A 56,022-nucleotide genomic window follows, 5' to 3' on the forward strand; every position below is an offset into this window, starting at 1 on the left:
GTCGGCCGGATCCGGCGTCGAGGCCGTGCGCTCCCTGCCCGAGGACAGCGGGGTCAGCGCCGTCATCGCGGGCAACGACGTGGTCGCGGCCGGCGTGGTCCGCGGGGCGATGGAGCGCGGGTGGAGCGTGCCGGGCGACCTGAGCGTGACGGGGTGGGACAACAACCCGGTGGGCGCCTACCTCTCGCCCTCGCTCACGACGGTCGACGTGGACCTCGAACGGCTGGGCGGCAGCGCCATGCGCCGCCTGGTCGCGGCCGTGCGGGGCACCGTGGCGGAGGACGAAAGCGAGCCGCTCAACACGATCCTGTGGCGCGAGTCCACCGGCCCGGGTCCCTGGCGCTGACGTCGGACCCCGGCCGGGCGCCCGCCCGCCGGACGAGGGCCGTCCGGTGACCGGCCGCTCGTCCGCCGCGGCCGCGCCCCGTCACGCCCGGGTCCGGGGATGACGCGCGGGCGCCGGGTCCGGGCGCCCGCCCTCCGCCCCGCGTGCGACTGTGCGATGTGACACCGCGCAGGTAACGGCGTATGACGTGCGTGTTTCGGAAGTGTCGCGCACCGGGCTGTCGTTGTGCACATGCCTATCGCCGCGTGCCCAATCCGCTGCGAATCGCCATTGTTCGCCAGCTCACAGTTGCTGCAACCTGGAGTGAAATCCCAGGTGGGAACGGCGTGGACCGTGCGGCACCATCGGGGGTGGGACCGCGTGCGCCCTCCACGGCGCGGGCGGGTCCGCGCCCGCCGCCGAACGCCCGCGCGGTACGTCCGGAGAGTCCGCACGGCACGTCGGGTTCGCGCGGCGGGTCCGGTACGCCCGGCCCGTCCGGCGGATCCGGCACGCCGCTCCGCCCGGCCCGCCCGTCCGGCAGGTCCGCAGGGTCCGGCCGCGCGCTCCGCCTGGCCCCGACCGCCGCAGCCGTCCCAACCGTTCCACCCCACGGAGAACGCCTCCAGCATGCTCGACCTCAAACTGACCAACGCCCGTATCCGCACGGTCGACGACGACCGGCCCCTCGCCACGGTGCTCGGCATCGCCGCCGGGCGCGTCCTCGGCCTGGACGAGGAGGTCGCCGACCTGCCCGCGCGCAGAACGGTCGACTGCGGCGGAGCCGTGGTCGTCCCCGGCTTCGGGGACGCGCACAACCACATGGCGTGGTTCGGCCAGTCGCTCGCCGAGCTGGAGCTGGAGACGGTGTCCACCCTGGACGCCCTCTACGACGCGGTCGCCCGCGCGGCCGCGACGCTGCCCGAGGACACGTGGATCGTCGGCTCCGGCTACGACGACGCCCTGCTCGGCGCCCACCCCGACCGCCACGGCCTCGACCGGGCCGGGGGCGGCCGCCCCGTGTGGCTCAAGCACCGCTCCGGCCACATGTGCACCGTCAGCAGCGCGGTCCTGGGCCAGGCCGGGATCGACACCGCCGTGTCCGACACCGCCGCGGCCGACCCGGACGGGGGAGTGATCGTCCGCGACGGCGCGGGAGCCCCCACCGGCCTGCTCCAGGAGCGCGCGCAGGAACTGGTGACCGCGCTGGTCATGCCCTACCCGGTGGCCGAGCTCGCCGACGCGCTCGCGCGCGCCTCCCGGGTCTACGCCTCCGAGGGCCTCACCCACGTCGTCGAGGCGGGCATCGGGCGCGGGCTGATCGGCCGCACCCCCGTGGAGGCCGCCGCCTACCAGCTCGCCCGCGACCGCGGCGAGCTGCTTCCCCGGGTCGAGCTCATGGTCGCCGCCGACAACATGCACCCGCTGGGCGGGCACGCCGACGACGGCATCGACACCGGCATCGACCTGGGGCTGCGCACCGGCTTCGGCGACGACCGGCTGCGCCTGGGGCCGATGAAGATCTGGCTCGACGGATCCCTCATCGGCCGCACCGCCGCGGTCACCGAACCGCTGTGCGGGCACGGCCACGGCGTGTACCAGAACTCCCCGGAGGAGATGCGCGCGCTGGTCGTCGCCGCCCACCGGGCGGGGTGGCGCGTGGCCGCGCACGCCATCGGCGACGACGCCGTCGACGTCGCCCTGGAGGCGTTCGCCGAGGCGCAGCGCGCGCTGCCGCGCCCCGACGTGCGCCACCGCATCGAGCACGCGGGCGTGGTGCGCCCGGACCAGCTGCCCCGCATCGCCGAGGCGGGCCTGGTCCCCGTGCCCCAGCCCCGGTTCCTGTACGCCCTGGGCGACGGCATGGCCGCCGCCGTGGGCCCCGAGCGCGTGCCCTGGCTCTACCGGCACCGGTCCTTCCTCGACCACGGGCTGCGCGTTCCGGGCAGCTCGGACCGGCCGGTCGCCCCGGGTGCGCCGCTCCTGGGCATGGAGTCGATGGTGGAGCGCGCGACCGCCTCGGGAACCGTCCTGGCCGCCGACGAGCGTGTCAGCGCCGAGCAGGCCCTGCGGGCCTACACCATGGACGCGGCCTGGGCCAGCCACGACGAGCACCGCAGGGGCAGCCTGACCCCCGGAAAGCTCGCCGACCTGGTGGTCCTGGACCGGGACCCCGTGGACACCGCCGAGGAGGGCATCGGCACGATCCGCGTCCTGGCGACCCTCGTCGGCGGTGAGTGCGTGCACGGCGCGGAGAACCTCGACGGTCTGGCCTGACCAGGTCCGGCGGGCCCGACACGGCCCGGACCGACCTGGTCCGTCCTGACCCGGCCCGGCCCGGACCGTCCCGACTCGTGTCCGACGGGCGGAGCCGGACGAACGTCCGCCCGGCTCCGCCCCATCCCCTGAACACCGCGCCGCCGCCGGCGCGGACAGCGAATAGGAGAAACCAAGGATGAGTGACCTCGACCCAGAGGCGACCGAGGAGCGCCCGGCCCGGGGCGGGCCGGAGGTGAGCGGTCGCGACGCGGGCCGGATCGCCTTCGCGGCCTTCGTCGGCACCGCCCTGGAGTGGTACGACTACTTCCTCTTCGGCACGGCCGCCGCGCTCGTGTTCAACCGGCTGTACTTCACGACGCTAGACGCCACGGCCGCCACCCTGGCCGCGTTCGCCACCTTCGGCGTCGGCTTCGTCGCGCGTCCGCTGGGCGCGGTGCTGTTCGGCTGGATGGGCGACCGGATCGGACGGCGACCCGCGCTGCTGATCACCGTGGTCTCCATCGGTGTGGCCACCGGCCTCATCGGCCTGCTGCCCGACTTCGCCTCGATCGGCATCGCCGCTCCGCTGCTGCTGGCCCTGCTCCGGCTCGTGCAGGGCGTCGCGGTCGGCGGCGAGTGGGGCGGCGCGGTGACCATCGCCGTCGAGCACGCCCCGCCGGAGAAGCGCGGGCGCTACGCCGCGCTGCCGCAGATCGGGTCGCCCGTGGGCACCCTGCTCTCCTCGGGCGCCTTCTCGCTGGTCCTGCTCCTGCCCGCCGAGCAGTTCGACTCCTGGGGCTGGCGCCTGCCGTTCCTGGCGGCGTTCCCGCTGCTGCTGATCGCGGTCTACATCCGCCAGAAGGTGGAGGAGTCGCCGGTCTTCGAGGAGATGGAGAAGCAGGAGGCGCGCTCCAAGGTCCCCGCGATCGACGTGTTCCGCCACGCGTGGGGCAGGCTCCTCATCGCGATCGCCTCCGCCATGCTGGGCGTCGGCGGCTTCTACGTCATGACGACGTTCGCCATCAGCTACGGCACCGACACCCTCGGACTGTCGCGCGGCCTCATGGTCAACGCCACCCTGGTCGCCGCGGTGGTGCAGATCGCCGTGATCGTCTACTTCGGGCGCCTGGCCGAGAAGCTCGGCCCCGGTCGCGTCACCATGTGGGGCGGTATCGCCACGGCGGTGATGGCCTTCCCGGTGTTCTGGCTGATCGACACGACCTCGCCGGTGCTGGTGGTGCTGGCGGTGGCCGCGGGCGTGGGCTTCCTGTCCATCGCCTACGCCGTCTCCGGCGCGCTGCTCACCGAGCTGTTCCCGGCGAACCTGCGCTACAGCGGCGTCGCGCTGGCCTACAACCTGGCCGGCGCCCTGAGCGGCTTCCTGCCGTTCATCGCGACGGCCCTGCTGGAGAGCGCGGACGGCCGGTCCTGGGTGGCCTCGGCGCTGTTCCTGGGCATCGCCCTGGTCACGGCGGTCGGCGGCTTCTACGGCGAGCGCCTGCGCGTGCGCGACGACGTGGTGGTGCGCTGACCTCGGGGAGGAGAACGCGACGGGCGGTGACCGGGGATTTCCCGGTCACCGCCCGTCCGCTGTCGCGCCCTTGGACGCACCGAGGGGACCGTCCCGGCGCGTCCGCCCGCAGGTGCCGAGTCCGGACTGTCCGAAACCGTGACTGGTGCGACGCGAGGGTTCTGACCTGCGATGATCTTGTGCTCATAGCCGATGTCGACGCTCGAAGCTCGCCATGAGTACAAGAAGCGTCACGGCGCGCGGGGCCCGGTCACCGTACGAGGGCGTGACCGGATCGCACCCCGCTGGCGGACACCACGGGGCGGAGCGGTGCGCTCACGCGCGCCCGGGGGTGTAGGACCCGTCGGCGGCCAGCTCGCCCGCGCCGAGCCGCCGGACCACGTCGGTGAGCACCGCCAGGCCCGCGACCAGGTCGGAGTCCTCGGTGTACTCGCCCTCGTTGTGGGACACGCCCCCGACCGAGGGCACGAAGAGCATGACCGTGGGCACGCGCTCCTTCATGTTGATCGAGTCGTGCCCGGCCACGGTCATGACCTCGCCGCTGCTCAGGCCCAGGCTCCGGGCGCTGGCGCGGGCCAGGGCCACGCCCTCGGGCTGGTAGGGGTTGACGCCCCAGGAGTGGGAGAGGGTCTGCTCGACGGTGACGGAGGCCGCCGCCTCGATGCGGGCGACCTGCTCCTGGAGCAGCCGGTCGGCCTCGGCGAGCACCTCCTCGTCGTGCGAGCGCAGGTCGAGCAGCAGCTCGGCGCGCGAGGGCACCACCACCGGCGAGTTCGGGTAGACGTCGAGCTGGCCCACGGCCGTGTGCAGGACGCCGGGGAACCGGTCGGCCAGCTCGCGCGCGGCGACGACCAGCATGGAGGCTCCCACGAGCGCGTCCCTGCGGTCGGCCATCACGGTCGCACCCGAGTGCGCCTGCTCCCCGTGGACGGTGACCGCGTACTTGCGCGCGGCCCAGCTGGCGCTGACCAGGCCGATCGTGGTGGAGGACTCCTCCAGGACGCGTCCCTGCTCGACGTGGATCTCGGCGCAGAAGGCGGCCTCGGGGCCGTCGCCCTCCCCGAGGAAGCCCGTCGGGGCCAGGGCCTCGGCCACCGTCACCCCGTCCGCGTCGCGCGCGGCCAGCGCCGTCTCCAGCGGGAGCGAACCGGTGTAGACGGCGCTGCCCATCATGGAGGGCGTGAAGCGCGAGCCCTCCTCGTTGAACCAGTTCACGACCGCGAGGTTGTACACGGGCGCGGGGGCTCCGGCGGCGGCGTCCTGTTCGGCGATCCGGAAGACGGCGTGGGCGGCGGCCAGCACGCCGTAGGCCCCGTCGTAGCGCCCCGCCGTGGGCTGGGAGTCCATGTGCGAGCCGACGACCACGTAGGGGGCGCCCGGCACCCGCTCCAGCAGGCCGAACTGGTTGCCGACGCGGTCGTAGACCACCCGCAGCCCCCGCTCGGCCAGGAGCCCCTCCAACCACCGCCGCTGGGCGATGTCGGGCCCGGTGGCGGCCTGCCGGTCGACGCCCCCCGACGGCGTGGCGCCGAAGGCGCTCATGGCCCGGAAGTCCTCCAGGAAGCGGGTGTCGGCGGACGACGCGTCCTGCGACGGGCCCTGTTCGTGTGCGGTCATGGCGGTGTTCCTCTCGGAGAACGTCGGGTAGCGGGGGCCGGGCGTGGGCCACGTCCATCCTCGCCACGCGCCCCGCGCCGCTCAATCGTCATCCACACAAGATTCCCCCGGGGTGCTGTGCATGTGCACATAGACTCGGTGCCGCACGTCGCGCGCCGGACACCGGACACCGGACGCCGCCGAGAGGCACGAAGGGAGGCGGCCGTGACGGACCCCGCGGAGCAGGCCCCGCCCGCCGACGAGCCCCGTTCCTGGGCGGGCATGGTCGAACTGCTCGCCGAGGACCGGGAGAACCTCGTCGAGGACTTCCTCCAGCGCCTGGCGGCCCTGGGCAACTACACCGACGGCATGGTCCCCGACTCCGACCTGCGCCAGAGCGCGACGGAGACCTTCGACATGCTCACCCGGCGGATCGCCGGGCTGCCCCTGCCGGACCACCTGCGCGGCCTCTCCACCCGCCTGGGCGTGCGCCGGGCCCGCCAGGGCGTGGCGCGCGAGCACCTGCTGGAGGCGGTCCGGCTCGACTTCCGCGTGCTCTGGGCGGGCCTGGTGCGCGCGGGCGGGCCCGGTTCCTCGCAGATCCTCGTGCTGCACGCCGAGGAGATCCTGACCACGGTCGAGCAGTACATCAGCGACGTGCAGGCCGCCTTCCTGGAGGAGCGGGCCGCCCTGGAACGCGACTCCCGGGCCGCGGCGGCCCAGGCGTTCTCCCGGCTGCTCAACTCCGGGAGCCGGGCCGCCGCCGTGGCGTCCGAGGTGGCGGGCACCCTGGGGCTCCCCGAGCACGGCACCTTCGACGTGGCCTTCGTCGTGTCGCCCCCGGAGCGGGAGCGGCGGCCCGCGGCCCGCGTCCGCGAACGCGGCGGGGGCCTGGCGTGGGAGTTCGACGACGGCGTCGCCCTGGTGCGCGAGACCGGGCGCACGCCGTGGCCGGACCTGCCCCCGGGGGCCTCGGGAGGCCTGGTCGCGCGGGTGCGGGGGCTGGCCGCGGTCCCCGCCTCCGTCGAGGCGGCCCGCGTCCTGTCCGGCTACGCCGACACCGGCGGCGGGTTCGTCCGGGAGGAGGACGTCTGGTCCGCCATCGCCCACGACCAGCTGCGCGGCCTGATCCCCGGTTTCGGACGCGACCGGGTGGAGCGCTTCGAGCGGCTCGACGGGGACAGCCGGGCACGGCTGCTGGAGACGCTCGCCCACTACGCCGCCACGGGGTCGGTCAAGGCCACCGCCGAGGCCCTGTACTGCCACCGCAACACGGTGGTCAACCGGCTCCAGGCGTTCCGCGAGACCACGGGCCTGGACCTGACCGTTCCGGCCGAGGCCGCCCAGGCCCTGGTGCTGTTCTCGGGCCGCGGCGGCGCCGGGCGCGGGTGAGGCCCCCGGGGTCGCCGGGGGCCGCTGAGGACCCCGCGCACGGCACGGGCGGCCCGGGATGTGCTCCCGGGCCGCCCGTGGTGACCTCCGTGCGCTGAGGGGTTCTTCGAGGAAGGCGGGTGGGGACGCCGTCAGTTCACGCGCACCGCCGTGAAGACCTCGGCCTTGTCTCCGTCCTCGTCCACCGTTCGGCCGGTGGAGGCGAAGTCGAAGGAGGCGTCCTCACGCTTGAAACGGTAGCTCTTCTTCGGTGAGGCCACCTTGGTGAAGGTCCCGTCGAGGTCGCGGATGCCGACGAAGTCGACGGTGTCGGGGACGACCAGCTTGATGCGCTTCATGCTCGGCTGGGTGATCCGCATGCTTCCTCTTTCTTGCTCGGTACTCCTCCTGTGTGACGGCAGCACTCTCCGTCTGGTGCTCAGGTCATTCCCCATAACGGAACGATAAAAATCAGGACAGCGATTTTCATGTGCTCCGTGTCGCTCCGACGGCGTGCGCCGAACCGGGGTGAACGTGACGAAAGGAGTGTGTGAACTGCGGGAACGTCCTGTCGCGGTCGGGCTGGGGTCAGGTCCCGAGTCGGGCAATCTACCCAGGGCCACAAAGGGGTTTCTTTTCCGACCGAAAACCGTCCCGTGGTTGCGGCGGCGCGTCCGCCCTCAGCCCCCCGCGTTGAGCCACCAGACGGAGAGGTTGAGCGCGGTCGCGAACGCCGTCCAGGCCCAGTAGGGCACCAGCAGGGCCGCCGCCCACCGGGACCGCCGGGCGAACAGCACGATGGTCGCCGTCAGCGCCGCCACCAGCAGGAGGATGTCGACCAGGGCCACCCCCCGCAGGCCGGCGGCGAAGAACAGCGGCGTCCACGCCGCGTTCAGCGCGAGCTGCACGAAGTAGAGCGACAGTTCCACGCGGGCGCCGCGCCAGCCGCGGCGGCGCCAGACCAGCCACCCCGACACGGCGATCATGGCGTACAGCGTCGTCCACACCGGGCCGAACACCCAGGAGGGCGGGGCCCACGAGGGCTGGCGCAGGGCGGCGTACTCCGCGGCGGTGCTGGCGCTGGAGAGCGCCCCGACGAGCGCGGCGGCGGTGACGGCGGCGGCGAACCCCGCCAGGCCCAGCAGGGACGCGCGGGTGGACGGGGTGTGCGAGGCGCTTGCGGCGGTCATGGCTTCTCCCCGTGGTCGGCGGTCGGCGCCCGGTCGCTGCGGGTGCCCGGTCCGCGTCGGAACCCCGCCGGTGTCGGCGCCTGCGCGGAAGCGGTCCGCGGCCGTGTGCCTGTACCGCTACCTCCGATCTTTCCTCAGTAAACAAGTATCTTGGAAAGCGTGAAGAAAAAGAACCGTGAACGCGGCCGCGCCACGAAGGCGCTGGGGATCACCGCGCTCGCCCTGGCGCTCCTGCTCGTCCTCGCGGCCGGCGGCTTCGCCGTCTGGGCGCTCAACCCCTACCAGGCGCAGCCGCGGGCGCTGTGGGAGGCGGTCGCCACCCCGGGCGTGGAGGTGGCCGCGTCCGACGACGCCGTGGTCGTCACCTCCACCCACGCCCCGCCCGAGGCCGGGGTCGTCTTCTACCCGGGCGCGCGCGTGGCACCCGAGGCCTACGCCGCGCCCTGGGCGCTGATCGCCGCCGACAGCGCCGTACGGGTGGTCATCCCGCGGATGCCGCTGAACTTCGCGGTGTTCGACACCGACCGCGCCGATCGCGCCATCGCCGACCACGGCGACGGAGTCGACGCGTGGTACGTGGGCGGGCACTCGCTGGGCGGCGCCATGGCAGCCTCCCACCTCGGCGGGCGCACGGACGACACGGTCGTCGGGCTGGTCCTGTGGGGCTCCTACGCCACGGAGGGCGCGGGCCTGGCCGAACGCGAGGACCTCGCGGTCATCTCGGTCTCGGGCGGCCGCGACGGCCTGTCCGACCCGGCGACGGTCGAGGAGAACCGCGCGAACCTGCCGCCCGGGGCGCACACGCACCGGATCCAGGGGATGAACCACGCCCAGTTCGGCGCCTACGGGCCCCAGGAGGGAGACCTCCCCGCCGACATCGGCGACGCCGAGGCCCACCGCCGCCTCGCCGCGGTGACGGCCGACTTCCTGGACGGGTAGGGCCCGCACGTGCCAGGAGCCCGTACCGCCTCGGCGGTACGGGCTCCTGGCACGAGGGGGACGCGCGCCTCACGCGGCCGCGGAGCGGGAACCGCGTACCAGCACCACGGCGGCCAACAAGGCGTCCTCCGCCTCCTCCAGCGCGGCCCGGACATGCTGCCCGTCGGGGGCGGAGTGCACGGCGATGAGCGCGTGCGCCGCGCACATCGCCGCCTCCGCCGCCGCACCCGGCCGCGAGGGGGCCGGGTCGGTCGCCCACTGCCAGTCGCTGACGGTCCGCTCCATCCTGCGGTACAGCAGGGCCTGGCCCACATCCCGGTCCTGTACCGCGTGGGCCCACGCGTTGGGTTCGCCCTCGGCGGGACGCACCGGGCTCGGACCGGCCTGGATCTCCGCCGCGGCGATCAGGCTCTGCGCCAGCGCGGGCACGTCCTCCTCGCTCGCGCCACCGCTGCGGTGCTGGGGATCGAACACGGGAGGGAGACCCAGAGCGGTCAGCGCGCGCACGATCGGTCCGGGGTCGCCGATACCCTGCGTCATCTCAACCTCCGGCTGTCTGCTTTGGCACATCCCCAGCCCTCTACCCAGTCATCCGCTACTTCCCGAACGCATTCCCCGCGTTTTTGTCGAAAAACTCCGGCGGGTACTACGGAGGTGCAACGACCCGGACTCGGGCCGGGTTCCTGCGGACGCCGTGCGCTTCGGTTCCGGCGCCACCACCGGCTCCGGACACGGCGTCGGCGCGGGCGGGCCCGCGGGGGCTGAGCCGGTGAGCGGGGGCGGCTCAGCCGGTGAGGAAGTCGCCCAGGGCCGCGGCCAGCTCCTCGGGGGCCTCCTCGGCGACGTGGTGGCCCGAGTCGATGCCGTGGCCGCGGACGTCGTCCGCCCAGGTCCGCCAGACACGCAGCGGATCGCCGTACAGCTCCTCCAGGTCGTCCCGCAGCGACCACAGGACCAGCGCGGGGCACCGGACGCGCACCCCGGCGGCGCGGTCGGCCTCCTCGTGCGCCCTGTCGACGGTCAGACCGGCGCGGTAGTCCTCCAGCATCGCCCGCACCACCTCGGGGTCGCGCACCGCCCGCCTCCACTCCTCGTGGTTCTCCCGCCCCATGCTCACGGGGTCACCGGTGTACCAGCGGTCGGGATCGGCGTTGATCACGCGCTCGGGTACCTCCGGCTGGGCGAAGAAGAACCAGTGCCACCACCGCGCGGCGAACTCGGGCGTGATCCGCGACAGGTGCTCGCTGATGGGCAGGCAGTCGATGAGCGCCACCCGGGAGACCAGGTCGGGGTGGTCCAGGACCAACCGCAGGGCCACGTAGCTGCCCCGGTCGTGGCCGACGAGCGCGAACCGGTCGTGGCCCAGCAGGCGCATCACCGCCACCATGTCGGCGGCGACCGCGCGTTTGGAGTGGCTGGTGTGGTCCGGTGAGGGCGCGGGGCCGCGCGAGCGCCCGTAGCCCCGAAGGTCGGCGCAGACCACGGTGAAGCCCCGCTCGACCAGGAGGGGCGCGACGCGGTGCCAGGTCGCCGAGGTGCGGGGGTGACCGTGCAGCAGCAGTACGGCCGGGCCCCGGCCGCCGTGGCGCACGAAGACGGTCGCGTCGCCGAGCGGGACGGACCGGGAGGCGAAACCCTCGAACATCGCCCCAGTATCCCCGCCGCCGCCCCGCAGGTACAGGGCCCTGGAACAGGGGAGGGGAGGAGGGGGAGCGGAACCGCGCGGCCGCGCGGAGACGGATCGCGGGACCCGCCGCCCGGCCGGATCCGCGCCCGGCCGGGCCGTCGCGAGTGCCCCGACCGGCCGCTCAGTCCCCGGCGTTGACCTTCGCGACGAGCGCTTCGAGGTCGTCCAGCCCCACCGGGCCGAAGCTCGCCAGGCGGCGGATCGGGATCGAGGCCATCATGCGCACCATGTCCATTCCCATGGCGTTGGCGGAGCCGTCGGCCGCCACCGGCGGCGTGAAGGCCTCCGCGAGGAGGGCCGCGGCCCCGGGGTCGGCCATCACCTCGCCCAGCGTGGAGTCGAGCGTCACCGGCAGGCGCGGCGCGTCGCCCTCGACGGCGATCGTCGCCGAGGCCCGCAGGTCGCGGCTCGAAGCGCCCGCCGACACCACGTACTCGCCGCCCTCGACCACCCAGCGGTCGGCCCGCACCTCCCAGTACGCCAGGTCCTCGCGCGGCAGCAGGACGCTGACGCGCTCGCTCCGCCCGGGTTCCAGGGTCACGCCCGTGAAGCCCTTCAGTTCACGCGGGGCCCGCGACACGGCCGAGTCGGGCTTGGCGACGTAGAACTGCACGACCTCGCGCCCGGCCCGGTCCCCGGTGTTGGTGACGGTCAGGTGCGCCGTGACGCCGGTGCCGTCCTGCTCCAGTTCGAGGTCGGAGTAGGCGAAGCTCGTGTACGACAGGCCGTGCCCGAAGGGGAAGGCCACCTCCATGTCGCGGGCGTCGTACCAGCGGTAGCCCACGTACAGGCCCTCGCCGTAGAGCACCGCGGAGTTCTCCCCGGGGAAGTTCAGGTACGCGGGGGTGTCCTGCAACCGGACCGGCACCGTCTCGCCGAGCCGCCCGGACGGGTTGACCCGGCCGAACAGCACGTCGGCGATCGCGCCGCCGCCCGCCTGTCCCAGAAGGGCCCCGTCCAGGATCGCGGGGGCCAGCCCGGCGACCGGGGCGAGCCGCAGCACACCGCCGTGGGAGAGCACGACGACCGTCCGGGGCTGCGCCCGCACGACGGCCGCGAGCAGGTCGAGCTGTTCGGCGGGGAGTTCGATGTGCTCCCGGTCGAAGCCCTCGGACTCCTGGTGTTCGGCCAGACCCAGGAAGACCACGGCGGTGTCCGCTGCGGCCGCGGCGGACACCGCCTCCTCGCGAAGGCCCGTAGCGTCGCCCGGCTCCGCGCCGCCCGGTGCCTCGGTGGTGTACCCGGGGGCGAAGGTGACCGTGCCGGAACCGGCCAGGGCGCGGATCTCCTCCAGCGGGACGTCCACGCGCGTGGGGTTCACGTGGGAGCTGCCGCCGCCCTGGTAACGCGGGTTCTGGGCGAAACCGCCGATCACCGCGACGGACCCGTCCGGTGCGAGCGGCAGGAGCGCGCCTTCGTTCCTGAGCAGGACGACGCACCGCGCCGCCACCTCGCGGGCGAGGGCGTGGTGGGCCTCGACGTCGTGCGCGCCGACCTCAGGGGTTCGCGCGGAGTCCGCCGCGCGGTCCTGGCGGGAGGCGCGCGCCTTGGCGGCCAGGGCGGCCACGCGGGAGGCGGCCGTGTCCACGTCCTCCGCCGCGCAGGCCCCGCCCTCCACGGCCGCGACGAGCCGCGCGTCGCTCGCGCCGCCGTCACCGGGCATCTCCAGGTCCAGCCCGGCGGCGACCGCCGCGGGCCGGTCCTGCACCGCGCCCCAGTCGCTCACGACCACGCCGTCGAAGCCCCACTCCTGGCGCAGCACCGTGGTGAGCAGCCAGTGGTCCTCCGAGGCGTAGACGCCGTTGATGCGGTTGTAGGAGCACATCACGGTCCACGGGGCGGACGTGCGCACGACCTTCTGGAAGGCGCGCAGGTAGATCTCGCGCAGCGTGCGCGGATCGATGTTGGAGCTGGAGCGCATCCGGTCGTGCTCGGCGTTGTTGGCGGCGAAGTGCTTGAGCGAGGCGCCCACGCCGGTGCTCTGGAGGCCGCTCACCCAGGCGCCGCCCAGGACGCCGGTGAGGAGGGGGTCCTCGGAGAAGTACTCGAAGTTGCGCCCGCCGCGCGGGTCGCGCTTGATGTTGATCCCCGGGCCCAGGAGCACGTCGACGCCCAGCGCCCCGGCCTCGGCGCCCAGGGCCGCGCCCACCCGCCCGACCAGGTCGGGGTCCCAGCTCTGTGACAGGCCGACGGCGGGCGGGAAACAGGTCGCGGGCAGGCTCTCGGACAGGCCGAGGTGGTCGGTGGCGCCGGCCTGCCGGCGCACGCCGTGCGGACCGTCGGTGAGCACGAGCGAGGGGACCTCCCCCACGGCCTTGGTCGTCCAGAAGTCGGCGCCGCTGCTCAGCGAGGCCTTCTCCGCCAGTGAGAGTCCGCTCAGGCCGGGGGCCGGGTCATGGGTCATGGGTGCTCGCTCCTGTCCAGAGGAAACGGAGGGCGGTGGCGCGTCCGTGCGAAAACAGTACGTCATGCGGTTTTCGCGCGGCAAGTGTTAGAGTCACGCCATGGCACGACGAGGTTCCTACGCGAAGGGCGTGGCCAAGCGCGGGGAGATCCTCGACGCGGCGCTCACCGTCATCGGACGCGACGGGTACAGCCGCGCGACGGTGCGCGAGATCGCCGACGCGGTCGGACTCAGCCAGAACGGCCTGCTGCACCACTTCGGGAGCAAGGAACGGCTCTTCGTGGAGGTCCTGCGCCACCGCGACGAGCTCGACGTGCTGGTCTACGGGGAGGGTGCGCGGCGGCGCCCCGGCGCCGTCGGCCAAGGCGCTGACGCCGCCGACCGGCTCCCTGACGGCCAACGCCCCGACGACCAGCGCCCCGATGCCGTCGGCCAGGACTCCGGCGCCGCCGACGGGCCTCCCGGAGCCGTCGGCGGGCGTTCCGAGGCCGCTGACGGGCCTCCCGGGGCCACCGACGGGCCTCCCGAGGCCGCTGACGGGCGCCCCGACATCGGGGAGTCGCTGGTCCGGCTGGTCCGGCACAACGCCGAGGTGCCCGGCCTCGTGCAGCTGTACTCGCGCCTGTCCACGGAGGCCGCCGAGGAGGGGCACCCCGCCCGCGACTTCTTCCGGGAGCGCTACGCCAGGGGCCGCGAGGCCATCGCGGAGGAGATCCGGCGCCTCCAGGGCGAGGGGGAGCTTCCGGCCGGGCAGGACGCCGACCGCCTGGCGGTCCTGGGCCTGGCCCTCATGGACGGCCTGCAGGTGCAGTGGTCCTACGACTCGGGCGTCGACATGGCCGACCACATGGCCTACTTCCTCGGCCTCGTCGGCCTGCGGCCCGCCGTGCCGAACCCGTCGGGGGAGGGGTCCGGCCCCTGAGGCCCCGACCGCGGCGCGGCCTCAGAGGGGCGCGCCGCCCATGTCGTACCCGCCCTCCCCGGTCCGGGGGAACCTCGGCGTCCTCGGTCCGGACGCTCCAGCGCGCGTCGGACAGGGCCCCGCGCAGCCGGGTGGGCGCACCCAGGTGGTGCCGCAGCTGGCACAGGAGCGGTGCGACGCCGCAGGTGTGGCGGGGAAGCCTGCTGGAGCCAGCCAGCACCTCGCCCCCCGACGGGTGGCGGCCGTCGTACAGGGCGAGCCCCCCGAACACCTCCTCCGGCCGCTGGCGGGACCCGGGCACCTCGCCCACGGCGTGCCACCGGGGCGGCAGCGCGGCGGCCTCCTCCATGAGCGCCCTCTCGCCCTCCGCGAGCACCTCGGCGGACAGGGCGCGCTCGGGTGCGTCCAAGGCGCGCTCGCGTGCGTCCGGGGGAGCGGCGCGCGTGGCGCTGTAGTGGAGCGAGGCGCCCATGGCCTGCCTCCGCGGTGGAAGAAGAACGTGCCGGACCGAGCGTAGGGCCGTGCGCCGACGTCCCTGTTTCCGGGGACGGGCCCCGGGTTCCCCGCGGGTTCCGCGACGCGCGTGTCGGGTCCGATCGGGTGGTGGTCTCGGCGGGGTCCGGGGGAGCGGGTTCCGGTGCGGTTAGGGAGGTTCTGAGGTGATACGGGCACGAGCATGGTACGGTTATGAAAATCATTTCCATGCAGTCTGTGTCACATGACCGGAGGCCCGTGACGTGTCTGGAGGCAGGCGACGGCGCCGAGCGCCGGGGACGGCGGGCGCGCCGTTCGCGGTGAGGACCGATCGGGCGGCTGCCTGAGATGCCCCGGGTGTCCCAGTACGACGACGTCGTCCTCAAGACCCTGGGGCGGAGCACGCGCTTCCGCAGCTGCCAGGAGATCCACCTCGCCCTCTCCGGAGGGCGTTCCCCCGCCCGCAGGCCGCCCAGCCTGTCCACCGTCTACCGCACGCTCCACCGGCTGGCGGAGGAGGGCGTCCTCGACACCCTCCACTCGCCCGAGGGGGAGCGCCTCTACCGGCTGTGCAGGACCTCCTCCCGACACCACCACCTGCTGTGCCGGGTCTGCGGTCGGGTGGAGGACATCGCGCAGGCGGACGAACTGGGGGGTGTCGTCGAACGGATCCGCGAGGACAGCGGTTACGGCTCCCTGGACTACTCCTTCGAGTTGTCGGGCGTGTGTCCGAGCTGCACCTAGGCGGCGGCCGAAAAGGCGCCGATTCGTCGCGATCTTGTACCTGTAGCGAGGTTCGGCGCACCAGACTCGCTACAGGTACAAGATCACCGCAGGTCAGAACCCTCGCGTCACACCGGAAAAGTTTTCGGCCAGCTCATGAGGCGGGCCGGTTCACCCGCCGCGGACCCCCGGGCCCGCGGCCGCATTCCACGAGAGGAGGGTCGTGTCCACGACCCGTTCCGCACGAGACCCCGGCGCGGCCCCGGCAGCCGGAGCCGACCACGTGGACGTGACGGGCGACGGCCCCGCGCACGACCACCTGAGCCGCATCCCCGCCGCACGGGACCACGCGATCGTCCTGGCGGCGGGGGTGCTCCCCGGCCTGTCCGTGCGGCGCCCGCCCCGGACCGGCCGCGAGGACACCCCGGAGACCGGGGCGCTGGTCAGATGAGCACCGCACAGGACACCGCACCGCACACCCGGGCCGCGCCGGAACCGGAGACCGGGCGCGCGGCCTCCCCGCTCGGCGTCCTCCTGGAACCCGTCAGGGGGCGCGTCCGCGCGGCCGTGCTCCTCCAGGGCCTGGCCGGCGCGCTCAGCCTCGTCCCCCTGATCTGCCTGGCCGAGGCGGCCGCCGCGCTGCTCGCCGACGGGCCGACCGACACCGCCCTGGTGTGGACGCTGGTCGCGGTCGCGCCGGCCGGAGCGGTCGCCGCCCTGGCCGCGGGCACCGCCTCCACCCTGGTCGGCCACCTGGCCGACAACGACATGCAGCTGTCCGTGCGACGCGCCCTGGCCCGCCACCTGGGGAGGGTCCCGTTGGGATGGTTCTCCGGCCGCGGTTCGGGCCGGGTCAAGAAGGCCCTGCACGACGACATCGAGGACGTCCACTCCCTGGTCGCCCACACCCTGCCCGACCTGGCCGCCGTCGTGGCGGTCCCCGCCGTCGCCCTGGCCTACCTCGCCCTCGTGGACTGGCGCCTGACCCTGGTCGCGGTGCTGCCGGTGGCCGCGGGCGCGCTGCTGTTCGCGCGGGCCATGGCCGGGTCGATGCACAAGATGGCCGAGTACGCCGAGGCGATGGGCGCGATCAACACCGCGGCCGTGGAGTTCGTCGACGGCATCCAGGTGGTCAAGCACTTCAACGGGCACCGCAGGGCCCACGAGCGCTTCACCCGGGCCGCCGACGCCTTCGCGGACTTCTTCGTCTCCTGGTCGCGCGCCACCACCCCGGCCACGGTCGCCTCCTTCCTGCTGCTGTCGGCGCCCACGGTCACCGTCACCGTGGTGGCGGCGGGGGCGGGCTTCGCCGCCCTGGGGTGGAGCGAACCCGTCTCGGTGGTGGCCTTCGCCCTGCTGACCCCGGCGCTGTGCGCGCCGATGAACGTGATCGGCTCACGGGTGCAGCAGATCCAGACGGCGAGGGCCGCCGCAGGACGGGTCCGCGACCTGCTCGCCACCCCGCCCCTGCCCGAGGGCTCCGGCGGGGGACCGGGGGGCGCCCGCGTGGTCTTCGACGGAGTGCGCTTCGCCTACCCGGCCCAGGACGGCGCCGAGGCGGGCGAGGAGGTCCTGCGCGGCGTGGACCTGGTGCTGGAACCGGGCACCGTGACCGCGCTGGTCGGCCCGTCCGGTGCGGGCAAGACCACCCTGGCCACCCTGCCCGCGCGTTTCGCCGACGTCACCGCCGGATCGGTGACCGTGGGCGGTGCGGACGTGCGCGACGTCCCCACCGGGGAGCTGTACCGCACGGTCGGCTTCGTGTTCCAGGACGTGCGGCTGCTGAGGGAGACCGTGGCCGACAACATCGCCATGGGCCGTCCCGGGGCGACCCGTGGGGAGGTGGAGGAGGCCGCGCGCGCCGCGCGCGTCGCCGAGCGGATCGAGGCGCTGCCGCGCGGCTACGACTCCGTGGTGGGCGAGGACGCCGACCTGTCCGGCGGCGAGGCCCAGCGGGTCTCCATCGCCCGCGCCCTGCTCGCCGACACCCCCGTGCTGGTCCTGGACGAGGCCACCGCCGCCGTGGACCCGGTGTCGGAGGCGGCCATCCAGGACGCCCTCAGCGAACTGGCCCGGGGCCGCACGGTCCTGGTGATCGCGCACCGGCTGAGCACCGTGGCCGGGGCCGACCTCATCGCGGTCATGGACGAGGGACGCGTGGTGGAGCGCGGCACCCACGGCGAGCTGCTGGCGCGCGGCGGCCGGTACGCCGACCTGTGGCGCGCCCAGCACCCGGACGCCGGTGACGGGGACGCCGGTGACGACGGAGCCCGGGGCGGAGCCGCACGCGGCGGGGGCACGCCCCACGCAGACGCCCGCGGGGGCGGCGCGTCCGAGGGGGACGCACGAGACGAACCGGGAGAAGACCAGTGATCCGGGCCTTCCTCAAGGCACTGGGCCCCGAGCAGGCCGGGCCCATGCGCGCGAGCCTCGCGCTCACCACCGTCGTCTCGGCCCTCCAGGGTGTGCTGTTCGCCCTCCTGGTGCCCGTGCTGACCCACCTCCTGGGCCCCGACCCGGACCGGGCCTGGCCCTGGACGGCCGTCCTGCTCGCCGCCACCGCCGTCTACGCGGTCCTGCGCGCGGGCAGCCTGTACCTCAACTTCCGCGTCGGCGGCGCACTCTCGCGGGGCCTGCACCACCGGCTCGGCGACCACGTCGTCCGCCTGCCCCTGGGATGGTTCACCGGCGGCCGGGTCGGGGAGCTCAACCGCCTCGCCACCGACGGCGTCTCCCGGGCCACCAGCCTGCCCGTGCACCTGTACCCGCCCCTGGCCGACGCGGTGGTCACCCCCGTCGTCTCGGTCCTGGCCCTGTTCCTGTGGGACTGGCGGATCGCACTCGCCGCCGGCGCCTGTCTGCCCCTGCTGTGGATGGTCTTCACCCTGTCCGGCGAGGCGGTGGGGCGCAACGACGCCGCACGCGACGCCGTCACCGACGAGGCGGCCGACCGGGTGCTGGAGTACGCCCGTGCCCAGCCCGTGCTGCGGGCCTTCGGCCGGACGGACAAGGGCGGCCAGCGTCTCGACGCGGCGCTGGAGGCCGAGCACGGCGCCGCCCGCCGACTGCTGCTGCGCGCGGTTCCCGCCCTGCTCTGCTACTCCTTCGCCGTGCGGCTCGCCTTCGGCCTGCTCCTGGTGGCCACCGTGTTCCTCGTGCTCGGCGGCACCCTCGACGCGCCCCTGGCGGTCGCGCTGCTCGTGCTCGCGGCCAGGTTCGTCCACCCCCTGTCCGGCGCGGCCGACCAGGGGGCCGCGCTGAGGATGGCGACGAACGGGCTCGACCGGATCAACGCCGTCCTGGAGGCGCGTCCCCTCCCCGAACCGGACGTCCCGGTGCCGCCCCGGGGCGCGGACGTGGAGTTCGACGACGTGTCCTTCTCCTACACACCGGACGGGCCCCGCGTCCTGGACGGTGTCTCCTTCCGGGCCGAACCCGGGACGCTCACCGCCCTGGTCGGACCCTCGGGTTCGGGCAAGACCACGGTGGCCCGGCTGCTGGCGCGCTTCCACGACGCCGACGCGGGCAGCGTGCGCCTCGGCGGTGTCGACGTGCGCTCGGTCGGCAGCGAGGAGCTGTCCCGGCGCGTGGCGATGGTCTTCCAGGACGTGTACCTGTTCGACGCGAGCATCGCCGAGAACGTGCTCCTGGCGGACCCCGGGGCCACGCGCGAGGACCTGGACCGGGTGGCCGTCGCCTCCGGCCTCGACGCGGTGGTGGCCGAGCTCCCCGACGGCTGGGACACCCGCGTCGGCGAGGGCGGCGCCTCCCTCTCGGGAGGGCAGAAGCAGCGGGTCTCCATCGCCCGCGCCCTGCTCAAGGACGCGCCGGTCGTCGTCCTGGACGAGGCCTCGGCCGCCCTGGACGCGGAGAACGAGGCGCTGCTGACCGCCACCGCTGTTTCCCTGGCGCGGGAGCGCACGGTGCTCGTCATCGCGCACCGGCCCGCCACCGTGGCCGCCGCGGACCGGGTGGTCTTCCTCGACGCCGGACGCGTCGCCGAGACCGGGACCCCGGACGGGCTCCTCGCCGCGGGAGGACGCCACGCCGAGTTCGTCCGTGCGCGGGAGCGGGCCCGGGGCTGGAGGCTGACCGCCGAACCGTCCTGACCGAGGCCGACCGGAACCGGTCCGAAGCGTGCCCGCTCGGACCGGCTGCACCCGCAGTGATCTTGTACTTATAGCGAGGTTCGCGTGCCCAAACTCGCTATAAGTACAAGATCATCGCAGGTCAGGCCCCTTGCGTCGCATCAGGAACGTTTTCGGTCAGCCCCTGTTCGCCCCGGATCCCACCCGCGACGGCACACAGGGGAGCTGCTGTCCAGTGAGCGCGGGAAGACGGGGGTGCCCGGTCGCTGCCAGGAGGCGGCGGCGGCCGGGCGCTGTTGTGTCTGCTGGTCAGCGGGAGAGGGCGGCGGAGAGGAAGCCGCTCCACTCGGTGGCGGGGAAGGGGAGGTGTCCGGCGTCGGGGTGCTTGGAGTCGCGGACGGCCGCGCCGCAGGGGAGGTCGGCGACCTCCACGCAGTTCTGGCTGGCGCCGCTGTAGCTGCTCTTCCGGAAGCTGGCGGGGATGTGGGCGACCTCGACGCAGTCTTGGCCGTGCCCGCTGTAGCTGCTCTTCCGGAACTCAAGGTCGGTGTTCATGGGGTGCCTTCTAGGGACTTGAAGAGGTCAGTGATGACGTCAGCGGATTGCGTGGTGCTCAGGGCAGACCCCTGGACATCGCCGAAGGTAGCACTGTGTGCTTCGACCTCATCAAGGTCCTCCAGGAACAGACCATCGGAAGCGGTCTCGATGAACACGATGGGTAGGTCCAGTGGCTCTGGAAAGTTCAGGATTGTGAAGGGCGAGCACAAGGCGGCGTGGGAGCCAGCGTTGAAGGGCAGCACCTGGACATCGACGTTGGGAAGTTGGGCCATGTAGAGGAGGTGAGCCAGTTGTCCTTTGAGGACAGCAGGTCCGCCTATGGTCCTGTGTAGAGCGCCTTCGTCGATGACGGCTCGTAGCCGAGCAGGGCTGTGCCGTGTGAGGATTTCACGGCGGGCCATTCGTGCTTCCACCCTTCGCCGCAGCAGGTCCGGGTTCGCATACCGCCCACCCCTCAGTACAGCCTCTGTGTACTCCGGAGTCTGAAGCAATCCAGGGATGATCTGGGCCTGGAAGGTCTGGATCAGGGAAGCCTCTGCCTCAAAATCCGGCAGAGCTCTGTCGGTGAAGACTTCTTTGTATTTCGACCACCAGCCCCGCTGCCTTGCGTCCTTGGCGAGCGCTTGCATGGTGGCTCGCCTATCGGTGTTGGTGATCTTGTAGAGATCCATCAGTTTGTCTAGATCGGCTGGACTTATCCGTTTCGTCTCGGTCGTCTCCATCTTGCTGACTTTTCCTGGGCTCCACTTGAAGCGCGCTGCGACCTGCGCGCTTGTGAGCCCGGCGTCCTCGCGTGCTTTACGGAGCATGGCGGCAAGGCGGCGCAGGCGGAGGGTGGGGCTGTGCTGGATGCTCATGGCGACACCTTAACGAAAAGCGATTGCGTAGTGCACACCTACTTGAAAACTCTACGCGGTAGCGTTACTTTGAAGCAGTGGCCAGTGACTGTCAGATCACACAGGGTTCATGTCGGTCAGGCTACGCCTTGCCCGTTCCGCGCATCACGGCATCCGTGAGACTCCTCCAACGGGCTCGTGTCACCCCTGTTCTTGTCCTGCTCGTGCCAAGGAGTGTGTTCGTCATGCCCGTAACCGCCCCGGCTCCCGTGCCCGCGCTGGGTGAGGCCACGGTCCCGCTGGCCAGCTTCATCCGGCCCGCGCACCGCCACTACTTCACCCGCTGCGCCGAACGCCCGAACTACCGTCTGCGCCGCTACGACTTCGCCGGAACCCCGGCCGTCATGCCGCTCGTCCGCGCCTTCCTGGACACCTGCGCCGCCGCCAAGTCCGCCGACTACCGGTACCTGTTCACCCTGCTCGGCAGCGAACTGGCCAACAACAGCATCCGCCACAGCCTCTCCGGTCGCCCCGGGGGCACCTACACCCTGCTCGTGCACCGCCGCCGCACCGGGCTGCACCTGTCCTGCCGCGATCGGGGCGGCCTGCATGACAGGGACGCGCGCCTGAAGCCCGACCCCGACGGTTTGAACCCGTCCGCCGAGTCCGGACGCGGCCTGGCCCTGGTGGACGCCTTCGCCTCCGAGTGGGGCGACAACGGCAACGCCCACTACCGCACGGTCTGGTTCCACCTGGCCTACGACCTCACCGGAAGCCGCTGGAACTCCGACCACCGAGACGACTGACCTGTCGGTGACATGAGACGGGCCCAGGAGAGCGCGCCAACGCTCTTCCGGGCCCTGGATCCCCGAAAACCCCTGCATAGCCATACATAAGGAAAGAGGATCTGATGCGTAACCCTATCCCCTCGCCCCGGCGCCCCGACGACTTCCGCCCCTTCCCGATGCTCCCGCGCCGCACACCGCTCATCGGCCCGACCTGCCCGTCCTGCGACCACCCCTCCTGCCGGACCCGCCGCGCCCAACGGCTTCCCCGCCTGGGCGGCCACCGCGCCGAGTTCGCCCGCGAGCACGCCCAGGCCGCAGCCGCCCAGGCCCACAACCGCCACCTGGTCATCTGGTGGGGCGAGGCCACCCAGTCCTTCTGGATCGCCGCCCCGGCCGGGCTAACCGAGGCCGCCGACATCGACACCCTCCTCCTGGCCCTGCGACCGCACAGCACCCTGGACTCCGACCCGCCCGCCGACCGCCCCTGGGTGCAGCCGTTCGCTGCCGTTCTCAGCGGTCTCCGAGGACCTGCGTCGGCCTGACCGGGGAGGCGGTGGGGGGTGAGGCTCCTCACCGCCTTCCCGGCATGTGTGCAACGGGGTCCGCGCCTGGCACAAGCGGCACCCCGGGTTTCCGTCGGAGCGGATCCGGGTGCTGCCCACAGGAGTCAGACAGGGAGTCATCCACGCACCCGGCTCTGGAGCAGAGCGGCAAGAGACTCCAGGTTGTGTGCGGTGGACGTGAACCTGATCAGGCGGTCTCGTTCGAACACCTTCGCCCGGAGTCCCCCCTCCCGGACGACACCGGCCAGCACGTCCCACCACACACCGTCCACGGAGGCGGTGACGAAGTTGGTGTTCCGGTCGGAGGCGACCCTGATCCTGTCCGCCTCCTCCAACACGCATGCGATGGCGTTGGTGATACCGAGTACCTGCCGGGCTCTGTCCCGGTTCTCCGCGAGGAAGGAGGACTCGCCGATGGCATGGCACACGCTGAGCTGGAACAGGTTCAGCGGAAAGTCCGGCTGTAGTCTCCGCAGTTGCCCGAGGACCTCGGGGGCGGCCGCCATCGCACCGACTCTGGCCCCGGCCAGCGAGTGCGACTTGGACAGGCTCAGGCACTGGAGGACGTTAGGGCGCTCGTAGCGCAGTAGGGCTTCCGCGTCAGGGTGGAAGAGCGCGTACGTCAGGTCGAGAACCACTAGGCCGACACCTGTGTCGGACAGCCGGTCCAGTTCCGGGGCCGTCCAGGAGGGGCCGACCGGGTTTCCCGGCGAACCCACCACCACCGCTCGGGCACTCCGGTCGGGCAGGGCGTGCACGTGCCGGACGAGTTCGGAGGGCGCTGTCCGCGCGTCGTAGGTGTGGTGCTCCGTCCCGAAGGTACGCAGAATGCGGGCATAGCCTGGATAGGAGGGGGCGGGGACGTGGAGCGCCATGCCGCGGTGGTGCGCGTGGAGGAAGGCGCACCGCAGCGCCTCGGTGCACCCGGAGGTGAGGGCGAGGCGTCCGGACGCCACCCCGAGTGCGTCAGCCAGGTGTTCCGAGGCGTTGACCGGTATGCGCTCCGGGTACCGGTTCCACGGTTCCTCGACGAGGATGCGGGCGACCCGTTCCTTGAACCGTGCGTCCGCGTCCAGATCCGACTCGGTCAGGTCCACCCCGGGCACGGGTGGATGTGAGAAGCGCGTGGCAGTGGACGGCCCGGTCGTCTCCTTCAACGCGCCGCCTCCGTCCGGGAGAGGAATCGCCTGGCCGCGTACACCGTGGACAGGGCGAATCCGGCACGGGCCGCGACCAGGACCAGCCACAGGGACAGCAGGTTCAGGAGCCCGGTCAGGGCCAACAACGCGATCACCGGCAGAGCGGTGCACCACAGCAGGACGACGAGGCTGCGTACGGTGGCATGGGGTGCGACGACGACCTTGAGCACCGACGACAGGAAACCCGCCCAGGGCTCCATCAGCAACTGGACGCCCACCAGCCGTACACCCCAGAGCACCATGGGCTCCTGTTCCAGGCCCAGCAGTCCCGCGATCGGGCCGGGGGCGGCCAGGAACAGCAGCGCGATCGGCCACAGGAGAAGAGCCGTGGACACCGTGAACAGACGCATCCGGCGCCCGTGGTCCTCGGGAGCGCTCTCGACGGTGCGCAGGAGCCGGCCCGCCACCATGCCGTAGGGCTTGAGCGGAACCACCAGTGTGCGGATGACCGTGATGAAGGCGACGGTGGCGGCGGCCTGGGCCACCGGCAGGGAAGTGGCGATCTGCGCGACCAGGGCGAAGGTCGCCACCAGCACGAGGACGTCGAACGCCCCTGAGAGGGAACCCGGAACGGAGCGCACCACGCGCGCGGAGAACATACTCCGGGCACCGGTACGCACGGCCCGGGCGGCGGCGCTCCTCGCCTCCGGTTCGGTGCGCAGCACGGTGCGGACGAGCGTCGCGAGGTCGATCAGGGAGCAGCCCGCGCCGATCACCGCCAGCGCGACCACCGGTGACGGCTGCCACAGGAACACGGCGACGGCGAGTGCCGCGTAACCGGCGAAGTTCTCCACGCTCGTGCGCAGGCGCACGCCCTCCTGGCCGGTGACCACCAGGATTCCCCCTGCGGCGTACATCAGGGGAGCGATGAACACGGCCGGAAGGTAGGCGAGGTAGTAGGCGGCGAACAGGGCGGGGGAGTGCTGGAAGAAGAAGGCGCCGCCGCCCGCCACCAGAGCGGCCGCGGTGAGGAACACGGAGCCGGCCAGCACCACGGCGGCCAGGGCGGCCGGCTTCTCCGTGTCCCGCAGGAGCGTTTCCCCGCGAAGGCGGGCGACCACGAGGATCTGGTAGGCCGTGCCCAGGGACATGACCACCAGCAGGAGGGAGAGCGTACTTCCGTAGGACGCCGTGACCTCGGGGCCGTACGCGCCCAGCGCGGAGAAGAAGACCAGGACCCTGGCTCCGGGGAGGAACACGGCCAGGGCCATCTTCGTGCCGCGCGAAAGGAATTCCTGTGCGGCTCCGCCTTTTCTCTTGGCGGATTCTGTTGACATGGGTTCTTCAGCGTTCCAGGTTGTTGATCTGCTCCAGTGTCAGGTTGAACTCACGCTGAAGGAATTGCACGACCGCCCAGTCCTTGGCGGTCTCCGGGGTGAACTCGCCGAAGGTCTCCAGGTAGTCTGGAACCCATTCCAGGAACTGGGAAACGGCTTTGTGCTTCCCGATGCGCTCTCCGTATTCGGCGAACCCGACACTCTGGTGGTGAATGTAACGCTTGCCGGGAAGCGATTCGCAGAGGTCCATGTAGAACTTCGTCTGCACGATCATCTCGTGCCAGACCTCGTCCGCCTCGCGGGTGAGCGGAATGAACCGCCCCTTGTTCACCGAGACGATGTGGAGGAACTTCAGGCACTCGTCGATCTGCCGTTGAACCTCTTCCCGGCTGCGGTCCTCGAAGTGCTCGACCACCAGTTCCCGGTATTCGTCCGGTATGTTGACCAGGGCTGCTGTGCTCACAGGGCTCTCCTCGGTTCGGGGAGGGGCGGACCCGGACGAGAGGGCCCGTGCCCGCCCCGATCCGCCGGTCTCTAGTAGATCTCGGCGCAGCAGGACTGGGCGTACTCCTCGAGCTTCTCGGTAAGCTCGTCGTCGATCCTGTCCTTCAGGTCTTCGAGCGACATTCGATTCTCCTCTCGCTGTCGAAACGGGTCGTGACCGTTGGGCGAGCGCGTTCTGCGTCCAGAGAAGTTCGCTGGCTTGGCTGGACAGAAACCCCTCGTCGCTTCAGGGCCCCGGTCTCCTGCTTCCGTCAACCTTCGACGGGGCATCAAAGATCTCCTGAAGCGCATCGTGAGATTAACATGGCTTTCCGTGGCCGCGTCAAGGAGTGATTGTTCCTTGGAGCGGTTTCCGGATTGGGTTGAAAGTGCTGGCCAGAGGGCTGGCGACTTTGTGAAATGGCGCGGGCTCCTGTCCGGTTCCGGCCATTTCCATGAGGCGCTGCACGGTGGCGGGGAGGCCGAATACCTGCAGCTTTGCGCCGATGCGCAAGCGGGCGCGGTCTTCGCGACCACCAAGGTGTCCGAGCCGTTCGGCGGCAGAGGTGGGCGCCTGGGCAGTCGGCTGCCGGGGCTGAAGCCAAGACGGTACGCGGGGGAGTGTCGGCCCTCACTGCCGTGCGTGGCGTGGACCTCCCGCGCTGCGCTCGGCCCGCCCGCGGCCCCGGCGGCCGGGGTCCCCGGGACAAACCGGGTATCCCCTTCCCCGCAGGGCTTCCGCGTTCCCGCGCGTGGCGGTCCGGCGCGCCCCTCCGTCCCGCCTCGCCCCTGTTCGGCGGGGGATGGGGGGATCAATAATGAAAACGGTTGTCATATGCTGCTCTGGTCCGCCGAGGCGTCCGCGCGCCGCGGCGGCCTCCCCGCCCCCGACCCGGAAGAACCGCCGTGCACCTGCGCAAGATCCCTCCCGGCGCCTGCCTGGCCGCCGCCTCCGCCCTCCTGCTGACCGCCTGCTTCCCCTCCGGCGGCGACACCGCCACCGCCGACGAGGACGGGCGCATCGCGGTGGCGATGATGCAGCCGCCCAGGTCGGCCCTGTCCCCGCTCACCGACGACGCCTTCAAGCTCTCCCGCTGGAGCACCGCCGAGACCCTCGTCGTCCTGGACGAGGTCGGCGACCCCCAGCCCGGCCTGGCCACCGAGTGGACCCAGGTGGACGAGACCACCTGGACCTTCACCATCCGCGACGGGGTGACCTTCCACGACGGCACGGAGCTGACCGCCGACGTGGCCGCCCACTCCCTGGAGTACGCCGCGCAGGCCTCGCCCAAGCCGCGCATCCTCGACGGCGTCGAACTCGGCATCGAGGCCGAGGGCGGCACCGTCACCGTCACCACCGCCGAGGCCGACCCGCTCGTCCCGCAGCGCCTGTCCTCGCCGCAGCTGTCGATCCTGGCCGAGAGCGCCTACGAGGGTGACACCGTCAGCCCGGTCGGCACCGGCTCGGGCCCCTTCGAGCTGGTCGAGGTCAACGGCACCACCTCCGCGAGCCTGGACCGCTACGACGGCTACTGGGGCGAGGCGGCCCTGGCCCCGGGCATCGACGTCAGCTTCGTGCCCGACGGCACCGCCCGCGCCGCGGCCCTGCGCACCGGCGAGGCCGACATCGTGGAGGCCGTGCCCACCTCCCAGGCCGCCCTGCTGGACCAGGAGCTGATCACCGAGGTGCCGATGCCGCGCACCAACACCCTCTACCTCAACACCCAGGACGGGCCCTTCACCGACCCCGGCCTGCGCGCCGCCGCACGCGAGGCCATCGACCGGCAGGAGCTGGTGGACGGCGTCTACGAGGAGCGCGCGGACGTGGCCGAGGGCCTGCTGGGCCCCGCGCTGCCCTGGGCCGCCGACCGCCCCGAGCGCGAGGAGGCCACCGAGGCCGCCGACCCCGACGGCGCCGTCATCACCCTGGCCACCTTCACCGACCGCGCCGAGCTGCCCGAGGTCGCCACCGTGCTGGAGCAGCAGCTGGAGGACGCCGGGTTCGAGGTCGAACAGGTCGTGCGCGAGTACGCCAACATCGAGGAGGACGCCCTCAACGGCGACTTCGACGCGTTCATCCTCTCCCGGGCGACCGTCCTGGACTCCGGTGACCCCGCCGCCTACATGACGAGCGACTTCTCCTGCGACGGCTCCTTCAACATCGCCCAGCTGTGCGACGAGGAGGTGGACGCGGCACTGGAGGAGGCCGAGCGGACCCCCGCGGGCGACGAGCGGCGCGCCGCGATCCTGGAGGCCGAGGCGGCCGTCCTGGCCACCGACGCCGCCATCCCCATGCTGCACGAGCGCGTCATCCAGGGCGACGCCGCCAACGTCGTGGACTCGGCCAAGGACCCGCGCGAGCGCCTGCTCGTCACCCCGCGGACCCGGCTGAACTGATGGACGCCGCCGCCCCCGACCGCACCGCCGCCCCCGATCACACCGGGCGCCCCGGCCGCACCGGCGCCCGCGGGGCCGGGTGGCTCCTGCCCCTGGTCTCCCGCGTCGCCGCCCTGGTCCTGGTCACGGTCGTCGTCGGACTCCTGCCCTGGCTGTCCGGGCGCGATCCCGCCCTGTCGGTGCTGCGCGCCCGCTCGGCCGAGCAGGCGCCCACGCCCGAGGTGCTCGACGCCATCCGGGAGGACCTCGGCCTGGCCGACGGCCCCGCGGCGACGCTCGCCCGCTGGTTCGGCGGCGTCCTGCAGGGCGACCTCGGCCGCTCCTGGGTCTCCGACGCGCCCGTGCTGCCCTCGGTCGTCTCGGCCATGGGCGTGTCCCTGACGGTCATGGGCGCCGCGCTCGCCGTCGCCCTGGTCGTCGCGGCCGCGCTGTGCGCACCCGCTCTGGTGCGCGGGGTGCGCGGCACCCCCCGCCGGGTCGGGTCGGGCAGCGGGGCCGCCGCCGCGATGCTCACGGCCCTGCCCGAGTTCCTCGTCGCCGTCCTGCTCATGGTCTCGCTCTCGGTGTGGCTGGGCTGGCTGCCGCCCTACGGCTGGCAGGGGCCGGAGAACCTCGTGCTCCCGGCCCTGGCGCTGGGCCTGCCCGCGGGCGGACTGCTGGGACGGCTGCTCGACGACGCGCTGCCCGCCGTCCTCACCGAACGCTGGGTGGGGCTGTGGACGGCCTCGGGCTGCTCCCCGGCGGCCATCGCCGCCGCGGCCCTGCGCCGGGCCACCCCCGCCCTCATCCCCCAGTTCGCCATGGTCGTCGTCGGCCTGACCGGCGGCGCCGTCGCGGTCGAGACGGTCTTCGCCGTCCCCGGGATCGGCCGCACCGCCCTGGGCGCCGCCCAGTCCCAGGACCTGCCGCTGCTCCAGGGCTCGGTGCTCGGACTGGTGCTGCTCGGCACCGCGGCCGGGATCGCCGCCCAGGCCGCGCGCCGCCTCCTGCTGGGCCCGGGCCTGCACGACGCGGCCCTGTCCCTGCCCCCGCCGCCCACGGCCCCCGCGGGAGCCGTGCGCCGCGCGGTGCCCGCGGTGTGCGCGGCGCTGATCCTGGCGGTGTGCCTGTGGGGACTGACCCGCGACGCCATGACCGTCCAAGTGGCCGAACGCCTCGCCGCGCCCTCCTGGGACCACCCCCTGGGCACCGACGCGGTCGGCCGCGACGTCCTGGCCCGGCTCGGGCACGGCGCCCTGGCCACCGTGGGCACCGCGGCGCTGGTGTGCCTGGCCAGCCTGGCCGTCGCGCTGCTGGTCGGGTTCGCCCCGGCGCTGTCGGCGGGCGCCTCGGAGATCGCCAACGCCCTGCCCCCGGTGATCGCCGGAATCCTGGTGGCCGCCATCGCCGGGCCCGGCCCCCTCGGCGCCGCCGTGGCCGTGGCCCTGGTCTCCTGGCCCCCGCTCGCCGCGCACACCTCCGCGCTGGTCCAGGAGACGCGCGCGGCCGCCTACCTGACCGCGCAGCGGGCCCTGGGCGCCGACTCCCGCTGGATCCTGGTCCGGCACGTGCTGCCCGCGGTCCTGGGGCCGGTGGCCCGCCACGCCGTGCTGCGCCTGCCGGGCATCGCGCTGGCCATCGCCTCGCTCGGCTTCCTCGGACTGGGCTCGCAGCCGCCCTCGGCCGAGTGGGGCCTGAGCCTGTCGGAGTCCCTGGCCTACGTGGAGCGCGCGCCCCTGGCGGCCCTGGCCCCGGCCGCCATGCTCCTGCTGCTGGCCGCGTTCGCCGTCTCCTCGTCCACGCTTCCCCGGGGCTCGTGGACGCCCTCGCGGCGCCGGACGTTCCGTTCCGCCCCGGTCGCACCACCCCGAGGAGCCCTGACGTGACGATCGGCGACAAGGAAGCGACGACGAGCGGGCGCGGCCTCCCGTTCCCGGACGGCGGGGCGCCCGGGACCGGGGAGGCGGTGAGCGGTGAGGCCCTGCTGTCGGTCCGCGACCTGCGGGTCACCCTGCCCGGACGGCGAGGGGGCGGGGTCAGCGCCGTGCGCGGGCTCTCCTTCGACGTGCGCCCCGGCGAGGTGCTCGCTCTCGTGGGGGAGTCGGGGGCGGGGAAGTCGGTCACCGCCCGCGCCGTCCTGGGCATGGCGCCCTCCGGCGCCTCCGTCACCGGAAGCGTCCGCCTGGACGGGCGTGAACTGGTCGGAGCCCCGCCCGCGGTCCTGCGGCCCCTGCGCGGGCGGCGGATGTCCCTGGTGCCCCAGGACGCGCTCGCGGTGCTCAGCCCCGTGCACACCGTGGGCGCCCAACTCGTGCGCGCCCTGCGCTCCGTGCGCCGGATGAGCCGTGCCTCGGCGTGGGAGCGGGCGGTGGCCGCCCTGGACCGGGTCGGCATCCCCGACGCGGCCCGGCGCGCGCACGCCTACCCGCACGAGTTCTCCGGCGGCATGCGCCAGCGGGCGGTCATCGCGATGGCCACGGTCAACGAACCCGCCCTGGTGTTCGCCGACGAGCCCACGACCGCGCTCGACCCCAGGATGCAGGCCCGGATGCTGGAACTGCTGTGCGGGCTGCGGGAGCGGACCGGCACCGCGGTCGTCCTGGTCACCCACGACCTGGGCGTCGTCGGCGGCTACGCCGACCGGGTGGTGGTCGTCTACGCCGGGCGCCACGTCGAGTCGGGCCCGGTGGGGCCGGTCCTGACCCGGCCCCGCGCCCCCTACACCGCGGGCCTGGTCGCCGCGCTGCCCCGGCCCGGGGCCGGGGACCGCCGCCTCCCCGCCATCGCCGGAACGCCCCCCTCGCCGGAGGCGCTGCCCGGCGGCTGCGCCTTCGCGCCCCGCTGTCCGCTGGCGCAGGATCGGTGCCACGCCGAGGAGCCCTCACCCGCGGCGGCGGGGGAGTCGGGCAGGCTGGTGTCCTGCCACCGCTGGCAGGACCTGCCCGACCCGGCGTCCTCCCTGTTCACGGACACCGCGTGACCGGAAGGGCTCACCGGATCCGGCCCCTTGCGTCATACCGGCGACGTTTCCGGCCAGCCCGCCGGGTCCGTTGCGGAGGCGACCGCGGCACCGGTCCCGGCCGCGACGGGAGCACCGCACACACCATGAGGAAGGACGACATGACCACCCCACCGCTGCTGAGCGTGCGCGACCTGGTGGTGCGCTACCCGGGCCGCACCCGGCGGGCCGCCCCGGTGACGGCCGTCGACGGGATCTCCTTCGACATCCACGCGGGGGAGACGCTCGCCCTGGTCGGGGAGTCGGGGTGCGGCAAGTCCAGCACCGCCGCCGCCGTGATCGGGCTGCGGCGGACCCAGGCCGGGACGGTGAGCTTCGAGGGCCGGGAGCTGACCGCCCTGGGCGAGCGGGAACTGCGCGCCCTGCGCCCCGCGCTCCAGCCGGTCTTCCAGGACCCCTACGGCTCGCTCAGCCCGCGCCTGCGCGTGCGCGACGCCGTCGCCGAACCCCTGCGCATCCACGGCCGCTGGGACCGTGCGACCGGCCCCGCCCGGGTGGCGGAGCTGCTGGAGAAGGTCGGACTGGACCCCGCGCACGGCGACCGGCTGCCGCACGAGCTCTCCGGCGGGCAGTGCCAGCGCGTGGGGATCGCCCGCGCGCTGGCCTGTGAGCCGCGGCTGCTGGTCCTGGACGAGCCGGTGTCCGCCCTGGACTCCTCGGTGCGCGCCGGGGTGCTCAACCTGCTCACCGGCCTCCAGGACGAGCTGGGGCTGGGCTACCTGTTCATCTGCCACGACCTGGCGCTCGTCGGGCACGTCGCGCACCGCGCGGCGGTCATGCGCGAGGGGAGGCTGGTGGAGACCGGCCCCGCCCACCGGGTCTGCTCCGACCCCGCCGACCCCTACACCCGCGAACTGGTGGAGGCCGTCCCGGCCTTCCCCGGCACCTCCCGGGACCGGTCGCTGCCGAGCGCCTCGTGAGCCCGGAGCGGCCTCCCCGCGGGCGCGGGAACGTCCTGTCCCGGACCACCGCGCGCGGGGCCGCGGCGCTGCGCGACGTGTGCGGTCTGCCCGCGCTGCCCCTGCTGCTGGTCGGCTCCCAGTTCGCGTTCAACGTCGGCTTCTTCGCGGTCCTGCCCTACCTCGCCGACCACCTCGGCGGCGCCCTGGGCCTGGCCGGATGGCTGGTCGGCCTCGTACTGGGCCTGCGCACCTTCAGCCAGCAGGGGCTGTTCGTGGTGGGAGGCACGCTCACCGACCGGTTCGGGGCGCGCCCGGTGGTGCTGGCGGGCTGCGTGCTGCGGGTGGCCGGGTTCTGCTGGCTCGGCTTCGCACAGGGCACCGGGTCGGTCATCGCCTCGGTCCTGCTCATCGGTTTCGCCGCCGCGCTGTTCTCCCCGGCGGTGGAGACCGAGATCGTGCGCCAGGCCGTGCGGCACGAGCGGCGGACGGGCGAACCCCGTACCCGGATGCTCGCCCTGTTCTCCGTCGCGGGGCAGGCGGGAACCCTCGTCGGTCCGCCGCTGGGCGCCCTGCTGCTGCTCGGCGGCTTCCGCGCCGCCTGCCTGGCCGGGGCCGCGGTCTTCGCCGCCGTGCTGGCCGGGCACCTGCGGCTGATGCCCCGCACCGCGCCGGACGCGCCCGCGGCGGCCGACCGGGGGACGCCGCGCCTGCGGGAGGGGCTGCGCCTGCTGCTGGGCAACCGCCGGTTCCTGGCGCTGAGCCTGGCCTACAGCGGCTACCTGCTGGCCTACAACCAGCTCTACCTGGCCCTGCCCGCGGAGGTGGAGCGGGCGACCGGCTCCCAGACGGCGCTGGGCTGGCTGCTGGCCTGGGCGTCGCTGCTCTACATCGTCACGCAGATGCCCGTGCTGCGCTGGGCCGCCGCCCGTCTGACACGGCGCGCGACGCTGGTGTGGGGGCTGGTGCTGATCTGCCTGGGCTTCGCCGGGGCCGCCGCGTCGATGCCGGTCGGCGCGCTGGGCGGGCTCGTGCCCTCCGCGGTGTTCGTCACCGCGTTGACCCTGGGCCAGGTGCTCATCGTGCCCACGGTGCGGGCCTGGATCCCCGACCTGGTCGAGGACCGCCACCTGGGCCTGTTCACGGGCGCGCTGTCCTCGCTGTCGGGGCTGGTGGTGCTTCTGGGCAGCGTCCCCGCGGGGGCGCTGCTGGACCTGGGCGGGCCGCTTCCCTGGCTCCTGCTCGCCCTGGTGCCGCTCGCCGGAGCGGCGCTGGTCCCCGGTCGGAACCGCCCCTGATCCGGACCGCGCGGGGTTTCGGACCGGACCGCGCGGGGGCGGCGTGGCCCCCACCACGGCGGGGTCTCGTCGGCGGGCCGTCCCGCCGCCGACGCGGGTGACGGCTTCCTCCCCCGCGAGGTTTCGCCGCGCACCGGGGGAGGGTAAGCGTTTTCCGAGCGGAGGGGTGAGAGCTGTCGCACGGGTCTGCCCCGATGTGGGACTCAGGCCGCCCCGGGTCGCCCTTCGTGCTCGCGCGTGCGGCTGCGGTGGCGGGCATGGCGAGGGGGCTGGCGGGAGCGGCGGGGTGGTCCACCAGGTGGTCCACGGATGTGAACCGTTGACACACATGTGAACACAGTGCTAAAAACTGACCATCATAGTCCTTGGATAGCGCTTACCAGACCGTTTCGAGCCGTTCCTCCCCTGTGTTCCCACGCACACCACCGTGTCCGCGTCCCCCCGGACAGCCGGGCGCGGACACCCCCGCCGAAGCCACAGCCGTCACCGGCGCGAGCCGGAAGCCGAAGGGAAACACCACCATGCGCGTACCCCCGGGCCGAGGGCGCCGACACGGCCGCCGAGGCACCGCCCTGTCCGCGACCGCCGCGGCCGCGGCGACGGTCCTGCTCGCCTCAGCCTGCTCGGGCGGTGACGACGGCACCGTGGAGCTGCGCTTCTCCTGGTGGGGCTCGGACGAGCGGCAGACCACCATGCTCCAGATCATCGAGAACTTCGAGGCCGACAACCCCGACATCCGGATCACGGCGGAGACCACCGACTGGTCCGCGTACTGGGACCGCCTGGCCACCAACACCGCGGCCAACGACGCACCCGACGTCGCCATGCAGGAGGAGCGCTACCTGCGCGAGTACGCCGACCGCGGCGCCCTGCTGGACCTGAGCGAGGCCGAGGGCCTGGACCTGTCGCGGATCGACCCGCTGGTCGCCGAGAGCGGCCAGCTGGACGGCCAGACCTTCGGCGCGGCCAGCGGTGTCAACGCCTACACCGTTCACGCCGACCCGGAGGCCTTCGCGGCCGCGGGGGTGGAGATGCCCGACGACGACACCTGGACCTGGGCGGACTACGTCGAGATCGCCGGACAGATCAGCGAGGGCAGCGGCGGCGAGTACGTCGGCGCCCAGAGCATGAGCTACAACGAGGCCGGTTTCCAGGTCTTCGCCCGACAGCACGGGGAGGCGCTCTACAACGAGGACGGCAGCCTCGGCTTCTCCCAGGAGACCCTGGAGGCCTGGTACGAGATCACCCGGGAGCTGCTGGACAACGGCGGCCAGCCCAGCGCCGCCCGGAGCGTGGAGATCGAGGCGGGCGGCATCGACCAGTCGGTCGTGGCCACCAACGAGGGCGCCATGGCGCACTTCTGGAGCAACCAGCTCGGCAACGTGGTCGAGGCCTCCGGGCGCGAGGTCGAGCTCCTGCGCTACCCCGGCGAGACCGAGTTCGACCGGACCGGCCTGTTCTTCAAGCCCGCCATGTTCTACTCGATCTCCGCGGGCTCCGAGCACCCCGAGGAGGCGGCCCGCTTCGTCGACTACATGCTCAACGACACGGCCGCGGCCGAGCTGCTCCTGGCCGACCTGGGCCTGCCCGCCAACACCGAGGTCCGCGAGGCCATCGTCGACGACCTGCCCGAGGCCGACGCCCGGATGGCCGGGTTCATGAGCGGGATCGAGGGCACGATCGTGGACGGCAACCCGCCGGCGCCGATCGGCGCCAGCCAGGTCACGGAGATCAGCAGCCGCGTCAGCGACGGCCTCGCCTTCGGCGACCTCACCCCGGCCGAGGCCGCCGAGCAGTTCATGACCGAGGCCGAGGCGGCCATCGAGACCTCCTGAGCCGTCCGGCGCGGCGTCCGGGGCGGGCGGGACCCGCACCGGACGCCGCCCGGGGGCCGGAGGACCCGGGACCGCGCCTGCGTCCGCGCACGGCCACGGTCGCGGACGCGGCTCCGCCACGGCGGACGTCCGCCACGCCCGCCCTCGCACGCGCCCGCCCGCACGCACACGCACCCGCCCGCACGACCACGAGCAAAGGACGTCCATGACCCCGCACGCCGGAGCGGCCACGCAGGACCGCATCACTAGCGTCACGATCTCCTCGGTCACCCTTCCCCTGGACACGCCCATCAGCGACGCCAAGGTCCTCACCGGGCGCCAGCGCCCGATGACCGAGGTCGCGATGCTCTTCGCCGAGATCACCACCGAGGCCGGTCACGAGGGCGTCGGGTTCGGCTACTCCAAGCGGGCGGGCGGCCCGGGACAGTTCGCCCACGCCCGGGAGGTGGCCTCCGTCCTGCTGGGGGAGGACCCCAGCGACACGGGCAAGATCTGGGACAAGCTCGTCTGGGCGGGCGCCTCGGTGGGCCGCAGCGGGCTGGCCACCCAGGCGATCGCGCCCTTCGACATCGCCCTGTGGGACCTCAAGGCCAAGCGGGCGGGCCTGCCGCTGGCCAAGCTCCTGGGCAGCTACCGCGACTCGGTGCGCTGCTACAACACCTCGGGCGGTTTCCTCCACGCGCCCGTCGAGGAGGTCAAGGAGAGGTCGGCCGCGGCGGTGGCCGACGGCATCGGCGGCATCAAGCTCAAGGTCGGCCACCCCGACAGCGCCACGGACCTGGCCCGGGTCGCGGCGGTGCGCGAGCACCTCGGGGACGGCGTGCCGCTGATGGTCGACGCCAACCAGCAGTGGTCGCGCGCCGACGCCCAGCGCATGTGCCGTGCCTTCGAGGAGTTCGGGCTGGTCTGGATCGAGGAGCCGCTGGACGCCCACGACTTCGAGGGCCACGGGCGCCTGGCCGCGACGTTCGACACCTCCATCGCCACCGGCGAGATGCTCACCAGCGTCGCCGAGCACGCCGAGCTGATCCGGCACGGGGGCGCGGACATCATCCAGCCCGACGCGCCCCGGATCGGCGGCATCACGCAGTTCCTCCAGGTCATGGCGATGGCCGACCGGCGCCACCTCCAGCTGGCCCCGCACTTCGCGATGGAGGTCCACATCCACCTGGCCGCGGCCTACCGGCACGAGCCCTGGGTGGAGCACTTCGAGTGGCTCGACCCCCTCTTCAACGAGCACCTGGAGATCTCTGGCGGGCGCATGCACCTCTCCGACCGGCCCGGACTGGGGGTGACTCTGAGCGATCAGGCGCGCGCGTGGACGGTCGACACCCACCAGGCCAAGGCCTGACCGCGGTGGTGTGAGGGCCGGGACCGGAGCGCGGTCCGGTCCCGGCCGGGGTGCCGTCTGAGCCGGGACCCGCACGGTTGGTCCGGCCCGGCCCGGGGCGAAGCCGGGCGCGGACCCTCCGGAGCCGTGGCTGACGGGGAACGCGGACGCCGCGGGCCCGGCTCAGGAGCCCCCGCGCCGGGCGACGACCTCCTCCAGCAGCCGCACGGCCGTGCCCGCGCCGTCCTCGGCGCGCACCCGTTCGCCCAGGACGCGCGCCCGTTCGGCGAGAGCGGGATCGCCGACCGCGCGGACCAGGGCCGAGGCCAGGGCGTCCGCGGTCAGGCGCTGGCCCCGCAGCGGGGTGACGGCGGCCCCGGCCGCGTGGGTCCGCTGCGCCCAGAACGGCTGGTCGCCCCAGAAGGGGCACCCGACCTGCGGTCTGCCCGCGGCGAGCGCGGCGCCGGTGGTCCCGGCGCCGCCGTGGTGCACGACCGCCGAGCACCGCGGGAACAGCCGCTCGTGCGGGGCCCCGTCGATGACCAGCACGTCGTTCCCACCGGCTCCGGCGGTGATGCCGCCCCGGCCCGAGGCGACGACCGCGCGAACCCCGGCCCGGCGCACGGCCTCGCCCACCACGCGCCCGGTGGCCGCGGGATCGGCCGTGGGCAGGCTGCTGAACCCGATGAACACCGGCGGCCCCCCGGCGCCCAGGAACGCCTCCAGGTCCGGGGAGGGCCGCCACCGCGTGTCCGTCGGCGGGAACCAGAAGCCGGTGGTGCGCACCCGCGGCGGATAGTGCGTACGCGGCGGGAGCAGGTGGCGGCTGAACGCCTGGAGCACGGTGGAGGGTCTCCCGTCCGGCTGGCGCAGCGGGTCGTGGCGCCCGGCCCTTCGGGGCAGGCCCAGTCCGTCCCGGAACTCCTCGGCCACCGCGCGCTGTCCGCGCAGGGCCAGGGCGGTCAGCCGGTAGGTCAGCGGGTTGAGCGCCGGGGGCGCCCACCGCGGCCAGGGCACGCCGGGGGCGGGGAAGGCGCGGGTGGGCACCCAGGAGGGCTGGAGGGCCACCGGGACGGAGGGCACGCCCAGGCGTTCGGCGATGTGCCCTCCCGGCATGCCGGGGATGTGCACGACCACGTCCGCGTCCTCGTCGGTGAGCAGGGCCGTGTCGTCGTGGACCCTGCGCATGAGCGGGGTGATCCTGCGCAGGAGCGCGGCGGCGTGCACGGCGCCGCGCAGCCCCCGCAGTCCGGTCTCCATCACGCCGTTCAGCCCGGGATCGCCCATGAGGGCGTTGGGGCCGTCGTCCACCGGGCGGTAGGCGACGTCGTACTCGGCGGCCAGCGGGGCGGCGGACGCGGGGCCCGCGACCACGCTGGTGTGCCCGGCCGCGTCCAGGGCCCTGGCCAGGGCCAGGAAGGGCTGGACGTCTCCGCGGGTGCCGTGAGTGAGCAGGAGGGCGTGCACGCCGGTCATTCCTTCCGGGGGGTGAGACCCCGCGCGACGATGTCGATCAGCAGGTCGAGGGTCTGGTGGTAGTGCTCCGGCGCCGCCAGCCGGTCGGCGTTCACGGGCAGGAGCAGGACGGCCTGGAGGACGCCGACGATGGCGGCCGGGTGGGCGTCCACCAGTTCGCCCGTCCCGCGCCGGGCGTCCACGAACGCGCCCAGCGCGGCGGCGGGGCTGTCGGGGGAGGAGGCGGCCCGGGACGGGGCGACCCTGCGCGCGACCGCGTCCATCTCCTCGGGGTGGGTCACGAGCCGTCCGTACAGGGGGTTGTCGGCCAGCTCGTCCAGGCTGGCGCGCAGGAACCGCCGCAGTCCCTCGCGGGTGTCGTCGGTGCTGGTCAGGGCCTCGTCGATGACGCGCTCCCTGACCTCGGCCATCTGGCGCAGCATCAGCTCCAGGTAGAGGGCCTCCTTGGAGTCGAAGAAGGCGTAGAAGCTGCTCTTGGCGATACCGGCGGGCGCGACCAGCTCCTCCAGGGAGGTCTTGCGCAGTCCCCGGGTGGTGAACAGGGCGCGTCCGGACTCCAGCAGCAGGTTGGTGATGCGTTCCTTCTCCTGCGCGGAGAACGCGGGTGGCACGGTGGTTCCTCCCTCGGTGGCGGTGTCCGCGGGCGGTGCCCGCGGACGGTGGTTCCCGGTCAGCGTGCGGCGGCCGGTGCGCGCCCGTCCCGCCCGCCGTGCCGGTGGCCGGTCAGGGACAGGGGGAGCGAACGCCAGCGTGCCACGGCGACCACGACCGCGGTGACCACCGCCATGGCCAGGCCCAGGGGGAGCACGGTGGCCAGCCCGTCCGCGCCGGAGTTGGCGACGGCCCAGGCGATCTTGACCACCAGCCCGCCGTTGACGACGACCAGGCCCCAGCCCAGGGAGCGGTACCAGAACGCCGCGCACAGCGAGCCGAGCAGCGCGGGCACCAGCGGCAGGGTGGCCCAGGTGACCCAGGTGGGGTCCGTGAACAGCTCCCTCTCCATCTCCAGGACCCCGGCCATGGCCGGGTCGATCTCCTCGGGCGCGGGGAACCAGAAGAAGCTGGAGAGCATGGCCACCATGGTCAGCGCCAGCGGCGCGGGCCTGCGCGTCCAGCAGAAGTAGGCGATGGGCAGGAAGAACAGCGGTCGGACGTACCAGCTCAGCGGGTTGAGGTGGCGCGGCCAGGCCCAGGCGAGGAAGTCGGTGAGCAGGTCCATGGGGGTTCCGTTCGACGAGTGTCCGAAACCATGAAAACACTTTGGATTTTTGTTTTCAAGAGGGTGCGCGGGCGCCGTCGTTCGGGCGAGGGGCCGACGGTCGGCGTCCGTAGCCCGTCGCCGAACGGTGTCGTGAGGGCGGACGCGGGCGCCGCGGCCTCCGTACCGGGGCCGGGAACAGTTCGGCCGCGACCGAAGCGTCGGCCTCCTAGAGTCCCGGTCATGACCACCGACCAGCGAACGGAGCCGGGGCGCGCCGCCCCGGCCGCTCCCCTCGCCCACCGCACCATCCGACCGCGCATCCTCTACTTCGGCACCCCCGTGGTGCTGATCTCCACCGTCAACGACGACGGCACCCCCAACCTCGCCCCGATCTCCTCGGCCTGGGCCCTGGGGTACCTGCTGGTGCTGGGACTGGGGGCCACCGGGCAGACCGCGCGCAACCTGGCGGCGCGCCCCGAACTCGTGGCCAGCTTCCCCGCCGCCGAGGACTGGGCGAGCGTCGAGCGGCTGGCGCCGCTCACCGGGCGCGATCCCGTGCCCCCGGGCAAGCCGCCGGGCTGCCGCTTCGAGGCCGACAAGTTCGCCGCCGCGGGCCTGACCCCGCAGGAGTCACAGCGGGTCGCGCCGCCCCGCGTGGCCGAGTGCCCGCTGCAGCTGGAGGCCCGGGCGGTGCGCGTGGACGCCGACGCCTCGGGCGAGCTCACCGTGGTCCAGGCCGAGGTGCTGCGGGTGCACGCGGACGAACGCCTGGTGGTGCCCGGGACCGACCACGTCGACCCCGCGCGCTGGAACCCGCTGATCTACAACTTCCGCCACTACTTCGGGCTGGGGCGCCAGCACGGGCACTCCCACCGCTCGGAGACGCCCGGCTCCTGAGCGGACGGCCGCCGACGGCCACGGGGGTGTCAGCGGAGCGGCCCGGCCGGGCCCGCGCTCAGTCCAGGTCGGACATGTCGAGCACGAAGCGGTGGCGGACGTCGTTGCGCTCCAGGCGTTCGAGAGCCGTGTTCACCCGGGACGACGGCAGCAGCTCGATGTCGGCGGTGATGCCGTGTTCTGCGCAGAAGTCCAGCATGGCGGCGGTGGACGGGCGGCCGCCGCTGCCCGCGGAGCTGAGGCTCTTGCGGCCGATGAGCAGGTCGGCGGTGTCGACGGTGACGGGGCCGAGGTGGCCGAGGTGGCTGAGGGTGCCGTCCATGGCGACCGTGCCCAGGTAGGGGGCCAGGTCGTGGGGGACGGAGACGGTGTCGACGACCACGTCGAACCGGTCCCGGACGGCTTCCATCCGCCCGGCGTCGGTGGAGAGGACGAACCCGTCGGCGCCGAGGCCGTGGGCCTCCTCGGCCTTGTCCGGGCTGCGGCTGATGACGGAGGTCGTGGCGCCGAGCGCGACGGCCAGTTTGACGGCGAGGTGGCCCAGACCGCCCAGCCCGGCCACGGCGACCGTGCTGCCCGGGCCCACTCCGAGGGCCCGCAGGGGTTCCCACACGGTGACGCCGGCACAGAGCAGGGGGGCCGCTCCGGCCGGGTCGAGGCCCTCGGGCAGCCGGTAGGCGAACCCCTCGCGGACGAGGTACTCGCGGGAGTAGCCGCCCAGGGTGGTCGTCCCGTCCCGCCGGTCGCTGCCGCCGTAGGTCAGGGTCGGGAACTCGCGGCAGAAGTTCTCCTGGCCGGCCCGGCACATGGGGCACGTCCCGCAGGAGTCGACGATGTTGCCGACGGCCACGGGGTCACCCGGGGCGAAGCCGGTGACCGCGCCGCCGACCTCGCTCACCGTGCCCGTGAACTCGTGCCCCGGCACCAGGACCCCGTCCGCGTCGCTCCCGTGCGCGCGCAGGGCGTGCAGGTCGCTGAAGCAGACGCCGCAGTAGTCCACGCGTACCGCGACGTCGTCCGGGCGCAGGTCCCGCCGCTGGAGGGATGCGCGTCGCAGGGCGCGTGTCGCGGGGTCCGCCTGCCAACCGGTGGTGGTGCGCATCTCTCTCCTTAAACAGACTGTTCGGTCTATTTGACCCTAGGCGGGCCGGGCCGATTCCGCAAACAAACCGGTCTGTCTGCTAGCGTGAGGCCATGCCTGAGCAGCCGATGCCCGACCAGCCGTCGAGCGCGCGCGGAGCCGCGACCTACCAGCGGATCATCGACGCCGCCACACGGGAGTTCGCCCGGTACGGCATCGCCGGAGCCCGCGTCGAGCGGATCACCGCCGCCGCCCGGACCAACAAGGCGCAGCTCTACGGCTACTTCGGCAACAAGGAACGGCTCTTCGACGCGATCTTCTTCGCCTCGCTGGAGCGCATCACCAACGTCGCCCCCATCGACGCCGAGGACCTGGCCGACTGGGCCGTGCGCCTCTACGACGAGTACCTCGCCCGCCCCGACCTCATCCGCCTCGCCACCTGGGCCCGTCTGGAGCGGCGTCCGGAAGGACACCTCGTCGCGGAGCACGAGCGCCACGACGACCACAAGCTCCGCGCGATCGCCGAGGCCCAGTCCGCCGGGCGCGTCAGGCGGGGCGACCCCTTCGACGTGATGGCCGTGGTCATCGCCATGTCCATGGCCTGGTCGCCGGTGAGCAACGTCTACGCCGCCACCGCGGCGGAGCCCCCGGACGTGCACGACCAGCGGCGCGCCCTGCTGCGGGACTGCGTCCGCCGCGCCGTCGCCCCGGGACAGGAGGCGTCAGCGGGGACGTGAGCCGGGGGCCGACGGCCGACGACGCACCGCGCCCCGGGCGGCGAGCGGTGCCCTCATGACCGCATCCGGCGTTACCCCCGGAGCTCCCCGAGGCCGCGGCCGACGCGGACGCAGGCCAGAACGCCCGCGACCGCTCCGGCCGCGGTGAGGACCAGGGCCGCGCGGAACACGGCCGCGGCGTCCCCGGCGACGGCGGCCCCGAACATGGCCATCGCCCAGTACCCGGGGGAGAACGGGGCCGCGGCCTGCGCCCAGGCGGGCATCATGGAGAGCGGCGCGAGGGCCCCGCCGAGGGCGCTCACGGCCAGGGCGCCGACGTCGCAGACGGCGGCGAGCTCCCCGTGGCCGCGCACGACGCCCGCCAGCGCGACGCCGACCGCCAGGAGGGCGAAGGCCCACACGCAGACCGCGAACAGCAGGAGCGCCGGTGTTCCTGCGACCGGCATGCCCACGACCCGGGCGCCGAAGAGCAGGAGCAGCCCCTGCTGGAGGACCAGGAGCGCGAAGACGGGCAGCGCCTTGCCGAGCAGCATCTCCACGACCGACGCCGGGCTCGCGCGCAGGCGGTTCCAGGTGCGCCAGGTGCGTTCGCTCAGCAGCGCGGTGCCCACGACCGACAGCGACAGCACCGAGAACATGACGAGCATGCCGGTGACCGCCTGCGTCTGCCCGCCGTCGGGCAGCGCCGCACGGTAGAGCGGGCTGAAGACGAGCATGAGCACCATGGGCATGACCAGGTAGCTGACGAGGTGCCCGGGGTCGCGCAGCCGGAGCACCGTGTTGTGGCGGACCAGCAGCGCCAGCCGCCGCGCGGGTTCAGTGCGCACGGGCCACCGCCCGGTACAGGTCGTCGAGGGTGGGCTGGCGCAGGTCCACGGCGCGCACCGGCCGGGCGTGTTCGGTGAGCATCCGCGCCAGGGTGGCGGTGGGGTCGGTGGTGGGCACGCGCACCTCCTCGTCGTCGAAGGTCAGGCGCACCTCTCCGGGCAGGCCGTCGAGCAGCTCCGGGGCGCTGCCCCGGGAGAGGATCCGGCCCCCGTGCGCCACGGCGATGCTGGCGCCCAGTTCGGTGAGTTCGGGCAGGTAGTGGGTGGTGTACACGACCGTCGCGCCCCGCGCGGCCCGGGCGCGCACCGCGTCGAGGAGGGCCTGCCGGGTCTCGGGGTCCACACCCGCGGTCGGCTCGTCCAGGAGCAGGAGGGAGGGGCGGTGGACCATCGCCGCGGCGGCCTGGACGCGGCGCTGCTGGCCTCCGGAGAGCACGCCCACCCGGCGGTCGAGGAAGCCGGTGAGCCGGAGCGCGTCGGCGATCTCGTCGACGGCCGCGTCCAGGGGCCGGCGGCGCAGGCCGTGCAGGCCGCCGAACAGGCGCAGGGTCTCCCGGGGCGTGACGGTCGGGTACAGCGCGAGGTGCTGGGGCGCCAGGCCGAGGAGGCGCCGGGCGGCCCGGGGCGGCTTTCCGCCGATCAGCACCCGGCCGCCGTCGGGGCGCAGCAGGCCCGAGACGACATGGGCGAACGTGGTCTTCCCGGCTCCGTTGTGGCCCACCAGTCCGACGATCTCGCCGGGTTCGGCGACCAGTGTGAAACCGTCCAGGGCGCGGACGGATCCGAATTCCTTGACCAGGGATAACGCTTCCAGCATGGGGGGTTTCCTCGATTTGTCCGTAGGATTTCGTGAAGTTGTATACGGTGTAGACTATGGCTGTGCGCAAGATCAAGCAAGAAAGAAGGCCGGAGATCCTCGACGCCGCCCTGCGGCTCTCGGAGGAGCGGGGGCTGGCGGCCGTGTCGATGCGCGCGGTCGCGGCCGACATCGGCCTCACCCCGATGGCCCTGTACGGGTACTTCGAGGGCAAGGAGGCGCTCCTGGACGGACTCGTCGGCCGCCTGCTGCGGGAGCTGCCCCTGCCCGGCTCCGAGCCCGACCCCCGAACCGACACCGACACCGACACCGACCCCGGATCCCGGCCCGACCGCGATCCCGACCACGGTTCCGCCCCCGCGCCCGGCCCCGATTCCGGCTGGCGCGACCGGCTGCTGGCCTGCGCCCGCGGGGCCCGCGCGCTGGCGCACCGGTACCCGCGGACGTTCCCCCTGCTGCTGGACCGGCCCGCCGAGCTCCCGGAGGCGATGCGGGTCGTGGACGCGCTCTACGCGGCCCTGCTGGACGCGGGTGTGCCGGACGCGCAGGTGGCGGCCCTGGAGCGGATGATCAGCACGTTCGTCCTGGGCTTCGCGGTCTCGGAGGTCAACGGCCGCTTCGGGGAGGGCAGTCTCGGCACGCGCGGACGCCGCGGGCTGGCGGACCCCCGGCAGGTGCCCGCGCACCACCGGCTCGGCGAGGTGCTGGACCGCCCGGTCGACTGGGACGCCGAGTTCGAGGAGGGGCTGGGCAGACTGCTGGAGGTGGTCGAGAGGTCGGCGGCGCCCCGGGCACACGGGTGACACGGGACGGGGAGCAAGGTAGAACAGCACGAGCGCCCCGAGCGCCGGAGCCCGCCCGGCCGAGAACCCTGACGCCGGGGAGTCCGGTGCTTCACCCAGAGCTCCGCCGCACACGACCGCGGGGGAGCGGGGCGGTACCGACGAACGAGGAGCACGATCCTTGACCGACAACCCGTTCCTGTCCCCGAGCGAGCTTCCCTACCGGCTCCCCGACTTCGCGGCCATCCGCGAGGAGCACTTCCTGCCCGCCTTCGACAAGGGCGTGGCCGAGCACCTCGCGGAGGTGGACGCGATCGTCCGCGACCCGCAGCCCCCGACCTTCGACAACACCATCGCGGCGCTGGAGCGATCCGGCGCGCTCCTGGCCAGGGTGGAGACCGTCCTGCACACCCTGGCCGGTTCCGACGCCACCGACGGCATCGAGGAGATCGAGCGGGAGATCGCCCCCAGGGCCGCGCAGCACCGGGACGCCATCTCGCTGAACCGGGACCTGTGGGAGCGCGTTCGGCAGGTCACCACCTCCGACCCGCAGGAGGCCTGGCTGCTGGAGCGGTACCGCCTCGACTTCGTCAAGGCGGGCGCCGACCTGGACGACGACCAGCAGGCCCGGCTGCGCGAGCTCAACACCGAACTCGCCGGGCTGAGCACCGAGTTCTCCCGCAACGTGGTCCGGGCCACCCGCGAGGCCTCCCTCGTCACCGGCGACGTCTCCGACCTCGACGGCCTGGACGAGGCGCACATCAGCGCGATCGAGCGGGACGGGGAGTACGTCCTGCCCCTGCTCAACACCACCGTGCAGCCCGCGCTGGCCCAGCTCACCAACCGCGCCACCCGCGAGCGGCTCTACACCCTGAGCGCCGAGCGCGCTCCCGAGAACCTCGACATCGCCGCGCGCATGGCCGTCCTGCGCGCCGAACGGGCCGCGCTGCTCGGCTACCCCGACCACGCGGCCTACACCGTCGCCGACCAGACCGCCAAGACCGTCGACGCGGTCGAGGAGCGGCTCGGCCAGCTGGTCGGGCCCGCCCGGCGCAACGTCGAGAAGGAGGCCCGTGCCCTGGCCGAGCACGCCGGGCACGACATCGAGCCCTGGGACTGGCCCTTCTACGCCGAGCAGGTGCGCAGGGAGCGCTACGACTTCGACGACAGCGTCCTGCGCCCCTACTTCGAGCTGGGCAGGGTGGTCGAGGACGGCGTCTTCCACGCCGCGACGCTGCTGTACGGGATCACCTTCGCCGAGCGGGCCGACCTGCGGGGCTACCACGAGGACGTGCGGGTGTGGGAGGTGTTCGACCGGGACGGCTCGCCCCTGGGGCTGTTCCTGCTGGACCCCTACGCCAGGCCGACCAAGCGCGGCGGCGCGTGGATGCACAACCTGGTCGACCAGTCCTTCCTGCTGGACGAGCGGCCGGTGGTGGTGAACAACCTCAACATCACCAAGCCCGCCTCGGGCCCAACCCTGCTCACCTTCGACGAGGTCGAGACGGCCTTCCACGAGTTCGGCCACGCCCTGCACGGGCTGCTGTCGGCCGTGCGGTTCCCGCGCGTGCAGGGCACGAGCGTGCCGCGCGACTTCGTGGAGTTCCCCTCCCAGGTCAACGAGATGTGGGCGACCTGGCCGGAGGTCCTGGCCCACTACGCCCGCCACCACGAGACCGGTGAGCCGGTGCCCGCGGAACTCGTCGAGCGCCTGACGGCCGCCCGCCAGTTCAACCAGGGCTTCGCGACCTTCGAGTACCTGGCCGCGGCGCTCCTGGACTGGTCGTGGCACCGCCTGGCCCCGGGCGAGGCGGTGGAGGACCCGGCCTCCTTCGAGGCGCGCGCCCTGGAGGCCGCGGGAGCCCTGCACCCCCTGGTCCGCCCGCGTTACCGGTCCGCGTACTTCATGCACGTGTTCGCCAACGGCTACAGCGCGGGCTACTACTCCTACGTGTGGAGCGAGGTCCTGGACGCCGAGAGCGTGGAGTGGTTCACCGAGAACGGCGGCCTCACCCGGGAGGGCGGGGACCGCTTCCGGGAGAGGGTGCTGTCCGTGGGCGGCGGCGTGGACCCCATGGAGGCGGTCCGCGACTTCCTGGGCCGCGAGCCCCGGATGGAGCCCCTGCTGGCCCGCCGCGGGCTGGCCTGACCCCCGGCTGAGCGGCCGGGGCCGATCCGGTTTACGGCCGACCCGTCGGCGGATCCGCCCCCGCGGCCGAGCCCGGCCCGGGCGCACCGGGAGGCGGTGCGCCCGGGCCCCTCAGGGTCCGTGTCCCGCGGGCCCGGCCCCGCCGCCCGCGCGGCCGGGCCCCGGCAGGGGGCGGGACACCGACCGGCGGGGACCCGACGGGCCCGCGGAGGAGAGGGTGCGAGCCCTACTCCTCGGCCTCCTCGCGGATCAGCTTCCCGTAGGCCTCGGCGTCGAGCAGCGCGTCCACCGCCTCCGGGTCCGCGGGCCTGACCAGGAAGAGCCAGCAGTCGTAGGGGTCGTCGTTGACCTGCTCGGGCTCCTCCGCGAGTTCGGTGTTGACCTCGGTGACCTCGCCCCTGAACGGCGCGTAGAACTCCGACACGGCCTTGACCGACTCCACCGTTCCCACCGGTTCCTCGGCGTCGACCCGCGCTCCGACTTCGGGCAGCTCCAGAAAGACCACGTCGCCCAGCTGCCGCTGGGCGTAGTCGGTCAGTCCGACGGCGACCGTGCCGCCGGACTCGCGGCGGACCCATTCGTGGGACGTGGTGTAGAGCAGGTCGCCCGGGATGCTGGCCATGGCAGGCCCCTTCGTGTCTTTACGTGTGCCAAGCGCGATCACCCCTGGTGGGAGACCGGCAAGGCCAGTGTGCTGGACCGGCGGTCGCCCGGGGGCGCCTTTGGCGCAACCGGGGAGAGGTGTCGCCCCGGCGGCCCCCGGCACACGCCCGAAGGCGTGGCGCGGGCGGACTCCTGAGCCGGGTTCGTCTGTTTCGTCCGGCCTGGGGCGCGCGGGCGCCCGGGAGGAGGGGCGGCCGTCCGCGGTCGGCGTACTGGTCGGTAACCTCGTTGTCGGTCACACCGAACGCACGGGAAGGCGTCCGATGAGCGAGGAACTGTCCGTCCGCCTCGACGGCCACGTCGCCGTCCTGGAGATCCACCGGCCGCCCAACAACCACTTCGACCACGCCGTCCTCAAGGAGCTGGCGGACACCGCCGAGGAGCTGGTCGCCACCGGGGACCGCCGCGCCCTCGTGGTGTGCTCGGAGGGCAAGAACTTCTGCGCCGGGGTGGACTTCGCGGCGGGCGGGGTCGGCGACACCCCGGTCCGGACCCTCAGTGCCATCTACGGCGAGGCGCTGCGCCTGTTCTCCCTGCCGGTGCCCGTGGTCGCCGCCGTCCAGGGCGCGGCGGTGGGCGGCGGCCTGGGCCTGGCCTGCGCGGCGGACTTCCGGGTGGCCGCGCCCTCCACCCGCTTCCACGCCAACTTCGGGCTCCTGGGCCTGCACCAGGGCTTCGGGCTGAGCGTGTCCCTGCCCGCGATCGTCGGCCGCCAGAAGGCCGCCGACATGTTCTACACCGCCCGCCGGGTGACCGGCACCGAGGCCCACGCCATCGGCCTGGCCGACCTGCTGGTGGACGAGGACGCCCTGCGGCGGGCGGCGGTGGACCACGCCCACCGCGTCGCCGCCTCCGCCCCGCTGGCCGTGCGCTCGATGAAGGCCACGCTCCGCGCCGACCTGCTCGCCGCGCTGCCCGCCGCCCTGGACCGGGAGGTCGCGGAGCAGAGCGGGCAGCTCGGCACCAAGGACCACGAGGCCGGGGTCAGCGCCTCCCTCGCCCGGGTCAGGCCCGCCTTCACCGGGGAGTAGTCGGCGCGGCCCCGGTACACGGCAGGGGCACCGCCGACCGTGGCTGGACTGTCGCTGGCCGGGAACACACTCGGTGCCATGAGTTCTCGGATCGGAGCCAACGAGCCCCGTAGCCCCCTTGCGTGGATCGAGTCCATGGGCGGCCCGCTGCTCGCTGTCCCCGTCTCCCTGCTCTCCGCGTGGGAGGGCTGTACCGAGACGGGGATGATCTGGGGGGAGACGGACACCCCTGACGACTACGATCGGGCCTGCGCCGTGGACGGCCTGGCCGGGGTGATCGCCGTGGGAGACGGCGACGGGCGGGCGCTGGTCCTGGGGGACGGTCCCGACCCCGGTTGCTACCTGCCTGAGCACCGTGCTTTCCTGCGCTGGATCGCCGCCGACTCCGAGGCCGACCTGAGAGCCGCGGCCGAGGCGGTCCTGGCCGATTCCGCCGTGGAATGGGAGGAGTGCGGTGTCTGGGTGACGGACGGTCCCGTCATCCTCATGGACTCCGTCACCCCGGGGTCCTCTCCAGACACCGTCCACCCCGGAGAAGGGTCGCCCGAGCGTGCTCCTGTCCCGCTGTCCGCCGGTCGGTGGAGAGTGAGCGCCGCCCACACCCGGACCGACGAGGGGACTCAGGTCAGCCTGGTGCGGCTCCTGCCTGCCGGGGACCTTTGAGGCCGGGGGCCCGGTCACGGGTCTGCGGCCGGTGGTGCGTGCGGCGTCTGGGGGTGCGGACTCCGGATTCCCGGCCCCACCGAGGCCGCCGGTCACTACACTGGTGCAACTCGAAACAGCGTGCGGACAGGGGGTCGCGATGGGTGCACCCGATGTGACGGCGTCCACCCAGTGGTGGCAGGGGCTCAACGCGGCCAAGGCCACCTCCACCCCCGCCGACCGGGTCCGGTCCCTGGTCAGGGAGCACCAGCGCTGGTATCCCAAGGCCGACGTGGCGCTGCTGAGCCGGGCCTACGCCGTCGCCGAGCACCTGCACAAGGAGCAGAAGCGCAAGAGCGGCGAGCCGTTCATCATCCACCCGGTGGCCGTGGCCACCATCCTCGCCGAGATGGGTCTGGACACCGCGACACTGGTCGCCGCGCTCCTGCACGACACGGTGGAGGACACCCCCTTCAGCCTGGCCCACCTCGCGGCGGAGTTCGGGACCGAGGTCGGCGTCATGGTGGACGGCGTCACCAAGGTGGACCGGTCCATGTACGGCAGCGCGGCGGCGGGGGAGACCTTCCGCAAGATGGTGGTGGCCGCCCGCGACGACCTGCGCGTGCTGCTGATCAAGCTCGCCGACCGGCTCCACAACCTGCGCACCCTCCAGTTCCAGCCCCCGCACAAGCGCGTCAAGATCGCCCAGGGCACCCGGGAGCTCCTCATCCCCCTCGCGGAGAGGCTGGGCGTGTACCGGCTCAAGCGCGACCTGGAGGACCTGTGCTTCGAGTACCTGGAGGGAGAGGACTTCGAGCGGGTCAGCGCCCGTGTGCGCAGGGTCCGTGAGAGTTGCGCCCACGAGGTCGACGCGCTGCGCGTCTCCCTGCGCGACGGCCTGGCCTCCTTCCGGGTCAAGGCGCGGGTGGAGGTGCGCTCCCGCCACCCGTACTCGGTGTTCACCTCCGGCACCGGCCTGACCGCCGACCCCGACCCGCTGGACACCGTCCGGTACGTGGTCGTCGTCAAGGGGGACGAGCGCAACGCCTACCTGGCCCTGGGGGCGGTCCACGGGAGGTGGAAGCCCTACCCGGCGAAGTTCCGCGACTTCATCGCCACCCCCCGGTACAACCTGTACCGGGCGCTGCACACCACCGTCCTCACCGAGTCCGGCCGCCGTGTGCAGATCATCATCTGCGACTCCCACGCCCAGCAGGTCTCCGAGTACGGCATCATCGCCGACATCCGCCAGGCCACCGGCAGGGACGGCCGCCTGACGACCGAGCGCACCACCGACCCGGAGTGGCTGACCCGGCTGCTCGGGTGGCAGGAGCAGGCCTCGGCCGAGGAACTGCTGGAGGGCGTGCGCACCGACCTGGCCGACAGCATCACCGTGCTCACCGGGCAGGGCGAGGTCCTCACCCTGCCCGAGGGCGCCACACCGGTCGACGTGGCCTACGCGCTCGGCGCCGACACCGGCGACCGCTACTCGGCGGCGGCCATCGACGGCCGCCTGGTCAGCCCCGCGACCCGGGTCCGGGAGGGGGACACGGTGCACATCATCACCAAGTCCGAACCCGCGCCGGACCGCGGGTGGCTGGAGTCGGTCAGGACCGGCAGGGCGCGGGTCGCGATCGCCGCCTGGCACCGCACGCGCGCCCACGAGCAGGCGGAGCACACCGGCAGGGAGAGGATGATCGCCCTGGTGGGGGCGGACCGGCTCATCGAGGCCGAGTCGTCGGGAGCGATGACCGGGGTGGCGCGCCGTTCGGGCTACCCGTCCCTGGAGGAGCTCTACGTGGCCCTGGGGTACGAGCAGGTCAGCTCCGAGGACGTGGCCGCCCTCCTGCTGCCGTTGGCCTGACGGCGGCCCGGCACGGGTCCCGCCCGAACCGAGCCGGGGCCTTCGGCGTCCCAGGAGGGGGCCGGGCCCGATGGGTCCCAGACCGCTGGGTCCGGACCCAGCGGAACCCGCCCGGGGCTTTCGGCGCCTTCCGGACGGATCCCCGTCCGGGGGGTCCGAACCCGCCGGGTTCAGGCCCCGCCGGTGACGCGCGGGCGGCCGACCGCGTAGCCGTACTGCTCGGGCCAGCGCGTCCGCGCGCCCAGCTCCTCGGCGGCGCGGTGGGCCCAGTAGGGCTCGCGCAGCAACTGCCGTCCCAGGAACACCGCGTCGGCGCGGCCCGAGGCGACGATCTCCTCGGCCTGGGCGGGTTCGGTGATCGCCCCGACCGCGCCGGTGGGCATGCCGGTGGCGCCGCGGACCTGCTCGGCGAAGGGCACCTGGTAGTTCGGGCCCACGGGGATGCGGGCGTCGGCGACCAGGCCGCCGGTGGACACGTCGAGCAGGTCCACGCCCCGGGCCTGGAGCTCCTTGGCGAGCAGGACGGTGTCCTCGCCGGTCCAGCCCTCGCGCTCGTCGGCCTCGTCCTCCGACAGCCAGTCGGTGGCCGAGGTGCGGAAGAGCACCGGCAGGTGCTCGGGCCACACCTCGCGCACGGCCTCGACGACCTCCAGCGCGAAGCGCATCCGGTTCTCGGGGCTGCCGCCGTACTCGTCGGTGCGGTGGTTGGTGGCGGGCGACAGGAAGGAGTGCAGCAGGTAGCCGTGCGCGCCGTGCACCTCGACCACCTGGAACCCGGCGGCCAGCGCCAGCTCGGCCGAGGCCGCGAAGTCGCGGACCAGCTGCCGGATCCCGTCGGCGGTCAGCTCGGCCGGCGCGGCGTAGCCGGGGAAGGCCTCGGTGCCGGGGCCCACCGTCGGCCATCCGCCCTCGGACTCGGGGACGGCCCGTCCGCCCAGCCAGGGCTTGTCCGTCGAGGCCTTGCGCCCGGCGTGCGCGAGCTGGATGGCCGGTACCGCGCCGTGGGCGCTGATCGCGGCGGTCACGCGCGCGAAGGCCTCCTGCTGGCGGCTGTTCCACAGGCCCAGGTCCCAGGGGCTGATCCTCCCGTCGGGCCGCACGCCGGTGGCCTCGACCATGACCAGACCGGTCCCGCCCGCGGCCCGGTCGGCCAGGTGTGCGAGGTGGAAGTCGGTCGGGGCGCCGGTGTCGGGTCCCTCGGAGGCGGCTGAGTACATGCACATCGGGGACATCCACACGCGGTTGGGGATCTCCAGCGACCTCAGCTTCAAGGGGGTGAACAGCGTGCTCAAGGGGTGTCCTTCCGTCTGCGGCACGTGGTCGGCGCCCATCGGGGGGCGGACCGGCGCACGGTGGCCGGGCTCTAATACGATGAATGACGTACTACGGTAAGCAACGTACTACGAAGATTGTCAAACTACGACCGTCCTCGTACTTTGTGGTGGAAGTCGCACGGCGCACGACAGCGGAGGTCATGGCATGCCCGGCAGGGAACGAAGGACCGGAGGCGGTCGGCAGCTGGAACACCCGCGCGCCGAGGAGATCCGGGTGGAGACGGTCATGCACGCCCTGGCCGACCCCGTGCGCCTGCGCATCGTGCGCGAACTGGCACAGGGGCACGACGACATGTCCTGCATCGCCTTCGAACTGCCGGTGAGCAAGTCCACCTCCACCCACCACTTCCGCGTTCTGCGCGAGGCGGGCGTCATCCGCCAGTACTACGAGGGCACCTCGCGCATGAGCTGTCTGCGCGAGGAGGACCTCCACGCGCGCATGCCCGGCCTCCTGGAGGCGGTCCTGCGCGCCGCGCGCATCGCCGAGGGCGACGCGGCCGGCGCGCCCGCCGGGGACGACCCCTCCGAATCCACGGCCGGGAGGAGCCCCTCCGGCGCGGTGCCCTGAGGCCGGGCCGGAGGGGCGGGAAGGCGGCGCCGGTCAGCGGGCCACGTGGGCAGGGATCAGCCCGCGACGCGCCGCCGCGCCTCCGGGGCGCCGAGGCCGGCGCGCGCTGCCGCGGCCGCCTCCGCGTCGGCGGCGACCAGGTCCGCGTTGAGCGCGGCCCCCGCCCGCGTCCCCGACGCCGCCGCGACCGGGACGTTCGCCATCACGTCGGCGACGTTGCCCGCCGCCCACACCCCCTCGACACCGGTGAACCCGCCCGCCTCCACGGCCAGCTGCGCGCCCATCCCGGTCGGGTGCTCCGTCAACGCCAGCCCCAGGTCGGCCAGGAAGTCCGCGCGGGCCGCGAACCGCGGCGCCACCGCCAGCGTGTCCACCGCGAACCCCTTTCCGGAGGCCAGGCGCACGCCCGCCAGCCGGTCCCGGTCGTCGACCTCCAGGCCGCTGACCTCGCCCTCGACCACCCCGACGCCCAGCGCGGCCAACTGCTCCCACTGCTCGTCGCCCAGGTCGACGCCGGTGTGCAGGAACAGCGTCACCTCGGACGACAGCTGCCGGAACATCAGCGCCTGGTGGAACGCCCCCGGCCCGGTCCCCAGCACCCCGACGGCCGTGTCGCGCGCCTCCCAGCCGTGGCAGTACACGCAGTGCACCACGTCCCGCCCCCACAGCCGCGCGAGGCCGGGGACGTCGGGCAGTTCGTCCACCAGGCCCGTGGTCAGCAGCAGCCGCCGGGCCACCGCGCGGCCCCCGTCCTCGGTGTCCACCACCAGGTTCCCGGCCTCCCGGCGCACGCCCGAGACGCGGCCGGACACGATCCGTCCGCCGTAGGAGGCGACCTCCTCGCGCCCGAGGCGGAGCAGTTCCAGCGGCGGGACCCCGTCCCGGGACAGCAGGCCGTGCGACCCGGCGGCCGGGGCGTTGCGCGGCTCCCCGGCGTCGACGACCAGCACCGAACGGCGGGCCCGGGCCAGCGTCAGCGCGGCCGACAGGCCCGCCACACCGCCCCCGACCACCACGACGTCCCACGCCTCACCGGATGCCCGCACCAACTCGTTCTCGTCCATACCGCCACGATGCGGCCGCGGCGCCGCGTTGCCAAAGTCCTTTGCCGTTCCGGCAAAATCCGTGCGGGCGCGGACGTCGCGCGTTCCCCACGGGTACCGCTCACGCGACCGGCGGCAGAGCCAGGCGAAACCGGGTATAGGTGGCGAACTCCCTGACCGGGGCGAACCCGAGCCGGCGCAGCAGTGCGGCGCTCGCGGTGTTGCCGTGGGTGACCCCGGCGAACACGTCGGTGGCGCCCAGCACGGTGTGGGCGCGGTCGACGAGCGCGGCGCAGGCCGCACCAGCGCGGCCGTGCCCGGTGGCACCGTGGTCCAGCCAGTAGCCCAGGCCGTAGCGGGGCGGGTCCACCGCGATGAGGCTGACCTGGCCCACCAGGGCGCCGCGCAACCGGATGCCGTAGGCGCGTTCCCTCCCGTCGGTCCGGGCCAGCGCGGCCCTCACGTCCTCGGCCGAGGCCCGCACCTGCTCGGTGAAATCGCCGTGGCGGGTCACATGGTCGCGGTTGGCCCGGAGCAGGGCCAGATGGTCGGCCGTGTCGGCGGGGGTGAGCAGACGCAGGCGCACCTCGGGGATCGCGGTGGGCAGTTCCTCCGGCAGCGCCGAGAGCGGGGGAGGGGTCATGCGGACACGGTAGAGCGCGCTGTGCCGCGAGTCCACGGGATAAGGGCCGCGATCGACGGTGGACCCTTCGACATCCCCACCTGCCCTGTGCGCCGTGCTCTTGTGCTTGTAGCGAGGTTGGGCGCTCCAACCTCGCTGCAAGTACAAGACCATCGCAGGTCAGAACCCTTGCGTCACACCAGCAACGTTTTCGACCAGGCGACACCCGACACCTACCAGCGGACGCTCTCACCCGCCCCGGTACGGACCACGACGCCCGTCGCCTCGCGCGGGCCCCGAGGCGCTCCTCTTTGCCCTCCGGTGGTATTTCGCGCACACCAGCCGGGTAGCCGACGGGAGTCCGTTGCACCAGCACGCGAGTACACGGGAGAAACCCATGGCCGATCTCAACCCCATCGAACTGCAGAAGGCGCTCAAGGGAGCCGACTACCCCGCCAGCCGCGACGACCTGGTGTCGCTGGCGAAGGGCAACGGTGCGGGCGACGACCTGGTCCAGAAGCTCTCCAACGCCGGTACGAGCCGGTTCGACGGCCCCGACGACGTGCAGAAGGCCCTCTTCGGCAAGTAGCGGCGGCCGACGAACGGGGCCGCGGGGGGCCGCGCGGGTCGGTGGCTCCCCGCAGTCCTGCCGGAGCGGCCATGGAGAGGCCTTCCCAGGGCGGTCGCGCGGCGGCCCGTTCGCGGGTCCCGACCGGCCGGACGGCCCACGGACGGCGCTCGGCGCGTGCGCGGAAACGACTGCGTGGCAAGGGAAGGAGGCCCTCGCGGGCCAGGGGAGCGGGCACGAAACTGTACCGGATGTAAGGTACATTTTTCCCATGGGCTCACAACAGACGCACGCGGCGACCATGACGGCGGCGCGCCGGTGGATGCTGCTGGTGACCGTGGCGGCCGGACTGCTGCTCGTCACCGTGGACAACACGATCCTGTACACCGCCCTGCCGACCCTGACCGCGCAGCTGGGGGCCACGGGCGCGCAGAGCCTGTGGATCATCAACGCCTACCCGGTGGTCATGGCCGGTCTGCTGCTGGGCAGCGGCACGCTGGGCGACCGGATCGGCCACGTGCGCATGTTCGTGGTCGGGCTGGTGGTCTTCGGCCTGGCCTCGCTGGTCGCCGCGTTCTCCCCCACCGCCTGGATCCTCATCGCCTCGCGCGCGCTGCTCGCGGTGGGCGCGGCGGCGATGATGCCCGCCACCCTGGCGCTGATCCGGATCGCCTTCCCCGTCGAGCGCGAACGCAACATCGCCATCGCGGTCTGGGGCAGCGTCTCGGTGGTCGGCGGCGCGCTGGGGCCGATCGTGGGCGGGGTCCTGCTGGAGTTCTTCTGGTGGGGGTCGGTCTTCCTCCTCAACGTGCCCGTGGTCCTCGTGGCGCTGGTCGCGACCGCGCTGATCGCGCCGCCCAACGTCCCCGACCCCGACAAGCGCTGGGACCTGCTCTCCTCGCTCCAGGCCATGGCCGGGCTGGTCGCCTCGGTGCTGGCGATCAAGGAGCTGGCGCACACGCCGCCGCGGTGGCCGCTCTTCGCCGTCGCCGTGGCCGTCGCCGCGGTGGCCTTCGTCCTGTTCACGCGCCGCCAGCGCCGCCTGGAGGACCCGCTGCTGGACTTCGCGGTCTTCCGCAACCCCGCCTTCACCTCCGGCGTGCTGGCCGCGGCGTTCTCGATGTTCGCCATCGGCGGCATCCAGCTCGTCACCACCCAGCGCTTCCAGCTGGTCGTGGGCTTCACGCCGTTGGAGGCCGGGCTGCTGGTGGCCGCCGTGGCGGCGGGTTCGCTGCCGACCGCGCTGCTGGGCGGAGCGTTCCTGCACCGGACCGGCCTGCTGCCCCTGATCGCCGGAGGGCTCGCCACGGGTGTGGCGGGTGTGGTCGTCTCGGTCCTGGGCTTCCAGGCGGGCATCGGCTGGCTCGTCGCGGGGCTGCTGCTGACCGGCGCCGGTCTGGGGGCGGCGATGTCGGTGGCCTCCACCGCGATCATCGGCAACGCGCCCGCCAGCCGCGCCGGGATGGCCTCCTCGGTGGAGGAGGTCTCCTACGAGTTCGGCAACCTGACCGCGGTGGCGCTGATGGGCAGCCTGGTCACGTTCGTCTACGCGGCCGCCGTCCAGCTGCCGCAGGACGCCCCGGCCGCCGCCGGGAGGAGCCTGGCCGACGCCCTGGCCTCGGCAGGGGGCGACGGCGCGGTGGTCGGGGCGGCCCACGCCGCCTTCGACACCGGCTACCTGGTGGTCATGGTCGTGGTCGCGGCGGTCCTGGCGTGTGGTGCCGCCCTCACCTGGCGGCTGCTGCGCCAC

General features: G+C 73.5%; 50 protein-coding genes (2 of these 50 running past the window's edge). 29 read left to right on the forward strand and 21 right to left on the reverse strand.

What is annotated here, in order from left to right; genetic code table 11:
* From HGB44_RS16180 to HGB44_RS16190, 3 genes are all read left to right on the forward strand, one after another.
* Positions 1-346 carry the final stretch of a LacI family DNA-binding transcriptional regulator gene (locus tag HGB44_RS16180; RefSeq protein ID WP_061078605.1) on the forward strand. It extends 671 nt beyond the left edge of the window, so 346 of the gene's 1,017 nt are visible here — the last part of the coding sequence; its start codon lies off the left edge, out of view; the stop codon is at positions 344-346.
* Between the two features lie 609 nt (positions 347-955).
* The gene (locus HGB44_RS16185) at positions 956-2,602 is read left to right on the forward strand and encodes an amidohydrolase (protein WP_061078606.1); all 1,647 of its coding nucleotides are present in this window, start codon (positions 956-958) and stop codon (positions 2,600-2,602) included.
* Positions 2,603-2,780: 178 nt separating this feature from the next.
* A complete protein-coding gene (locus HGB44_RS16190) occupies positions 2,781-4,115 on the forward strand; it encodes an MFS transporter (protein ID WP_061078607.1) in 1,335 nt (444 codons plus the stop codon).
* A 315-nt stretch (positions 4,116-4,430) separates the two neighbouring features.
* Here HGB44_RS16190 and HGB44_RS16195 read toward each other — a convergent pair whose 3' ends face one another.
* Positions 4,431-5,732 (reverse strand): M20 family metallo-hydrolase, encoded by a 1,302-nt coding sequence (locus HGB44_RS16195; RefSeq protein WP_061078608.1) that lies wholly within the window; start codon positions 5,730-5,732, stop codon positions 4,431-4,433.
* A 204-nt stretch (positions 5,733-5,936) separates the two neighbouring features.
* On the opposite strand from HGB44_RS16195, the gene HGB44_RS16200 reads away from it, so the two are divergent.
* Positions 5,937-7,103 carry a helix-turn-helix domain-containing protein gene (locus HGB44_RS16200; protein ID WP_061078609.1) on the forward strand — a complete coding sequence of 389 codons (1,167 nt, stop codon included), beginning with the start codon at positions 5,937-5,939 and terminating at the stop codon, positions 7,101-7,103.
* 131 nt (positions 7,104-7,234) lie between these two features.
* Here the strand turns inward: HGB44_RS16200 and HGB44_RS16205 are convergent, their stop codons facing one another.
* Both HGB44_RS16205 and HGB44_RS16210 read right to left on the reverse strand, forming a co-directional pair.
* Positions 7,235-7,462: a hypothetical protein gene (locus HGB44_RS16205; RefSeq protein WP_017566480.1), complete on the reverse strand. Its 228-nt coding sequence runs from the start codon at positions 7,460-7,462 to the stop codon at positions 7,235-7,237.
* Positions 7,463-7,762: 300 nt separating this feature from the next.
* Positions 7,763-8,272 (reverse strand): TspO/MBR family protein, encoded by a 510-nt coding sequence (locus HGB44_RS16210; RefSeq protein ID WP_061078610.1) that lies wholly within the window; start codon positions 8,270-8,272, stop codon positions 7,763-7,765.
* A 159-nt stretch (positions 8,273-8,431) separates the two neighbouring features.
* Here HGB44_RS16210 and HGB44_RS16215 point away from each other — a divergent pair, with 159 nt between their 5' ends.
* Positions 8,432-9,211 carry an alpha/beta hydrolase gene (locus tag HGB44_RS16215; protein ID WP_061078611.1) on the forward strand — a complete coding sequence of 260 codons (780 nt, stop codon included), beginning with the start codon at positions 8,432-8,434 and terminating at the stop codon, positions 9,209-9,211.
* A gap of 69 nt (positions 9,212-9,280) precedes the next feature.
* Here HGB44_RS16215 and HGB44_RS16220 read toward each other — a convergent pair whose 3' ends face one another.
* The 3 genes from HGB44_RS16220 to HGB44_RS16230 form a co-directional block, all read right to left on the reverse strand.
* On the reverse strand, positions 9,281-9,751 hold the full coding sequence (locus tag HGB44_RS16220; RefSeq protein WP_061078612.1) for a hypothetical protein: 471 nt from the start codon (positions 9,749-9,751) through the stop codon (positions 9,281-9,283).
* Between the two features lie 244 nt (positions 9,752-9,995).
* A complete protein-coding gene (locus HGB44_RS16225; RefSeq protein WP_061078613.1) occupies positions 9,996-10,856 on the reverse strand; it encodes an alpha/beta hydrolase in 861 nt (286 codons plus the stop codon).
* 163 nt (positions 10,857-11,019) lie between these two features.
* Positions 11,020-13,302, reverse strand: coding sequence for a glycoside hydrolase family 3 C-terminal domain-containing protein (locus HGB44_RS16230; protein WP_061078614.1), 2,283 nt, complete (start codon positions 13,300-13,302; stop codon positions 11,020-11,022).
* Positions 13,303-13,402: 100 nt separating this feature from the next.
* Here HGB44_RS16230 and HGB44_RS16235 point away from each other — a divergent pair, with 100 nt between their 5' ends.
* The 5 genes from HGB44_RS16235 to HGB44_RS16255 all read left to right on the forward strand — a co-directional run bounded on the left by HGB44_RS16235 (position 13,403) and on the right by HGB44_RS16255 (position 19,530).
* A complete protein-coding gene (locus HGB44_RS16235) occupies positions 13,403-14,224 on the forward strand; it encodes a TetR family transcriptional regulator (RefSeq protein WP_210751737.1) in 822 nt (273 codons plus the stop codon).
* 822 nt (positions 14,225-15,046) lie between these two features.
* Positions 15,047-15,442, forward strand: a complete 396-nt coding sequence (locus HGB44_RS16240; protein ID WP_061078616.1) for a Fur family transcriptional regulator — start codon at positions 15,047-15,049, stop codon at positions 15,440-15,442.
* 202 nt (positions 15,443-15,644) lie between these two features.
* Positions 15,645-15,872, forward strand: a complete 228-nt coding sequence (locus HGB44_RS31965; RefSeq protein WP_061078617.1) for a hypothetical protein — start codon at positions 15,645-15,647, stop codon at positions 15,870-15,872.
* Positions 15,869-17,794, forward strand: coding sequence for an ABC transporter ATP-binding protein (locus tag HGB44_RS16250; RefSeq protein WP_061078618.1), 1,926 nt, complete (start codon positions 15,869-15,871; stop codon positions 17,792-17,794). Before HGB44_RS31965 ends, HGB44_RS16250 begins: the two co-directional genes overlap by 4 nt.
* Positions 17,791-19,530: an ABC transporter ATP-binding protein gene (locus tag HGB44_RS16255; RefSeq protein WP_061078619.1), complete on the forward strand. Its 1,740-nt coding sequence runs from the start codon at positions 17,791-17,793 to the stop codon at positions 19,528-19,530. The genes HGB44_RS16250 and HGB44_RS16255 overlap by 4 nt, the downstream gene beginning before the upstream one ends.
* A 288-nt stretch (positions 19,531-19,818) precedes the next feature.
* On the opposite strand, the gene HGB44_RS16260 is transcribed toward HGB44_RS16255, so the two are convergent.
* Positions 19,819-20,064 (reverse strand): DUF397 domain-containing protein, encoded by a 246-nt coding sequence (locus tag HGB44_RS16260; RefSeq protein WP_061078620.1) that lies wholly within the window; start codon positions 20,062-20,064, stop codon positions 19,819-19,821.
* Entirely contained in the window at positions 20,061-20,924 is an 864-nt protein-coding gene (locus tag HGB44_RS16265; RefSeq protein ID WP_061078621.1) for a helix-turn-helix domain-containing protein, read from the reverse strand. The genes HGB44_RS16260 and HGB44_RS16265 overlap by 4 nt, the downstream gene beginning before the upstream one ends.
* Before the next feature lie 224 nt (positions 20,925-21,148).
* On the opposite strand from HGB44_RS16265, the gene HGB44_RS16270 reads away from it, so the two are divergent.
* Both HGB44_RS16270 and HGB44_RS16275 read left to right on the forward strand, forming a co-directional pair.
* Positions 21,149-21,709 (forward strand): ATP-binding protein, encoded by a 561-nt coding sequence (locus HGB44_RS16270; protein ID WP_061078622.1) that lies wholly within the window; start codon positions 21,149-21,151, stop codon positions 21,707-21,709.
* A gap of 104 nt (positions 21,710-21,813) precedes the next feature.
* Positions 21,814-22,233, forward strand: coding sequence for a hypothetical protein (locus HGB44_RS16275; protein ID WP_061078623.1), 420 nt, complete (start codon positions 21,814-21,816; stop codon positions 22,231-22,233).
* A 137-nt stretch (positions 22,234-22,370) separates the two neighbouring features.
* Here the strand turns inward: HGB44_RS16275 and HGB44_RS16280 are convergent, their stop codons facing one another.
* From HGB44_RS16280 to HGB44_RS16290, 3 genes are read right to left on the reverse strand one after another with little or no spacing between them, the layout of a single operon-like run.
* Complete coding sequence (locus HGB44_RS16280) at positions 22,371-23,360, reverse strand: aminotransferase class I/II-fold pyridoxal phosphate-dependent enzyme (protein ID WP_168444034.1); 990 nt, start codon at positions 23,358-23,360, stop codon at positions 22,371-22,373.
* 47 nt (positions 23,361-23,407) lie between these two features.
* A complete protein-coding gene (locus HGB44_RS16285; RefSeq protein ID WP_231972224.1) occupies positions 23,408-24,730 on the reverse strand; it encodes an MMPL family transporter in 1,323 nt (440 codons plus the stop codon).
* Positions 24,731-24,737: 7 nt separating this feature from the next.
* The gene (locus HGB44_RS16290) at positions 24,738-25,193 is read right to left on the reverse strand and encodes a hypothetical protein (RefSeq protein ID WP_061078626.1); all 456 of its coding nucleotides are present in this window, start codon (positions 25,191-25,193) and stop codon (positions 24,738-24,740) included.
* A 926-nt stretch (positions 25,194-26,119) separates the two neighbouring features.
* Here HGB44_RS16290 and HGB44_RS16295 point away from each other — a divergent pair.
* From HGB44_RS16295 to HGB44_RS16325, 7 genes are all read left to right on the forward strand, one after another.
* On the forward strand, positions 26,120-27,610 hold the full coding sequence (locus tag HGB44_RS16295; RefSeq protein WP_061078627.1) for an ABC transporter substrate-binding protein: 1,491 nt from the start codon (positions 26,120-26,122) through the stop codon (positions 27,608-27,610).
* Complete coding sequence (locus HGB44_RS16300) at positions 27,610-29,475, forward strand: ABC transporter permease subunit (protein ID WP_061078628.1); 1,866 nt, start codon at positions 27,610-27,612, stop codon at positions 29,473-29,475. The genes HGB44_RS16295 and HGB44_RS16300 overlap by 1 nt, the downstream gene beginning before the upstream one ends.
* An 80-nt stretch (positions 29,476-29,555) precedes the next feature.
* A complete protein-coding gene (locus tag HGB44_RS16305; RefSeq protein WP_061078680.1) occupies positions 29,556-30,569 on the forward strand; it encodes an ABC transporter ATP-binding protein in 1,014 nt (337 codons plus the stop codon).
* A gap of 140 nt (positions 30,570-30,709) precedes the next feature.
* Positions 30,710-31,528, forward strand: coding sequence for an ATP-binding cassette domain-containing protein (locus tag HGB44_RS16310; RefSeq protein WP_061078629.1), 819 nt, complete (start codon positions 30,710-30,712; stop codon positions 31,526-31,528).
* Positions 31,525-32,805, forward strand: a complete 1,281-nt coding sequence (locus tag HGB44_RS16315) for an MFS transporter (RefSeq protein ID WP_231972228.1) — start codon at positions 31,525-31,527, stop codon at positions 32,803-32,805. Before HGB44_RS16310 ends, HGB44_RS16315 begins: the two co-directional genes overlap by 4 nt.
* A 521-nt stretch (positions 32,806-33,326) precedes the next feature.
* Positions 33,327-34,640: an ABC transporter substrate-binding protein gene (locus HGB44_RS16320; protein ID WP_061078630.1), complete on the forward strand. Its 1,314-nt coding sequence runs from the start codon at positions 33,327-33,329 to the stop codon at positions 34,638-34,640.
* 205 nt (positions 34,641-34,845) lie between these two features.
* Complete coding sequence (locus tag HGB44_RS16325) at positions 34,846-35,991, forward strand: L-talarate/galactarate dehydratase (protein ID WP_061078631.1); 1,146 nt, start codon at positions 34,846-34,848, stop codon at positions 35,989-35,991.
* Between the two features lie 162 nt (positions 35,992-36,153).
* Here the strand turns inward: HGB44_RS16325 and HGB44_RS16330 are convergent, their stop codons facing one another.
* Genes HGB44_RS16330 through HGB44_RS16340 form a run of 3 tightly spaced genes read right to left on the reverse strand, consistent with a single transcriptional unit; the run spans position 36,154 to position 38,665 of the window.
* Positions 36,154-37,446: a glycosyltransferase gene (locus HGB44_RS16330; RefSeq protein ID WP_061078632.1), complete on the reverse strand. Its 1,293-nt coding sequence runs from the start codon at positions 37,444-37,446 to the stop codon at positions 36,154-36,156.
* A complete protein-coding gene (locus tag HGB44_RS16335) occupies positions 37,443-38,057 on the reverse strand; it encodes a TetR/AcrR family transcriptional regulator (protein WP_061078633.1) in 615 nt (204 codons plus the stop codon). The genes HGB44_RS16330 and HGB44_RS16335 overlap by 4 nt, the downstream gene beginning before the upstream one ends.
* A gap of 59 nt (positions 38,058-38,116) precedes the next feature.
* Positions 38,117-38,665: a hypothetical protein gene (locus HGB44_RS16340; protein WP_061078634.1), complete on the reverse strand. Its 549-nt coding sequence runs from the start codon at positions 38,663-38,665 to the stop codon at positions 38,117-38,119.
* A gap of 222 nt (positions 38,666-38,887) precedes the next feature.
* Between HGB44_RS16340 and HGB44_RS16345 the strand changes: the two genes are divergently transcribed.
* On the forward strand, positions 38,888-39,544 hold the full coding sequence (locus HGB44_RS16345) for a flavin reductase family protein (protein ID WP_061078635.1): 657 nt from the start codon (positions 38,888-38,890) through the stop codon (positions 39,542-39,544).
* 58 nt (positions 39,545-39,602) lie between these two features.
* Here the strand turns inward: HGB44_RS16345 and HGB44_RS16350 are convergent, their stop codons facing one another.
* The gene (locus HGB44_RS16350) at positions 39,603-40,646 is read right to left on the reverse strand and encodes an NAD(P)-dependent alcohol dehydrogenase (protein WP_061078636.1); all 1,044 of its coding nucleotides are present in this window, start codon (positions 40,644-40,646) and stop codon (positions 39,603-39,605) included.
* 92 nt (positions 40,647-40,738) lie between these two features.
* Between HGB44_RS16350 and HGB44_RS16355 the strand changes: the two genes are divergently transcribed.
* Positions 40,739-41,362: a TetR family transcriptional regulator gene (locus HGB44_RS16355; RefSeq protein ID WP_231972229.1), complete on the forward strand. Its 624-nt coding sequence runs from the start codon at positions 40,739-40,741 to the stop codon at positions 41,360-41,362.
* A gap of 71 nt (positions 41,363-41,433) precedes the next feature.
* Here HGB44_RS16355 and HGB44_RS16360 read toward each other — a convergent pair whose 3' ends face one another.
* Together HGB44_RS16360 and HGB44_RS16365 are read right to left on the reverse strand one after the other, a co-directional pair.
* Positions 41,434-42,189: an ABC transporter permease gene (locus HGB44_RS16360; RefSeq protein WP_061078638.1), complete on the reverse strand. Its 756-nt coding sequence runs from the start codon at positions 42,187-42,189 to the stop codon at positions 41,434-41,436.
* Entirely contained in the window at positions 42,179-43,006 is an 828-nt protein-coding gene (locus HGB44_RS16365) for an ABC transporter ATP-binding protein (RefSeq protein WP_061078639.1), read from the reverse strand. The genes HGB44_RS16360 and HGB44_RS16365 overlap by 11 nt, the downstream gene beginning before the upstream one ends.
* Positions 43,007-43,068: 62 nt before the next feature.
* Here HGB44_RS16365 and HGB44_RS32465 point away from each other — a divergent pair, with 62 nt between their 5' ends.
* Both HGB44_RS32465 and HGB44_RS16375 read left to right on the forward strand, forming a co-directional pair.
* Positions 43,069-43,809, forward strand: a complete 741-nt coding sequence (locus HGB44_RS32465) for a TetR/AcrR family transcriptional regulator (RefSeq protein ID WP_210751738.1) — start codon at positions 43,069-43,071, stop codon at positions 43,807-43,809.
* Between the two features lie 160 nt (positions 43,810-43,969).
* The gene (locus tag HGB44_RS16375) at positions 43,970-45,937 is read left to right on the forward strand and encodes a M3 family metallopeptidase (protein WP_061078641.1); all 1,968 of its coding nucleotides are present in this window, start codon (positions 43,970-43,972) and stop codon (positions 45,935-45,937) included.
* Positions 45,938-46,163: 226 nt separating this feature from the next.
* Here the strand turns inward: HGB44_RS16375 and gcvH are convergent, their stop codons facing one another.
* Positions 46,164-46,559, reverse strand: a complete 396-nt coding sequence (gcvH, locus tag HGB44_RS16380; RefSeq protein WP_061078642.1) for a glycine cleavage system protein GcvH — start codon at positions 46,557-46,559, stop codon at positions 46,164-46,166.
* Between the two features lie 304 nt (positions 46,560-46,863).
* Here gcvH and HGB44_RS16385 point away from each other — a divergent pair, with 304 nt between their 5' ends.
* From HGB44_RS16385 to HGB44_RS16395, 3 genes are all read left to right on the forward strand, one after another.
* Positions 46,864-47,631 (forward strand): enoyl-CoA hydratase/isomerase family protein, encoded by a 768-nt coding sequence (locus tag HGB44_RS16385; protein ID WP_061078643.1) that lies wholly within the window; start codon positions 46,864-46,866, stop codon positions 47,629-47,631.
* A gap of 78 nt (positions 47,632-47,709) precedes the next feature.
* Complete coding sequence (locus tag HGB44_RS16390) at positions 47,710-48,294, forward strand: immunity 21 family protein (RefSeq protein WP_061078644.1); 585 nt, start codon at positions 47,710-47,712, stop codon at positions 48,292-48,294.
* A 139-nt stretch (positions 48,295-48,433) separates the two neighbouring features.
* Positions 48,434-50,137, forward strand: a complete 1,704-nt coding sequence (locus HGB44_RS16395; protein ID WP_061078645.1) for a RelA/SpoT family protein — start codon at positions 48,434-48,436, stop codon at positions 50,135-50,137.
* A gap of 170 nt (positions 50,138-50,307) precedes the next feature.
* Here the strand turns inward: HGB44_RS16395 and HGB44_RS16400 are convergent, their stop codons facing one another.
* Complete coding sequence (locus HGB44_RS16400; protein WP_061078646.1) at positions 50,308-51,429, reverse strand: NADH:flavin oxidoreductase/NADH oxidase; 1,122 nt, start codon at positions 51,427-51,429, stop codon at positions 50,308-50,310.
* 187 nt (positions 51,430-51,616) lie between these two features.
* Here HGB44_RS16400 and HGB44_RS16405 point away from each other — a divergent pair, with 187 nt between their 5' ends.
* On the forward strand, positions 51,617-52,039 hold the full coding sequence (locus HGB44_RS16405) for an ArsR/SmtB family transcription factor (protein ID WP_061078647.1): 423 nt from the start codon (positions 51,617-51,619) through the stop codon (positions 52,037-52,039).
* Between the two features lie 56 nt (positions 52,040-52,095).
* Here HGB44_RS16405 and HGB44_RS16410 read toward each other — a convergent pair whose 3' ends face one another.
* Together HGB44_RS16410 and HGB44_RS16415 are read right to left on the reverse strand one after the other, a co-directional pair.
* Positions 52,096-53,103, reverse strand: a complete 1,008-nt coding sequence (locus HGB44_RS16410; RefSeq protein ID WP_061078648.1) for an NAD(P)/FAD-dependent oxidoreductase — start codon at positions 53,101-53,103, stop codon at positions 52,096-52,098.
* A gap of 100 nt (positions 53,104-53,203) precedes the next feature.
* A complete protein-coding gene (locus tag HGB44_RS16415; RefSeq protein WP_061078682.1) occupies positions 53,204-53,725 on the reverse strand; it encodes a GNAT family N-acetyltransferase in 522 nt (173 codons plus the stop codon).
* 376 nt (positions 53,726-54,101) lie between these two features.
* On the opposite strand from HGB44_RS16415, the gene HGB44_RS16420 reads away from it, so the two are divergent.
* Positions 54,102-54,293 carry a DUF2795 domain-containing protein gene (locus HGB44_RS16420; RefSeq protein WP_019610892.1) on the forward strand — a complete coding sequence of 64 codons (192 nt, stop codon included), beginning with the start codon at positions 54,102-54,104 and terminating at the stop codon, positions 54,291-54,293.
* A gap of 280 nt (positions 54,294-54,573) precedes the next feature.
* Positions 54,574-56,022, forward strand: partial view of an MFS transporter gene (locus HGB44_RS16425; RefSeq protein WP_061078683.1) — the 5' portion only. Its footprint extends 42 nt past the window's final position; 1,449 of the gene's 1,491 nt are visible here — the first part of the coding sequence; the start codon lies at positions 54,574-54,576; its stop codon lies beyond the right edge, outside the window.

This window comes from Nocardiopsis alborubida, assembly GCF_012396365.1.
Taxonomy (GTDB): domain Bacteria; phylum Actinomycetota; class Actinomycetes; order Streptosporangiales; family Streptosporangiaceae; genus Nocardiopsis; species Nocardiopsis alborubida.

What these genes read in the sequence shown, in the direction of transcription:
- HGB44_RS16185 (WP_061078606.1), top strand. Translation starts at nt 956, where the DNA reads ATGCTCGACCTCAAACTGACCAACGCCCGTATCCGCACGGTCGACGAC.
- HGB44_RS16190 (WP_061078607.1), top strand. Translation starts at nt 2,781, where the DNA reads ATGAGTGACCTCGACCCAGAGGCGACCGAGGAGCGCCCGGCCCGGGGC.
- HGB44_RS16195 (WP_061078608.1), bottom strand. Translation starts at nt 5,732, where the DNA reads ATGACCGCACACGAACAGGGCCCGTCGCAGGACGCGTCGTCCGCCGAC.
- HGB44_RS16205 (WP_017566480.1), bottom strand. Translation starts at nt 7,462, where the DNA reads ATGCGGATCACCCAGCCGAGCATGAAGCGCATCAAGCTGGTCGTCCCC.
- HGB44_RS16210 (WP_061078610.1), bottom strand. Translation starts at nt 8,272, where the DNA reads ATGACCGCCGCAAGCGCCTCGCACACCCCGTCCACCCGCGCGTCCCTG.
- HGB44_RS16220 (WP_061078612.1), bottom strand. Translation starts at nt 9,751, where the DNA reads ATGACGCAGGGTATCGGCGACCCCGGACCGATCGTGCGCGCGCTGACC.
- HGB44_RS16225 (WP_061078613.1), bottom strand. Translation starts at nt 10,856, where the DNA reads ATGTTCGAGGGTTTCGCCTCCCGGTCCGTCCCGCTCGGCGACGCGACC.
- HGB44_RS16230 (WP_061078614.1), bottom strand. Translation starts at nt 13,302, where the DNA reads ATGACCCATGACCCGGCCCCCGGCCTGAGCGGACTCTCACTGGCGGAG.
- HGB44_RS16235 (WP_210751737.1), top strand. Translation starts at nt 13,403, where the DNA reads ATGGCACGACGAGGTTCCTACGCGAAGGGCGTGGCCAAGCGCGGGGAG.
- HGB44_RS16240 (WP_061078616.1), top strand. Translation starts at nt 15,047, where the DNA reads ATGCCCCGGGTGTCCCAGTACGACGACGTCGTCCTCAAGACCCTGGGG.
- HGB44_RS16250 (WP_061078618.1), top strand. Translation starts at nt 15,869, where the DNA reads ATGAGCACCGCACAGGACACCGCACCGCACACCCGGGCCGCGCCGGAA.
- HGB44_RS16260 (WP_061078620.1), bottom strand. Translation starts at nt 20,064, where the DNA reads ATGAACACCGACCTTGAGTTCCGGAAGAGCAGCTACAGCGGGCACGGC.
- HGB44_RS16265 (WP_061078621.1), bottom strand. Translation starts at nt 20,924, where the DNA reads ATGAGCATCCAGCACAGCCCCACCCTCCGCCTGCGCCGCCTTGCCGCC.
- HGB44_RS16270 (WP_061078622.1), top strand. Translation starts at nt 21,149, where the DNA reads ATGCCCGTAACCGCCCCGGCTCCCGTGCCCGCGCTGGGTGAGGCCACG.
- HGB44_RS16275 (WP_061078623.1), top strand. Translation starts at nt 21,814, where the DNA reads ATGCGTAACCCTATCCCCTCGCCCCGGCGCCCCGACGACTTCCGCCCC.
- HGB44_RS16285 (WP_231972224.1), bottom strand. Translation starts at nt 24,730, where the DNA reads ATGTCAACAGAATCCGCCAAGAGAAAAGGCGGAGCCGCACAGGAATTC.
- HGB44_RS16300 (WP_061078628.1), top strand. Translation starts at nt 27,610, where the DNA reads ATGGACGCCGCCGCCCCCGACCGCACCGCCGCCCCCGATCACACCGGG.
- HGB44_RS16310 (WP_061078629.1), top strand. Translation starts at nt 30,710, where the DNA reads ATGACCACCCCACCGCTGCTGAGCGTGCGCGACCTGGTGGTGCGCTAC.
- HGB44_RS16320 (WP_061078630.1), top strand. Translation starts at nt 33,327, where the DNA reads ATGCGCGTACCCCCGGGCCGAGGGCGCCGACACGGCCGCCGAGGCACC.
- HGB44_RS16325 (WP_061078631.1), top strand. Translation starts at nt 34,846, where the DNA reads ATGACCCCGCACGCCGGAGCGGCCACGCAGGACCGCATCACTAGCGTC.
- HGB44_RS16330 (WP_061078632.1), bottom strand. Translation starts at nt 37,446, where the DNA reads ATGACCGGCGTGCACGCCCTCCTGCTCACTCACGGCACCCGCGGAGAC.
- HGB44_RS16340 (WP_061078634.1), bottom strand. Translation starts at nt 38,665, where the DNA reads ATGGACCTGCTCACCGACTTCCTCGCCTGGGCCTGGCCGCGCCACCTC.
- HGB44_RS16345 (WP_061078635.1), top strand. Translation starts at nt 38,888, where the DNA reads ATGACCACCGACCAGCGAACGGAGCCGGGGCGCGCCGCCCCGGCCGCT.
- HGB44_RS16350 (WP_061078636.1), bottom strand. Translation starts at nt 40,646, where the DNA reads ATGCGCACCACCACCGGTTGGCAGGCGGACCCCGCGACACGCGCCCTG.
- HGB44_RS16355 (WP_231972229.1), top strand. Translation starts at nt 40,739, where the DNA reads ATGCCTGAGCAGCCGATGCCCGACCAGCCGTCGAGCGCGCGCGGAGCC.
- HGB44_RS16365 (WP_061078639.1), bottom strand. Translation starts at nt 43,006, where the DNA reads ATGCTGGAAGCGTTATCCCTGGTCAAGGAATTCGGATCCGTCCGCGCC.
- gcvH (WP_061078642.1), bottom strand. Translation starts at nt 46,559, where the DNA reads ATGGCCAGCATCCCGGGCGACCTGCTCTACACCACGTCCCACGAATGG.
- HGB44_RS16385 (WP_061078643.1), top strand. Translation starts at nt 46,864, where the DNA reads ATGAGCGAGGAACTGTCCGTCCGCCTCGACGGCCACGTCGCCGTCCTG.
- HGB44_RS16390 (WP_061078644.1), top strand. Translation starts at nt 47,710, where the DNA reads ATGAGTTCTCGGATCGGAGCCAACGAGCCCCGTAGCCCCCTTGCGTGG.
- HGB44_RS16395 (WP_061078645.1), top strand. Translation starts at nt 48,434, where the DNA reads ATGGGTGCACCCGATGTGACGGCGTCCACCCAGTGGTGGCAGGGGCTC.
- HGB44_RS16405 (WP_061078647.1), top strand. Translation starts at nt 51,617, where the DNA reads ATGCCCGGCAGGGAACGAAGGACCGGAGGCGGTCGGCAGCTGGAACAC.
- HGB44_RS16410 (WP_061078648.1), bottom strand. Translation starts at nt 53,103, where the DNA reads ATGGACGAGAACGAGTTGGTGCGGGCATCCGGTGAGGCGTGGGACGTC.
- HGB44_RS16415 (WP_061078682.1), bottom strand. Translation starts at nt 53,725, where the DNA reads ATGACCCCTCCCCCGCTCTCGGCGCTGCCGGAGGAACTGCCCACCGCG.
- HGB44_RS16420 (WP_019610892.1), top strand. Translation starts at nt 54,102, where the DNA reads ATGGCCGATCTCAACCCCATCGAACTGCAGAAGGCGCTCAAGGGAGCC.